Source organism: Pseudomonas sp. G34 (assembly GCF_031119625.1).
In the GTDB taxonomy this organism is placed as follows: Bacteria; Pseudomonadota; Gammaproteobacteria; order Pseudomonadales; family Pseudomonadaceae; genus Aquipseudomonas.
Map to the genome: position 1 here is coordinate 1 of NZ_JAVHZV010000002.1, position 56563 is coordinate 56563.

The window sequence follows — 56563 nt, forward strand, 5'->3', positions numbered from 1 at the left end:
AAGCGTTCCGGGCTGATCCGCCGGCGCAGCCATTGGCCGCCGGCCATACCGATGAGCGCTGGCAGTAAAGCCAGGGCCGACATGCCGAGCACCGCCGGTTGCAGCAGTTCGCCGCTGTGACCGAGGCTCAGGGCCAGCGCCAGGGTGGATACGCTGAAGGAAATCCCCAGGGCCTGCACCAGGTCGTCCTTTTCCAGGCCGATGGCCTGCAGGTACGGCACCGCGGGGATCACGAACACCCCGGTCACTGCGGTGATCGCCCCGGTAATGGCGCCGATGATCGGGCCCAGCCAGGCTTCTCGGGTCGGTCGTACCGTGAAGCGCACGGACGCCAACCCCAATAGCCCATAGACAATCAGCGCCAGGCCCAGCCAGCGTGTGGCGTTCGGCAGCTGTTCGCCCTGCAGGTAGGCGCTGATCGCCAGGGTGCCGAGCACGATGCCCAGCAGCAGCGGCCACAGTCGGCGCAGCATCGGCAGCGGGCTGCGGCCATCGCAGAGTTGCCAGATGTTGGTGACCATCGACGGAATGATCAGCAGCGCTGCGGCCTGCATGGGCGTCATCACCAGGCCCAGCAGGCCGACCGCGATGGTCGGCAGGCCGAGCCCGACCACGCCCTTGACCATCCCGGCGAGCAGGAAGGTCAGCAGAATCAGCGGCAGGTAGGCGACGAGGCCGTCGAAGGTGAGCATGGGCGGGCTTCCGTTGCGGGCGAGCGCTCATGGTAGGCGAACGGAGGGGGCTTGCAGTACAAACGGATGGCTGATGACTCTGCGCCCGCTCGGCCTGGCGAGCTGTATTCAGCACCGGACGCAGCGCGGGGAGCGGGCGTCCCCGCCCGCTCCCACAGCGTTAGACGCCATCAGGCCGGCGTGCTGACCGGCTTGCCGCCCTTGGGCTTGAAGTACAGGGTGGTGCCGCGGGCGAGGTTGTCGAGGCTGAGGTGATCCTTGGCCACTTCGGCTTCGATCAACTCGTCCTGGCCGTCGACCTTCAGGGTGATGCGGGTGATGGCGCCAAGCAGGCGGATATCGCGCACTTCACCGGCCTGATGGCCCTCCAGCGCTTCGCTGGACAGGCTCACTTCGTGGGGGCGGAACAGCACGTGGTGATCGTCGCCGACGTACAGGCGGTTGGCGTCACCCAGGAAGTGGTAGACGAAATCGCTGGCCGGCTTCTCGTACACCTCGGCCGGCGAGCCGATCTGCTCGACCACGCCCTTGTTCATCACCACGATGCGGTCGGCCACTTCCATGGCTTCTTCCTGGTCGTGGGTCACGAACACGCTGGTCAGGTGCACTTCCTCGTGCAGGCGCGCCAGCCAGCGGCGCAGCTCTTTACGCACCTTGGCGTCGAGGGCGCCGAAGGGTTCGTCGAGCAACAGTACTTTCGGTTCCACCGCCAGGGCGCGGGCCAGGGCGATGCGTTGGCGTTGGCCACCGGAGAGCTGCTCCGGGTAACGGTCGGCCAGCCAGTCGAGCTGCACCAGGTCGAGCAGGTCATGGACCTTCTTCTTGATCAGGTTCTCGTTGGGGCGCTCGCCCTTGGGCTTCATGCGCAGGCCGAAGGCGACGTTGTCGAATACGGTCATGTGGCGAAACAGGGCGTAGTGCTGGAACACGAAGCCGACCTTGCGATCGCGCACGTCGTGCTCGGAAACGTCTTCGCCATGGAACACGATGTTGCCGCTGTCCGGGGTTTCCAGGCCGGCGATGATGCGCAGCAGGGTGGTCTTGCCGCAGCCGGACGGGCCGAGCAGGGCGACCAGCTCGCCGCTCTGGATGTTCAGGTTGATGTCGTTGAGCGCCTTGAACTGGCCAAAGTGCTTGTTGATGCCGCTGACTTCGATACTCATGGTGTCTACCTGTTTCGGTCTGGTCGGTTCGCGCTCGGGCGCGGCGCCGGTGAAAGGGTTTAGTCGTCCTGGCCCTTGAGCTGTCGGCTCAGGCGCGCTTCGCTCCACTGGCGAAGCAGCAACACCACCAGGGCCATGACCAGCAACAGGATGGCCACGCTGAACGCGGCGACGATGTTGTATTCGTTGTACAGAATCTCGATATGCAGCGGCAGCGTGTTGGTGTAACCGCGGATATGCCCGGAAACCACCGACACCGCACCAAACTCGCCCATCGCCCGCGCGGTACACAGCACCACGCCGTAGACCAGCGCCCATTTTACGTTAGGCAGCGTGACATGCCAGAACATCTGCCAGCCGTTGGCGCCGAGCAGGCGCGCGGCCTCCTCTTCGGTGGTGCCCTGTTCTTCCATCAGCGGAATCAGCTCGCGGGCCACGAAGGGAAAGGTCACGAAGATGGTCGCCAGCACGATACCGGGTACCGCGTAGATGATCTGCAGGTTGTGATCCTGCAGGTAAGGCGCCAGCTTGCTCTGGGCGCCGAACAGCAGCACGTAGATCAGGCCGGCGACCACCGGCGATACCGAGAACGGCATGTCGATCAGGGTGACCAGAATGCTCTTGCCGCGGAACTCGAACTTGGTCACCGCCCAGGCGGCGGCCACCCCGAACACCAGGTTGAGCGGCACCGAGATGGCCGTGGCCAGCAGGGTCAGCTTGAGCGCGGAAATGGCGTCCGGCTCGCGGATCGCCTCCCAGAAGAATGCCAGGCCGCGGCTCAGGCCCTGGGTCAGCACGATGTACAGCGGCAGCAGCAGGATCACCGCGAATACCGCCCAGGCCACGACAATCAGGGCGATGGCGCCGGGGGAGCGGCTCGCTGGGCGCGCCGCGTTCTTGCCAAGGGTTGCAAGGCTCATGACGGGCTCCTCAGAGTTGCGGCTGGATGCGGCGCTGCAGAATGTTGATCAGCAGCAGCAGGATGAACGACACGATCAGCATGATCACGCCAATCGCGGTGGCGCTGGGGTAGTCGTACTGGTCCAGCTTGGAAACGATCAGCAGCGGCAGAATCTCGGTCTTCAACGGAATGTTGCCGGCGATGAACACCACCGAGCCGTACTCGCCAACGCCACGGGCGAAGGCCAGGGCGAAACCGGTCAGCCAGGCCGGCAGCAGGCTGGGTAGCAGCACATGGCGAAAAACCTGAAACGGCTTGGCGCCCAGGCAGGCGGCGGCTTCTTCGACTTCCTTGGGAATGTCGGCGAGCACCGGCTGCAGGGTGCGCACCACGAAGGGCAGGGTCACGAACACCAGCGCCAGGGTGATGCCCAGCGGCGTGTAGGCGATCTTGAAGGGGAACAGCGAGCCGATCAGGCCGTTGGGCGCGTACAGCGCGGTCAGGGCGATGCCGGCCACGGCGGTGGGCAGGGCGAACGGCATGTCGACCATGGCATCGATGATGCGCCGGCCCGGAAAGGTGTAGCGCACCAGCACCCAGGCGATGATGGTGCCGAGAATGCCGTTGAGCAGGGCAGCCGCCAGCGCGGTGCCAAAGGACAGCTTCAGGGAAAACTGCAGCTGACGGTTGTTGAGCAGTGCCCACCACTGGTCAGCGGAGAGCTGCAGGGAGAACAGCAACATCGCCCCCAGCGGGATCAGCACGATCAACGCCAGGTAGCTGAGGGTGAAGCCCAGAGTCAACCCGAAGCCGGGTATGACCGAGGAAGTTCGACGAGCCATGGGGAGTCCTTTTGATCAGGTCCACAACCAGGCCCGCCATTGAGTCGCGCAATGGCGGGCCAGATCGATCAGCTGAACCTAAAGATTGATCTTCTTGAAAATCTCGTCGAACACGCCGCCATCATCGAAGTACTTCGGCTGAGCCTTGGCCCAACCGCCGAAGTCCTTGTCGATGGTGACCAGCTCCAGCTTCTTGAACTGGTCCTTGAATTCGGCTGCCACCTTGGCGTCACGCGGGCGGTAGAAGTTCTTCGCGGCGATGCGCTGGCCTTCCTCGCTGTACAGGTACTGCAGGTAGGCTTCGGCAGCCTTGCGGGTGCCCTTGCGGTCGACGTTCCTGTCGACCACGGCCACCGGCGGCTCGGCAAGGATCGACAGCGACGGGGTGACGATCTCCAACTGGTCGCCGCCTTCTTCGGCCAGCGACAGGTAGGCTTCGTTCTCCCAGGCCAGCAACACGTCGCCCAGGCCACGCTGCACGAAGCTGATGGTCGCGCCACGGGCACCGGTGTCGAGTACCGGCGCGTGACGGTACAGCTCGGTCACGTATTCCAGGGCCTTTTCGTCGCTGCCGTATTTCTTCTTGGCGTAGGCCCAGGCAGCGAGGAAGTTCCAACGGGCACCGCCGGAGGTTTTCGGGTTCGGGGTGATGACTTCCACGCCATCCTTGACCAGGTCATCCCAATCCTTGATGCCTTTCGGGTTGCCCTTGCGCACCAGGAACACGATGGTCGAGGTGTACGGCGTGCTGTTGTCGGCCAGGCGCTTCTGCCAGTCCTTGTCGATCAGCGGCTGGTTGAGGTTGATCGCGTCGATGTCGCCGGACAGCGCCAGGGTCACCACGTCGGCTTGCAGTCCGTCGATCACTGCACGGGCTTGCTTGCCCGAGCCGCCATGGGACTGCTGGATGGTCAGCGGCTCGTTGCCCTGCTCCTGCCAGTGCTTGTTGAAGGCCTTGTTGAATTCCACGTACAGCTCGCGGGTCGGATCGTAGGACACGTTGAGCAGCGTCTGGGCGGCGACCGGGCCGGCAACCAGGGCGCTGGCGAGTGCAGCGAGTGCGAAACGGCGAATGGACATGGTGATGCTCCTGAATACTGAAAGTCGTGTCTGGCGGTGCGCTGTCTGCTCTCTAGGCCGGCATTCGCGGGTTACATCGGCAGTACTGGTAGCGGTTCATGGCTGGCTGCCCGTGGTCGGATTGGCGAAAGGGCTCAGGCGTTCTTGCTGGCAGGCGGCTGGAGGCGGAATTTCTCCTTGCGCTCGATCTGCACCACCTGGCCGTTGTGCACGGTGATCTCCACCGAGCCGAACTTCAGGCCGTTCAGGGCGCTTTGGATTTCACGCAGGATGGTGGCGTCATCCTGGCCTTCCAGGTTGCGAAGGGTGGCGGTCATGGTCATGGCTCCTGGCCCTCGAAGCGTGGTGCCGACGGCTGTCGGTGGCGGGGCGTGGAGCGGATACTAGGAGACCTGAAATATTCTTAAAAATACTGTTTAAGAACATTTATATTCCTTTAAGGTATATGTCAGGGTTCATTTCATGGTCGGCAGAAAGCCGTAATCAGGGAATAAGCAAATAAATTCTTATTCTTTTTAGATCGGTTGACGCGCTCGTACACTGCAGGCCAAGCAGATACGGAGGGCGCCATGATGCGCAGTGAAGCGGTTCGTTACCTGATTGTGCCGGGCTGGCAGGGCTCGGGCGATGACCATTGGCAGAGCCACTGGCAACGCAGCCTGCCCAATAGCACGCGGGTCGAACAGCGCGACTGGCTGACGCCGCGCCGTGACCATTGGGTTGCAGCGCTGGAGCAGCAGATCGCTGCCGATCCGCGTCCGGCAATCCTGATTGCCCATAGCCTCGGGTGCGTTACCGTCGCCCACTGGGCCGCCCAGGCAGCGCCTGCTTCACTGCGCCGGGTACGCGGTGCGCTGCTGGTCGCACCGGCTGACGTGCAGCGTGCCAACTGCCCGGAGGCGCTGCGCAATTTCGCGCCGATACCCCGGCAATCTCTGCCATTTCCCAGCCAGCTGGTGGGCTCCGACAACGACTCGGCGGCCAGCGCGGCACGCGCCATCGAACTGGCCCGCGACTGGGGCAGCGAGGTCGCCATCCTCAGCGGTGCCGGGCATATCAACGTGAAGTCCGGGCACCAGCGCTGGGATCAGGGCTTCGCCTACCTGTTCCGCCTGCAGGGCCGCATCGAGCAACAGCAGCGCCTGCGCGCCTGAAGCCGCTGCCGTTTCATCCGGCGCGCGCCGCCTGAGTGCCATGGGAGAGTGAATCTATGAGCTTGCCACCGGTGGGCGATCCGTCGCTGCTGATCTTTCCTGACGCGGACAAAAGCCCGCTGAGTATTCGTGCCAAGGCATTGGTGTTCATCGACCCGCGTAGCCGGCAGCTGCGCAACGAGGTGGAGCGCCTCGCGGGCCTGCCAGTGCCGATTCTGATCCAGGGCGAAACCGGCACTGGCAAGGAATTGCTGGCCCGGCATATCCACCGCTGCAGCGAACGCCCCAGCCTTTTCGTGGCGCTCAGTTGCAGCAGCCTGAGCCCCAAGCACGGCGAAGCCGAGCTGTTCGGCTACAGCGCCGGCGCTCACCAGGGGGCACCGAGTAGTCGGGCGGGCTGGCTCGGCTCGGCCAATGGCGGCACCTTGTATCTGGACGAGATCGCCGACTTGCCGCTGCCCTTGCAGGGCCAACTGCTGGGCGTGCTGGAAACCGGCGAGGCCTGGCGGGTAGGCGCTGCGCAGCCTACGCCCCTGGACATACGCCTGGTCGCCGCCTCCAGTGTCGAACTCTGGCAGGCGGTGAGGGCGGGCAAGTTCGATGAGCGCCTGGCTCATTACCTGAGCGACGGTCGTCTGCAGTTGCCGCCGCTGCGCGAGCGGGTTGGCGATGTACTGCCCCTGGCCGAGTACTTTCTGGGCATCTACACCCAGCGCCTGCGCTTGCCGCTGCCGGGCATCAGCCTGGCTGCCCAGCGAGCACTCGAGCAGCATGACTGGCCGGGCAACACCCGTGAACTGGAAAACGTGGTGCATTTTGCACTGCTGGTCTGCGACGCTGACGAGATCGACGTGCACCACCTCAACCTGCCGGCCGCCCCGCCGCTCGAGCGCATCGAGCAGGCGCTCGAGCGGTTGATCGATGACGACGATGCAGCCCAGCTCGCGGTGCTACGCGAGCTGCTGCGGCGGGCCGAACAGCGCCTTGCAGTTTGATGGTTCGTAGGGCGGGTGGAGGCGCCTGGTACGTTGCAGGGTAGGTCGCCGGTGTTGCCGCGCCGTAACCCACCATCGGTGCAACGCGCCCTATCGCCTGGTGGGTTACGCGGCGCGCGGGGAGCGTGGTTATCGAAAAGTCATGGTTTCGCGCCACTCCACCCACCCTACGGGACTGACCTGGCCAGATCGTAGGGTGGGTGGAGGCGCCTGGTACGTTGCAGGGTAGATCGCCGTGTTGCCGCGCCGTAACCCACCATCGGTGCAACGCGCTCCATCGCCCGGTGGGTTACGCGGCGCGCCGGGAGCGTGGTTATCGGAAAGTCATGGTTTGGCGCCACTGCACCCACCCTACGGGACTGAGCCAGGCATGTGGCGATCCTGTGGGAGCGCGCCATGCGCGCGATCGCTTCGCGGGCATGGCCCGCTCCCACGCAGGTTTGGCGGTGTTCTTAGCCCAGGCGCAACTCGGCCTATCGCCTGGTGGGTTACGCGGCGCGCGGGGAGCGTGGTTATCGAAAAGTCATGGTTTGGCGCCACTTCACCCACCCTACGGAGTCGGGCAAAGTGGCGATCCTGTGGGAGCAGGTTTGGGGTGCATTCGGAACCCAGCTCACTTGCGCAACACCGCAACGCGTTTCAGGACGCCAGCAACGACACCGACTTGACCTGCACCCACAGCGGCTGCCCGGCATGGATACCCAGCCCATCGAACGAATAGCGGGTGATGCGCGCGATGATCCGCTGTTTGCCCAGTTGCAGTTCCACCAGGCGCTGCGCCGCATTGGGTAGGTCGAACCAGCGCTCCACCGTCGCCGGTAGCAGGTTGAGCACGCTGCTGTCGCGGGCCTGTTCGAGGCTCAGGCTGACGTCCCGTGCCTTGATCTTGATGCGTACCTGACGGCCGGCCGGCAACGCTGGGTGGGCCAGGCGCATGCGCGCGGAGCTGCCCGCAAGGCGGATATCGAGCAGGTCATAGTGCTCATCGTGGCGTTCGACCTGGCCATCGATCACCGCCTCGGCGTCGTCTTCGAAGATGAACGGCAGGTCGCTGCGGATCAGGGTTTCCTTGAGCGGCCCGCTAGCCGTTACCCGGCCTTCGTCGAGCACCACCAGGTGATCGGCCAGGCGCGCCACTTCGTCCGGCGCATGGCTGACGTAGAGGATGGGGATCTCCAGTTCGTCATGCAGGCGCTCCAGATACGGCAGCACTTCTGCTTTGCGCTTGAGATCCAGCGCCGCCAGGGGTTCGTCCATCAGCAACAGGCGCGGGCTGGTGAGCAGGGCGCGGGCCATGCCGACACGCTGGCGCTCGCCACCGGACAGCCGATCCGGCAGGCGTTCGAGCAGGTGCTCGATGCCGAGCAGCTCGACCGCCTGCTCGAAGGGCACGCGGCGCTCCGCCCTGGCGATGCGCTTGAAGCCGAATTCGAGGTTGCGCCGTACGCTGAGGTGGGGGAACAGGTTGGCGTCCTGGAACACGTAGCCGAGCGGGCGCTGGTGGGCCGGCAGCCAGATGCCACGGGCGCTGTCCTGCCAGGTGTCGCCGTTGACCTGCAGGTAGCCGCTGCCGGCGCGTTCCAGGCCGGCGACGCAGCGCAGCAGGGTGGTCTTGCCGGAACCGGAATGGCCGAACAGCGCGCTGACGCCGCGCCCCGGCAGGTGCAGGTCGACGTCCAGGCTGAAGCCCGGATGGGCGAGAGTGAAGCGCGCCTGTATCTGCTTGTCGCTCATAGCCAGGCCCTCTGGCCGCGCCGGTTACTGGAGTAGAGCGCCAGCAGCACTAGGAAGGAGAACGCCACCATGCCGCCGGCCAGCCAGTGGGCCTGGGCATACTCCATGGTTTCGACGTGGTTGTAGATCTGCACCGAGGCCACCTGGGTCTTGCCGGGAATGTTGCCACCGATCATCAGCACCACGCCGAACTCGCCGACGGTATGGGCGAAACCGAGAATCGCCGCGGTGAGAAAGCCCGGCCTGGCCAGCGGCAACACCACACTGAAGAAACTATCCCAGGGGCCGGCGCGCAAGGTGGCGGCAGCCTCCAGCGGCGCGCGGCCGATGGCTTCGAAGGCGTTCTGCAGTGGCTGCACCACGAACGGCAGGGAATAGAACACCGAGCCGATCAACAACCCCGTGAAGGTGAAGGTCAGGGTACCCAGGCCGAGGGCCTGGGTCAGTTGGCCGAAAAAGCCATTGGGCCCCATGCTGATCAGCAGGTAGAAGCCGATCACCGTCGGCGGCAGTACCAGCGGCAGGGCGACGATGGCGCCAATCGGCCGCTTCAGCCAGGACTCGGTGCGCGCCAGCCACAGGGCGATGGGCGTGCCGATCAGCAGCAACAGCAGGGTGGTCACGGTGGCCAGCTCCAGGGTAAGGAGAATGGCGGCGAAGTCGTTGGGGCCCAGGGGCATTCAGTGGCCTTTCAGCTGTGGTGGAGGGGAAAAGCGTCGGAGCCGGCTGCTGATCTTCCGACTTGAGTGCCGGCATTTCAAATCGATAGCTGCAAAGGGGCGGAAGCGGCCGTTCCCCTATCCCGTGGGAACGGGCCATGCCCGTGATTTTTCGCGGGCATGGCCCGCTCCCACAATGGATCAGTGGCGTCCGCTTTTGCCTTGTAACGGCTAGCTGTGTCGCCTACACCCTTGCCGCATCCGCTCGCACGTTCGTTAACAGGCCATTCAACGCTTGTAGCCATAAGCCTTGATGATCTCGGCAGCCTTGGGCCCTTTCAGGTACTCGACCAGCGCCTTGGCCGCCGGGTTGTCTGCGCCTTTCTTGAGGATCAATGCATCCTGGCGGATCGGCTGGTGCATCGCCTCGGGCACCACCCAGGCCGAACCGCTGGTGATCTGCCCATCCTTGTAGACCTGGGACAGGGCGACGAAGCCCAGCTCGGCATTGCCGGTGGAGACGAATTGCAGCGCCTGGGTGATGTTCTGGCCCTCGACGATCGTGCCTTTGAGGGTGTCGCTCAGGCCCAGCTTGTCGAGGGTCTGGGTGGCGGCCAGGCCATAGGGTGCGGCTTTCGGGTTGGCGATGGCCAGGTGCTTGAACTCGCCCCTCTCCAGCACCGCGCCCTGGTCATCGACGAAGCCTTGTTTCGGCGACCACAGCACCAGGGTGCCGATCGCGTAGGTGAAGCGCGAGCCTTGTACGCTCTGGCCTTCCTGCTCGAGCTTGGCGGGCGTGCTGTCGTCGGCGCAAAGCAACACTTCGAATGGTGCGCCATGGCTGATCTGCGCGTAGAACTGCCCGGTGGCGCCGTACGAGGCCAGTACCTGGTGCCCGGTGTCCTGTTCGAAGGCGCTGGCGATGGCCTGCATCGGCGCGGTGAAGTTGGCGGCGACGGCCACCTGGACCTGATCGGCGAGGGCGCTGCCCGCCACGGCGAAGCTGGTGCAAAGCACGGCAAGAAGACGAACGAGGCGGCGGTACATGCATGGCTCCCGGGTGCGGGCCGCGAATGGCGGCCATCGCTATATACAAAAATATATGGCGATAGGGAAGCCGAACCCTGGGGTATCGAGCGAAAGGCGTGAAAAAAGGGCAGAAACAAAAATGCCAGTCAGCGAACTGACTGGCATCCTGTTCAAGCTCCGGGAGCGGGCGTCAGCTTATTTCAGCCACTCGGCCACGCGATCCGGGTTCTTTTCGATCCACTGCTTGGCGGCTTCGTCCGGCTTCACGCCGTCGCGGATGGCCAGCATTACCGAACCCACTTCCTCGGCGCTCCAGGAGATCTTCTCGAGGAAAGCCGCGGCTTCCGGCGCTTTGGTTTTCAGGCTCGGGTTGGCCACGGTGTCGACGTGCTCGGCTTCACCGAAGACATTCTTCGGGTCTTCCAGGAAGCGCAGCTTCCATTGCGCGAACATCCAGTGCGGGATCCAGCCGGTCACCACGATCGGCTTCTGGGATCTCTCCGCGCGGGTCAGGGCGGTGGTCATCGCCGGGCCTGAGCTCGGCATCAGCTTGATGCTCTTGAGGTCGTATTCCTTGATCGCTTCTTCGGTGCGGCGCATCACGCCGGCGCCGGCATCGATACCGGTGATCTTGCCATCGAAGTCCTTGGCGTATTTTTCCAGGTCGGCGATGGTCTTGGCTTCCACGTAATCGGGCACGATCAGGCCGATCTTGGCGCCGTCGTAGTTGGTGCCCAAGACGGTGACCTTGTCCTTGAGCTTCTCGAAGTATTCGCCGTGGGTGGCGGGCAGCCAGGCGGACAGCGTGGCGTCGAGGTCGCCGCGGGCGATGCCTTGCCACATGATGGCCGGCTCGACGGGCTGCAGGGTCACGTCGTAACCCAGTTTGGTCTTGAGGATTTCACCGGCGACATGGGTGACTGCGACGCTGTCGTCCCAGCCGTTCACGTAGCCGATCTTGAGGGCCGGCTTGTCGGCGGCCATGGCCCCGGACATGCCCAGGGCCAGGGCAGCGGCACCGAGACTCTGCAGGCAGAGGCGTTTGAAGTTATGCATAGGTGTTGCTCCGTCAGTGAGTGGCAGTTCAGATGGTTTACTGGCTCGTTCTGATCGCGGGCCTTGCGGCACCAGCTGTGCAGAGCAGGGCATCGCCCTGTTGGCACCGGCGCAGGGGGGGCGAGCCCCCGGCTGACAGGCGATGCGTGCCGCGTCGCCTGCTGTACCTGACCCGCCTAGGCACAGGCGGGTCGCGGTGAGTGCGGGCTCAGAGCCCGACGAATTTCTTCACGGCGGCCACACCGTCCTGGCCGTCGAAGGTGGTGACGCCCTGCAGCCAGGTGTCGAGTACCTGCGGGTTGGCCTTGATCCATGCCTTGGCGACGTCGGCCGGATCCTGCTTCTCGAGCACCTTCTCCATCAGCTGGCTTTCCATCTCGACGTTGAACTGCAGGTTGTTCAGCAGTTTGCCGACGTTGGCGCAACGTGTTTCGTAGTCGGTGGGCACCACGGTATAGACCTTGGCAGCGCCATAGTCCGGGCCGAACACCTCATCGCCACCGGACAGGTAGGTCATGTCGTACTGGGTGTTCATCGGGTGCGGCGCCCAGCCGAGGAACACCACCGGCTCCTTCTTGCGGATCGCGCGCTGCACCTGGACGAGCATGCCGGCTTCGCTGGACTCGACCATCTTGAAGTCGCCCAGGCCGAACTTGTCGCCCTTGATCATGCCGTCGATCAGCAGGTTGCCGTCGTTACCCGGCTCGATGCCGTAGATCTTGCCGCCCAGCTGATCCTTGAACTTGGCGATGTCCTGGAAGCTCTTCAGGCCCGCTTCGGCGGCGTAGGTCGGTACCGCCAGGGTGTACTTGGCGCCTTCCAGGTTGGCTTTGGGCAGTACCTTGACGCTGTTGTCCTTGGTGAACGGTTCGATCACCGAGTCCATCGACGGCGCCCAGTAGCCGAGGAACACGTCGATCTGCTTGTTCTTCACGCCGGTGAAGGCGATCGGTACCGAGGCCATGGTCTTGCGTGGCGTGTAGCCCAGGCCTTCGGTCAGGGTCATGGCTACGCCAGTGGTGGCGGCGATATCGGCCCAGCCGATTTCCGCGAAACGCACCTGCTTGCAGCTCGCCGGCTCCTGGGCCCAGGCGCCCTGAACCAGGGCGCAGGAGAGCAGGCCGACACCCGCTGCTTTGTGGAATATGTTCATCCGCGAATCCTTGTGTGATTGGAAGGACGCTGAGTATGGCCCTTTACTGGCGCTGCAGTCGCGCGCTCAGCCAGGTGAACCAACCCGCGCGATTCCCGGCGGCTTGCGGGGTGCCGAAGCTCTCGGTGATGCGGTCGAGGATGATCGCCAGCAGCACCACGGCCATGCCGCTCTCGAAGCCCAGACCGATGTCCAGACGCTGGATGCTCGCCAGTACGTCGTTGCCCAGGCCGCCGGCGCCGACCATCGAGGCGATGATCACCATCGACAGGGCCATCATGATGGTCTGGTTGACGCCCGCCATGATCGACGGCATGGCGTTGGGCAGCTGCACCTTGAACAGCAGCTGGCGGCTGTTGCAGCCGAACGACTGGCCGGCCTCGACGATTTCCTTGTTGACCTGGCGGATGCCCAGGCTGGTCAGGCGCACCGCCGGCGGCATGGCGAAGATCACCGTGGCGATGATGCCGGGCACCCGGCCCAGGCCGAACAGCATGGCCGCCGGAATCAGGTAGACGAACGCCGGCATGGTCTGCATGAAATCGAGAATCGGCCGGATGATGGTCGACACGCGCTCGCTCTTGGCGGCCCAGATGCCCAGCGGGATGCCGATCAGCAGGCTGATCAGGGTCGCCGAGAAGGTCAGCCCGAGGGTTACCACCGTCTGCTCCCAGAAGCCGGTCATCACGATCAGCACGAAGGCCACGGTGGTGAATACCGCGAAGCGAAAGCCGATACGCCACAGGCCCAGGGCCACGAAGATGGCGATCAACAGCCACGCCGGCGGCAGCATCAGCACCGCCTCGATCCCTTCGGAGAAGCCGCTGACCACACTGCCCATGCTGTCGAAGACGCCGCTGTAATTGTCCAGCATGTGCTGAACCGCGTCGTTCACCCAGCTGCCCAGATCCAGTTTCTCGCTCATGTCATTCTCCCTGCAGACGGGTCAGGAGGCGGCCCTTGCTGATGGCGCCGCTGTAATGGCCATCCTGGTCTACCACCGGAATCGGGCCCTCGTTGTCCACCAGGCGGTTGATCACCTGATCCAGTGGCAGGTCTTCGGGAACCGGGTTGATGGCTTTCAGCACCGTGCTGTCCAGGGCCGGAGAACCGCCACCCTCGACCAGCAGGGCGATCCTTTCCAGGCTGATGGAGCCGCAGAAATTGTTCTGTTCGTCGACCACGAAGGCGTAGTGCTTGTCCTGCGCCTGCAGTTCACGGCAGACGGTCTGTGCATCCGGCGCCATGCCGTTGTGCACGTAGATCGGCACGCTGTTGGACTTGAGCTGGCCAGCGGTGAGATAGCGGCTGGTGTCGACGGTATCGAAGAAGTTGCGCACATATTCGTTGGCAGGGTTGTCGATCAGCTCCTGCGGCGTGCCCACCTGGATCAGCTTGCCGCCCTCCATGATGCCGATGCGGTTACCGATGCGCATGGCCTCTTCGATATCGTGGGAGACGAAGATGATGGTGCGGCGGTGGGTCTTTTGCAGCTCCAGCAGCACGTCCTGCATCTCGCGGCGCTTGAGGGGGTCGAGGGCCGAGAAGGCCTCGTCCATGATGATCATCGAAGGGTCCACGGCGAGGGCGCGGGCCAGGCCGACGCGTTGCTGCATACCGCCGGAGAGTTCGTGGGGGAATTTGTTGGCGAAGGTGTCCAGGCCAACCTGCTTGAGCACCTGCATGGCACGCTCTTCGCGCTCCTTGCGGCCCTTGCCGGCAACTTCGAGGCCGAATGCGGCGTTATCCAGAACGGTGCGTGAAGGCATCAGGGCGAAGGACTGGAAGACCATGCTCATGTCGCGCCGACGCAGGTCGATGAGTTGATCCTTGGGCAGCTTGGCGACGTTCTGGCCGTCGATGTAGACGTTGCCGGCGGTGGGTTCGACCAGCCGGTTGATCAGGCGGATCAGGGTGGATTTACCCGAGCCCGAGAGGCCCATCAGGACGAAGATCTCGCCCTCTTCGACGCTGAACGACACATCACTGACGCCGATCACGGCGCCCTTTTCAGCGAGGATCTTGTCCTTGCTCCAGCCTTGCTTGAGCAGGTCGATGGCTTCTTGCGGCTTGTCGCCGAAGACCTTGTAGAGGTTCTCGACGACGATTTTTCCAGACTGCATGGGATGTTTCCCCTTCAGTAGACATCAGAGCAGTCTCACGCAGCTTGCCGAGCGCCCACCGGACACCCGTCATGCGATGCAGACTGTTCTTGCTTGTGGGTATATACACGGTTCCTGGGTTTGGACAGCGTTCTGTCACATGGCGTTCTGCAGGCACTCGAGCGCGTCCCAGAGCGGTTGCCGAGGCAAGCGCCATAGGTGAACGTGACGAATGAAGTAATGCGTTGCCGTGCTGCAAACTGCTTTCCAAACCCTCTGGCAGTGTTACGAAGCCCAATCCTTTGGGTATTCACATCTCATCCAAGATGCGCGTACATCCGAAATTTCTTGTTGGGCTGGCGCCCTGTTGCGGTAGCCAGCACTTATCTGTTCTTCGGTCCGGGGCGGAGGGCCCCAGTCTGCCTCCCTGGTCAAGAGCGGCAGCGACGAAATCGGCTGACTCAACGATATAGTCTTGCGGTCGTGGCAATTATCGAATTACGACCCTGACGTGTTGGGCGACGACACCAAGGCGCCACCTAAAAAACCATAACAGATTTTTTCTGCTCTTGGCCAAGGCTGCAGGCCGCGCATGGCGCGGTTTCCAGCTTTTCGAGCGAGTCCAGGCTAGAAGCCACGGGGGCTGCAGCAAATTTCAGAAAAACGTATGTAAAGCTGTTGGTCGCGGGCAAAAAGCGTATCAGTCGCGGTCGTTTTCAGGCTGTTCGGCGGCGCATCCTATGGCCACAGGGCACCGAGCGGCGGCTGTTGGCATCGCTCCATGGCGCATTGCCGGTGATTCGCCGGCAAGGCCGATCAGCGTTTCGCTGCTGCAAATGCGCGTTTCGAGCATCCCGACCCGATGGTGCAGTTGTGGCATACAGTGGTGAGCATTTTTTGCTCAGCAACGGGTGCTTCTGCCAACTTTTGGTGCGCGTGGCGGGTTGGCCGATTTGTCGCCTGCGTGACCGGTCGGTCATGTTTCCCTCGGCCGCGACGGTTACCCACTCAGGGTGTGGGGAAACACCGTTACGCCCGAGACTGCTACCAAAATGCTCAAGCCCTTGTGGCATGGCACATTGCGCCCATTTGCCGGGCTGCTTCTGCGGCTCGCCAGAGCCCGCCAACGGGACTTCTCAGCATTAGCCGGGGGTTTATTGAACGAGCGTTCAATGTCGGCATGGCCTTTGCGTTATATATGCCATCTGCTTGACTACCAGAAAGCCGTAAGTACAAGAAAACAGGGCCTCGTCATGAAGGCTCATACCGTGGTTAGTGTGAGGGTGTGTTGATGTCGCAATCCAATCAGGGAGCGCAGCTCCAGAGTCGTGTTCCTCAGTCCATCGGTTTTCTCCTGCTGGACAACTTCACTCTGATATCCCTGGCATCGGCGGTGGAACCCCTGCGCATGGCCAATCAGCTCTCCGGCAAGGAGCTGTACCGCTGGCACACCCTGACCCTCGACGGTCAGCCGGTATGCGCCAGCGACGGTTTGAAGATCACCCCGGATGCCAGCACGGCCAACGCCCCGGCGCTGAGTGCGGTGATCGTCTGTGGTGGTGTGGATATTCAGCGCAGCGTCACCCGGGACCACGTGCAGTGGCTGCAGGCCCAGGCCCGCCAAGGCCGGCAGATGGGCGCGGTGTGCACCGGTAGCTGGGCGCTGGCCAAGGCCGGGCTGCTCGATGGCTACGATTGCAGCGTGCACTGGGAGTTTCTCGCCGCCATGCAGGAGGCTTTCCCGCGCGCGGCGATCACCACGCGGCTGTTCTCCATCGACCGCAACCGCAATACCTCGTCCGGCGGCACCGCGCCGATGGACATGATGCTGCACCTGATCGGCCGCGAGCACGGCCGCGAACTGGCGGCGGCGATCTCCGAGATGTTCATCTACGAGCGCATCCGCAACGAGCAGGATCACCAGCGCGTGCCGCTCAAGCACATGCTCGGCACCAACCAGCCGAAGCTGCAGGAAATCGTCGCGCTGATGGAAGCCAACCTGGAAGAGCCGATCGACCTCGACCAGCTGGCGCTCTATGTGGATGTGTCGCGTCGGCAGTTGGAGCGGCTGTTCCAGAAATACCTGCATTGCTCGCCGTCGCGCTATTACCTGAAGCTGCGCCTGATTCGCGCGCGCCAGCTGCTCAAGCAGACGTCGATGTCGATCATCGAGGTGGCTTCGGTGTGCGGCTTCGTGTCCACGCCGCACTTCTCCAAGTGCTACCGCGAATACTTCGGCATTCCGCCACGCGACGAGCGCGCTGGCAGCAGCGCCAATGTGGTGGCACTGGTACCTGTGCACGATGAGCTGCTGCACGGGTCGTCGACGGCCATGGCGGCACTCAGTCGTGCCCAGGGCGAGTCGACCTTCGCCAGCGTGCGCATCATCTGATTCAGGGCGGCGTCTGCCGCCGCTGGCCTGTTGCGCAAAAACCAGCCAATTGCCCGAGACGCCCGGAAAACCTGGCGTCAGGGCAGCCTTTCACAGATTGTCCACAGCTATACGCAGAGTATTTGTGCGCAAAATACCTGCGGGCAGAATGCTCTGCAGCTTAGTGCCTGTTGGAAGCCGAGAGCCCACTGTGCCGGGCCTTTCGGCGCATTCATCATCGCGCGTATGGACAAAAACAGCGCAATTGGCGCAACTGCCCATGGGCTGGGGCGTGGCGATGTTATCCAACAGTTTATCCACAGGCCTGCGCACAGTATTTGTGGCCAACGCCGGCCGAGGGTGACTGGGCGCAGGGCGCAGGCAATCGCGGGTCTCAGCTGCGCGGCACCAGGGCCGGCAGCAATTTACGCGAGATGGCTTCGCGCACGGTTGGCAGCACGGTGGCGCTGCCGGCAAGAATGTCTTCGACCATATGGCGCAGGGCGAGGGCACGCTCCGGACACAGGCCGGTCACCGCGTATTCGCAGGCCTGCTCGGCGCTGGCGCCGCTGGGGATGCTGAAACCCAGGGCAATCAGGCGTTCGCGCAGATCTTCCTGGTCGATCAAGTCGGCATGCATCATCGTGATTGTCCTCGTGACAAATTCGCATTCGGCGCACCGTCAGCGCAGCACGCCCTCATCCAGCAGCAGCTTGAAGATAGCCTCTGCGCCTTCCTGTGGCGAGACGCCAGTGAGCACCTGACCACCGCCGCCCGTGGCTTTCGCCGTGGCGGCCTTCATGCGCTCGGCACCGGTCTTGGCCTTGATCACCTTCAGGCGCTTGGGGCGTGGGCGGGCGGGCTGCCATTGCGCGGCGGCGTAGAGCGGGTCGTCGACCAGCTCCACCGCTTCACGCTCCAGTGCACCGCGGCGGGCCGGGCCAAAGGCACTCTGCCGCGCGGCTGGTGCGGCGCTGTCGACGCTGGCCACGAACGGCAGGCGTACCCGTAGCCGGCGGCGCTGGCCGCGGGGCAGGGCCTGCAGCACCTGGGCGGTATTGCCGTCGATGCTTTCCACTTCGGCCAGGCCGACGATCAGCGGCCAGCCCAGGCGTTCGGCCAGCAGGTAGGGCAGCATGCCCGAGCCTTCGCCGGTTTCCGCCTGGCTGCCGGTGAGCACCAGTTGCGCCTTGGCCAATTGCAGGTGCTCGGCCAGGGCCGGCAGGGCGTCGGCCTCGCCGCTCTGCTCGAGTACGGTCAGGCCGGGCAGGCCCATGCCCAGGTAGGCGCGCAGGGTTTCTTCCTGCGGGTCGCCGGCATGCACCACGTTGAGCCTTTCACCGGCCAGCTTGAGGCCCAGCTCCACGGCGCGGGCATCCTGCTCGGCGCGCCGCGGCCTTCCCGAAGCGGGGTGCGCGCCAATGGAAATCAGGGTGACGACGTTCAGATCAGCCATGCTGCGACCCCCGGTATTGTTTTTCGCGGGCATGGCCCGCTCCCACGAGTTCGCGGGTGTGGGAGCGGGCCATGCCCGCGATAAGGACTTCAGGCCGCATCACGTTTGGCTCCGTTACGGTGGGCTTCGACACGCTCGATCAGGGCCTGGAGGATCGCGGCGGAGTCGCCGATCACTGCCAGGTCGGCGCGCTTGATCATGTCGCAGCCCGGGTCGAGGTTGACCGCCACCACCTTGTCGCAGGCACCGATGCCCTGCAGGTGCTGGATGGCACCGGAAATACCCACCGCCATGTATACCCGGGCGGTGACCCAGGTGCCGGTGGCGCCGACCTGGCGGGCGCGCGGCATGTGGCCGTCGTCCACCGCCACCCGCGACGCGCCTTCGGTGGCGCCCAGGGTGACGGCGGCGCGGTGGAACAGCGCCCAGTCCTTCACGCCGTTGCCGCCGGAAAGGATGAATTCGGATTCGGCCATGGGAATTTGCGCCGGGTCGACGGCCACCGAACCGAGGTCTTCGATACGTGGCAGGTTGCGTGCGACCTGCACCGACAGCTCGAGCTGGCGTGCTTCATGGCGGGTTTCGCTGACCGGCTCGGCGCACTCGGCGGCGGCCAGGATCAGGCGCGGTGCTGCCTGCGCGATGTCTTCGCGGCCGGCGCCGGCGCGACCGGTGCTCTGCCCGTCCTTGACCTGCCAGACGCGGGTCGCCGGACGTTCGCCCAGGCTGGAGGCCAGCCGCCGACCCAGTTCGCCGCCGCCGGTGCGGCTGTCCGGGAGCAGCCAATGGCGCGGGTTGAACTGGTTGTCGACGGCGCGCAATGCCAGCACGCGCTGCTCGGGCGAGTAGCCACTGTATTCGTCGCCTTCCAGTTGTAGCAGGCGGTCGACGCCAGCGGTGTCGAACGCGGATTCCTTGTGTTCACCGAACACCACGGCCAGCACCGCACCGTCCTTGCCGGCCAGCTGATGGGCGAGGCCGAGCAGGTCCTTGTCGTGGCTGCTCAGGCGGCCGCCGACCATGTCCGGTACCACGGCGATGATGAATGCCGGTTGCTCGATCGCATGCAGCGGCAGTTGCACCACCGCGCTGCTGCTCTGGCGCTTGTTGCTGCCGCCTTGTTGGGCGCCGCTGCGGTCGATGCGCTTGAGTCCGGCCGGGCCGATGAAACCGGCGGCGATGGCATGCGGGTTCTTGCGCACCAGGCCGTTGGGGCCCATCCAGCTGGTCTGGTTCTGGCTCTGCATGGCCGCATGCAGCGGGTGCAGGCGGTTGCGGGCGATCCACTCGGCACGCGGATCGCGGCGGATGATGTCACTCATGGCGGGCTCCCGTCGGGCGGCTCAGGAGGGTGGTTTTTGTTGATGGGTTGGCACCCATCCTACGGGGCAGGTTTCGTAGGATGGGTGATAACCCATCACCCATCACCGGGTTGTCACGCACGTCGATGTTCATGCGACCTCCACGGCGGTGGGCTGGGCTGCCTGGCGCTTCTGTGGTGCTTCGGCTTCGATCAGCACCTCGGCGACCAGCTCGGCGATGTCCTTGATCTGCGGGCGCGGTTCGACCACGCCTTCGAGCATCACGGTGCACTGCGGGCAGCCGACGGCGACCAGTTCGGCGCCGGTCTCCTTGATGTCTTCCATGCGCATGTCGGGAATCCGCTGCTTGCCGGGGATGTCGGTGATCGGTGCGCCGCCACCGCCGCCGCAGCAGCGCGAGCGGAAACCGGAACGTTCCATCTCCTTGACCTCGATGCCGATGGCCTTGAGTACCGCGCGGGGCGCTTCGTACTCGCCGTTGTAGCGGCCCAGGTAGCAGGGGTCGTGATAGGTCACGCTGGCGGCCTTGCTCTGGCCCAGGTTCAGCGAGCCCTTGCGTACCAGCTCTTCGATGAAGGTGCTGTGGTGCAGCACCCGGTAGTGGCCGCCCAGCGCGCCGTACTCGTTCTTCAGCACGTGGAAACTGTGCGGGTCGCAGGAGACGATGGTCTTGAACTGGTACTGGTTCAGGGTGGCGATATTGCGTTTGGCCAACTGCTGGAAGGTCGCTTCGTCGCCCAGGCGGCGGGCCACGTCACCGCTGTCGCGCTCTTCCAGGCCGAGCACCGCGAAGTCCACGCCCGAGGCCTTGAGGATCTTCACGAAGGCGCGCAGGGTGCGCTGGTTGCGCATGTCGAAGGCGCCATCGCCGACCCAGAACAGCACCTCGGCGCTGCCCTTGCCGGCCATCAGCGGCAGGTTCAGGTCCGCCGCCCAGTTCAGCCGGCCGCCGGGGGCGAAGCCGCCCGGGTTATCGGTGGCGATGAGGTTTTCCAGCACTTCGGCGCCCTTGTTCGGCGTCGAGCCTTTTTCCAGGGTCAGGTGGCGGCGCATGTCGACGATGGCATCGACGTGCTCGATCATCATCGGGCATTCCTCGACGCAGGCGCGGCAGGTGGTGCACGACCACAGGGTGTCGGCATCGACCAGCGCCTTGCCCTGCAGCGAGACGATCGGCTGGTGCGGGCCGCCGCCGTGTTCGCCCAGTGGCTTGCCCGGATAAGGCGAGCCGGCGAAAGTGGCGTCAGTGCCGCCGGCCAGGCCGATGACCATGTCCTGAATCAGCTTCTTGGGGTTCAGCGGCTGGCCGGCGGCGAAGGCTGGGCACATCGCTTCGCATTTGCCGCACTGCACGCAGGCGTCGAAACCGAGCAGCTGGTTCCAGGTGAAGTCGCTGGGCTTTTCCACGCCCAGTGGCGCTTTCGGGTCGTTCAGGTCCAGCGCTTTCAGGCCGGTGGAGCGACCACCACCGAAACGCTCGGCGCGGCGGTGCCAGGCCAGGTGCAGGGCGCCGGCGAAGGCGTGCTTCATCGGCCCGCCCCAGGTCATGCCGAAGAACAGCTCCGACACGCCCCAGGCCACGCCAACGCCAAGGATGGCCGCCAGCACCCAGCCGCCGAAGTCGACGGGCAGAATCCCGGCCACCGGCAGGGTGGCGATGAAGAAGCTCGCCGCGAACATCAGCAGGCTTTTCGGCAGGCGCATCCACGGGCCTTTCGACAGCCGCGAGGGCGGATTCAGGCGGCGCTTGGCGACGAACAGGGCACCGGTGAACATCAGTACCGTGGCGGCCAGCAGGGCGAAGCCGAGGATGCGGTTGTGCAGGCCGAAACCGTGCACGACGATGGCCAGCACGGCCGCCAGCACGAAGCCGCCAGCGGTGGCCACGTGGGTCTTGGACATGTACTTGTCGCGCTCGACCACGTGGTGCAGGTCCACGAGGTAGCGGCGCGGCATCTTCAGCAGGCCGCCAATCCAGTCGACCTTGGCCGGCCGACCGCGACGCCACATGAAGAAGCGCTTGGCCGCGCCGATGACCGCAAGGGCCAGGGCGGCGAACAGCAGGATGGGGAGAATGGTGTTCAGCATCGGTCTGTCCTCACCGGACGAGATGTCGTGGGAGCGGGCCAGGCCCGCATCTGGGCGCAGCCTTGGCTACCTTGAGTCGCGGGTATGGCCCGCTCCCACAGGGCGTCGTTTCGATCAGAAGTCCTTGCACAACCGCAGCGCGTCGTAGATCGCCGCGTGGGTGTTGCGCTGGGCTACGCAGTCGCCGATGCGGAACAGCAAGTAGCCGTCGCCCGCCTCGGACAGGCATGGCTGCGGCTTGATCGCGAACAGCGCATCGACGTCGATCTGGCCCTTGTTGCGCGAGCCTTCCTTGAGTGCGTAGTACAGCGATTCGTCCGGGCGTACGCCGTTCTCCACCACCACCTGGTCGACCACGCGTTCTTCCCTGGCGCCGGTGTACTCGTTCTCCAGCACCGCCACCAGCTTGTCGCCTTCGCGGTAGACCTTCTCCAGCATCAGGTCGCCGGTCATCACCACTTCCTTCGGGTACATGCTGCGGTAGTAGGTGGGGAAGCTGGTGCCGCCGATGGCCACGCCCGGCTTGATGTCGTCGGTGACGATTTCCACCTGCGAGCCCTTGTCCGCCAGGTAGTCGGCGACCGACATGCCGGTGAACTCGCAGATGGTGTCGTACACCAGCACGTTCTTACCCGGCTCGACCTTGCCCGAGAGCACGTCCCAGCTGCTCACGATCAGGCCTTCGTCAGCGCCCCAGTGCTCGTTCTGTTCGAGGAAGGGGTGGCCGCCGTTGGCCAGCACGATGATGTCCGGGCGCAGGTCGAGAAGAGTGGCTGCATCGGCCGCGGTGCCCAGGCGCAGGTCGACGCCCAGGCGAGCGATTTCCAGCTGGAACCAGCGGGTGATACCGGCGATCTGGTCGCGCTGTGGTGCCCGGGCGGCGATGCTGATCTGCCCGCCGAGGCTGTCCTGTTTCTCGAACAGGGTCACGTCGTGGCCGCGCTCGGCTGCAACACGGGCCGCTTCCATCCCGGCCGGGCCGCCGCCGACGACCACCACCTTGCGCTTCACGCCGGTGGTCTTCTCGATGATGTGCGGCACGCCCATGTATTCGCGGCTGGTCGCGGCGTTCTGGATGCACAGCACGTCCAGGCCCTGGTACTGCCGGTCGATGCAGTAGTTGGCACCGACGCATTGTTTGATCTGGTCGATCTGGCCCATCTTGATCTTGGCGATCAGGTGCGGGTCGGCCATGTGCGCGCGGGTCATGCCGACCATGTCGACATAGCCACCTTCGAGGATGCGCGTGGCCTGGTTCGGGTCCTTGATGTTCTGCGCATGCAGTACCGGGACCTTGACCACTTCCTTGATGCCGGCCGCCAGGTGCAGGAACGGCTCCGGCGGGAAGCTCATGTTGGGGATCACGTTGGCCAGGGTGTTGTGGGTGTCGCAGCCCGAGCCCACCACGCCGATGAAATCGAGCATGCCGGTGCCGTCGTAGTAGGCGGCGATCTGCTTCATGTCCTCGTGGGACAGGCCGTCCGGGTGGAACTCGTCACCGGTGATGCGCATGCCCACGCAGAAGTCGTCACCGACTTCGGCGCGCACCGCCTTGAGCACTTCCAGGCCGAATTTCATGCGGCCTTCGAAGGTGCCGCCCCATTCATCGGTACGCTTGTTGACCCGCGGCGACCAGAACTGGTCGATCAGGTGCTGGTGCACGGCGGACAGCTCGACGCCGTCCAGGCCGCCTTCCTTGGCACGGCGTGCGGCCTGGGCGTAGTTGCCGATGATGCGCCAGATCTCCTCGATCTCGATGGTCTTGCAGGTGGCGCGGTGCACCGGTTCACGGATACCGGACGGCGACATCAGGGTCGGCCAGTGGTAACCGTCCCAGCGCGAGCGGCGGCCCATGTGGGTAATCTGGATCATGATTTTGGCGCCGTGCTTGTGCATGGCGTCAGCAAGATTCTGGAAGTGCGGGATGATGCGGTCGGTGGACAGGTTCACCGAGGCCCACCATTGCTGCGGGCTGTCGATGGCCACCACCGAGGAGCCGCCGCAGATCGCCAGGCCGATGCCGCCCTTGGCCTTCTCTTCGTAGTACTTCACGTAGCGGTCGGTGGTCATGCCGCCGTCGGTGGCATAGACCTCGGCGTGCGCGGTGGAGAGCACACGGTTACGGATGGTCAGTTTGCCGATCTGGATCGGCTGAAACATTGCTTCGAAGGCCATGACCCTCTCCTCGATTCGGCGGCTAAGCGTTCACGGTTTTATTTTTATGTGTGGGAGCCGGCGCAGACGCCTAGTCCACGCCCGCGATCAGTAAATTCGCGGGCACGGCCCGCTCCCACCTGGATAGAGTTACAGCGGGCGGGTAACGAACAGGCCATCGTCGTGGCCCTCTTCGGAACCGCCGTATTCCTGCACGGTGACGGTACGCAGGCTGCTGCCCCTGGCCGACAGGATCTGGTCGATGGCGCCGGAGAACCAGCCGGTGAACATGTAATCCACCTTGCGGCCGACCTTGCCGTACACGTACACGAAGGCCGAGTGCTTGAGCTTCACTTCCGCGTAGCCGGCGTCGATGTCCAGCTTCTGGATCTCGAACAGGCCCCAGCCGCGCTGCGACAGGCGCTTCATGTAGTGCTCGAACACCGCGGCGCCTTCAAGGCCATGGCATTCGGCTTCCTTCTCGCACCAGTGCCAGGCGGATTTGTAGCCTGCCTTGTAAAGAATTTCGGCGTACTTGTCGGCGCCGAGCACTTCCTCGATACCACGGTGGTTGTTGACGAAGAAGTGCCGCGGCACGTACAGCATCGGCAGGGCGTCGGTGGTCCATACGCCGGTTTCGTCGTCGACCTGGATGGGCATTTCGGGGGCGTGGGTGGCCATGTGCAGAACTCCTGAGTTTGAATCGTAGGAGCGGCTTTAGCCGCGAGCTTCAAGTACGCCGTCCCTTCGGACGGATCGCGGCTGAAGCCGCTCCCACAAGAATTGGATTGAGAGAGGCTTACTCGCCCCAGACGTCGGCGAGTACCCGCACCCAGTTCTCGCCCATGATCTTGCGCACCACGCGCTCGGGATGGCCGCGTTTGAGCAGGGTTTCGGTGAGGTTGGGGAACTCGCCGACGGTACGGATACCCAGCGGGTTGATGATCTTGCCGAAGCTGGTCAGGCGACGGGCGTAGCCCTTGTCGTGGGTCAGGTATTCGAAGAAGTCCTGGCCGTGGCCCTGGGTGAAGTCGGTACCGATGCCGATGGCGTCTTCACCGACGATGTTCATCACGTACTCGATGGCTTCGGCGTAGTCGTCGATGGTCGAGTCGATGCCCTTGGCCAGGAAGGGCGCGAACATGGTCACGCCGACGAAACCGCCATGGTCGGCGATGAACTTCAGTTCCTCGTCGGACTTGTTGCGCGGGTGCTCCTTCAGGCCCGATGGCAGGCAGTGCGAGTAGGTCACCGGCTTCTTCGATTCGAGGATGACTTCCTCGCTGGTCTTCGAGCCAACGTGCGACAGGTCGCACATGATGCCCACGCGGTTCATCTCGGCGACGATCTCGCGGCCGAAGCCGGACAGGCCGCCATCGCGCTCGTAGCAGCCGGTGCCGACCAGGTTCTGGGTGTTGTAGCACATCTGCACGATGCCCACGCCGAGCTGCTTGAAGATCTCCACGTAGCCGATCTGGTCTTCGAACGCATGGGCGTTCTGGAAGCCGAAGAGGATGCCGGTCTTGCCCAGCTCCTTGGCCTTGCGGATGTCGGCGGTGGTGCGCACCGGCATCACCAGGTCGCTGTTCTCGCGGATCAGCTTCTGGCTGGCGGCGATGCTGTTGACGGTGGCCTGGAAACCTTCCCATACCGACACCGTGCAGTTGGCCGCGGTCAGGCCGCCCTTGCGCATGTCCTCGAACAGTTCACGGTTCCATTTGGCGATGATCAGACCGTCGATGACGATACTGTCGGCGTGCAATTCGGCTGGGCTCATCAGGCGGCTCCCCTTGATTGGTTGCACCAGATTCGCTGCTGGCGCTTTGTGGGCAGCATATGCCTCACCGCCCTGGCGACCCGATGCAAAAACGACGGGGGGATTGCCGAAAGCGTCAAGCCGAGGTCGTGATCGGACAAGGCCGCCTGTGCCCGTCGCGGCGCAGAGCCAGGCCTGCCGGGCTACCGCCTGCTGCACTGCGCTGCCAGGCAAACCCAGGCGGGGTGTCGGCAGCAGGTCGTTAACCGACCCTCAACAAGCTTTAACAACCTTTAACAACATCGCCCGGCGATCGCTCTCTAGTCTTCGAGGCGTTGCAGGAAAGCCCGCTCGGTGAGGTGGCTTTCCTGAAACCGGTTATCACCGCTGGTGATGCCGCCCATTACCCTTTAGATATTTTCGGAGATATCCCATGGCTGAGACTCCTGCAGTAAGTGGCGGCGGCGCAGACGCTGCTATCGACAAGATGTCCGCGGTGTTCGATATGGCGATCGAGAAATCCGCCAAGATCACCGAGATCACCACGGCCAAGAAAGCCGAACTCGACGCCACCAAGCAGCGTCCGCAGAACTGACCCGGGCTGCAGGCGGCGTTCGGCGCCGCCTGCAACCTGCGTCTGCGCCGTTATCGGCACCTTTTCCATCGAGTGCGTGGCCGGCCGTTCTGGCCGTATACGTCGCTCGATAGCGTGATCCCTGAGCCCGGTGAGTCCTATGACTGCGATAGCCTCGAGTTCCGCCTCGCTGAACAGCGGCGATCTGCCTCGGCTGGAGGTGACCGCCGGCATCCACCGCGGTGTATCGCTGCCGCTGGATGAAGCGGTGTACTGCATCGGCAGCGGTGCTGCAGCCAACCTGATGCTGCGTGACGCCGGGGTGGCCGAACGTCACCTGACCCTGCGCCTGAGTGCTCGCCACGTTGGCGTGGAGGCCAGCGGCGGTGACGTGCGGGTAATCCGCAACGGACGTGAAACCGCGGTCGCGCGCGGGCACGGCTACCGCGGCCGACTGCCTGTGGATATCCGCATCGGCACGGCGACCCTGCGCCTGGCCATGCCCCAGGCCAGCGGCCCGGCGGCCAACCCGGTGTGGTACGGCAAAGCCCAATGGGCGATTGCCGCGTTGTTCATGTTCATCTGCGCCGGTGCCCTGGCGGTGCTGCGCGATGGCCCGCTGCCTGGCGCCGAGCCGGAGTCGCTGCAGCGCCTCACCCTCGCCGAGGAGCAGCCGGCAGAGGCGCCCCGGGCGGCGTCGTTGCAACTGGCCCGCGCCGACCTGGCCAGCCAGGCCAAGGCCGCCGGGTTGAACAAGCTCAAGCTCGACGCCAGTGCCGGCCAGGTGCGCGTCAGCGGCACCCTGGAGCCCGGCCAGGAACAGGACTGGCTTGCCCTGCAGCAGTATTTCGACGGCCGCTATGGGCGCCAATACGTACTGCGTGGCGATGTCAGCGTGCGTGAAAGCGCCGCCCGGCCGCGGGTCAACTTCCAGGCCGTGTGGTTCGGCGACAACCCCTACGTGATCAATGCCTCGGGTGCCCGCCTGTATCCCGGCGCCCCCCTGGAAGGCGGCTGGAAGCTCGAGCGTATCGAGGATGGTCAGGTGGTGCTGGCGCTGGGCGAAGAGCGCTTCGCGCTGACATTAGGACCCTCGCCAGTGCCTGAGGGCTAGCATGAAGATCGATTCACGCGCCCCGCTGGCGCCGGCGGATGCGGCGTCCGACATTCGCACTCGGCCGAGTGAGCTGCTGCCTGCCTTACCCAGCGCGCCACCCGCGGTTCGCCAGCCCAGCCTGCCGCGCGCGCTGCCACTGCCGACGGTACAGGATGACCTGCAGGCCCTGGAGCTGGCCGCAGGCGTCGAGCCCGGCTTGTTCGCAGGCTCGCGCCCGGCGGAAATTCTCGAAGACATCCTCGAACGCATCCTGCCGTCGCTGCCGCTCGACGGTGAAACCCGGGCGTTGGCCATGAGCCTGGTGCGCGAGGAGCTCGACACCCGCCAGGCCCTGGACCGCCAGCGCGTCGAAACCGAGGTGGAGCCATGATGCTGCGCGACGACCACGATGCCGCCAAGCTGCTGCAGGGCCTGGGCGATCTCTACCTGCGGGTTGGCCAGGGCCCGCGCGCACTGGTGCTGCTGTTGCTGGCCGTGCAGCTGAATGCCGATGACCCGGTATTGCTGGCGCGCCTGGCGGCGGCCTTCACCGCCAATGGTGATGGGCAGCGAGCCTTGCAGACCCTGGATCGCCTGCACGGGCTGCAGGGCGAATCGGCGGCCTGGCTGCTGCTGCGCAGCCGGGCGCTGTGGAGCGCCGGCCAGCACGGCGAGGCGCGCACCTGCTTTGCCCGCTACCGGGCGCTGCGCCAGGAGCGTGCAGCATGATGGCGCGGCTGGGTGCCCTGGCGGGCATGGCGGCGCAACGCACCGAGGTGGTGGTGGTCGCCTTCATGATGATGGCCATCGTGATGATGATCATCCCGCTGCCGACCTACCTGGTCGATACCCTGATCGGCATCAGCATCGCCCTGAGCATCCTGGTGCTGATCGTCGCCTTCTACATTCGCAAGCCCCTGGAGCTGTCCGCACTGCCGGCGCTGATCCTGCTCAGCACGCTGTTCCGCCTGGCCCTGTCGATCAGCACCACGCGGCTGATCCTGCTGCACGGCGATGCGGGGCATATCATCGAGGCCTTCGGCAAGTTCGTCATCGCCGGCGAGGTGGTGGTCGGCCTGGTGATCTTCCTGATCATCACCGTGGCGCAGTTCGTGGTCATCACCAAGGGCGCCGAGCGGGTCGCCGAGGTGGCGGCACGCTTCAGCCTGGACGCCATGCCCGGCAAGCAGATGAGCATCGACAACGACCTGCGCAACGGCGACATCGACGCCAACGAGGCGCGCCGCAAGCGCTCCGACCTGCAGCGCGAGAGCCAGCTGTTCGGCGCGATGGACGGCTCGATGAAGTTCGTCAAGGGCGATGCCATCGCCGGCCTGGTGATCCTTTTCGTCAACCTGATCGGCGGCCTGCTGATCGGCATGCTGTCGCGCGGCATGTCCTTCGCCGAAGCCGGGCATACCTATTCGCTGCTCACCGTGGGCGACGGGCTGATCGCGCAGATTCCGGCGCTGCTGATCGCCGTGGCCGCCGGCACCGTGGTGACCCGGGTCAACAACGAGGCCGAGCAGGCCGACCTGGGCACCGAAATCATCCGCCAGATGGGCAACAGCCAGCGTGCCCTGACGCTGACCGCGCTGATTCTCGCCGCCGTGGCGTTCATCCCCGGCTTCCCGGCGCCGGTGTTTCTCGGTCTGTCGGCCGTGCTGGGACTGTGCGCCTGGGTGCTGCGACGCCGCCAGCAGCGCGAAGAACAAGCCGAGATCGCGGCGGCCGAGGTGGTCGAGGAGGCGGCCAGCGACCCCGAGCCCCAGCAGCAGGAGGAAGCCCCGGCCGCTGCGGCGGACACCCGGGTGCTGCTGTCGATCGGCCCGGGGCTGGCCGAAGCGGTGCCGCTGCAACCTTTCAAGCAACGCCTCGAGGTGCTCTGCCACGACCTGCACAACGAGCTGGGTATCGAGTTTCCGATGCCGTCGGTGGTCGTCGACATGGCCGGCTCGACCGCTGGCTACCGGGTCGAGCTGGAAGGCGTACCGGTCGATCAGGGCGAGCTGAACCCGGCGCAGGTGCTGCTCAAGGACGACCCCGTGCACCTGCAACTGCTCGACATCACCGGCGAGGAGCGGGCATCGCCCTTGGGCAGCCGCGCCGGCCTGTGGATTGCCAGCGAACACCAAGCCGAGCTGAGTGACGCGGGAATCGGCTACCTGCGCCCTGATGAAATCCTCCGGGATGTGCTGGCGCGTGTGCTGCGTCGTTATGCCGGCGACTTTCTCGGGATCCAGGAAACCCGCCAGTTGCTGGCGCACCTGGAGGAAAGCCATGGCGAACTGGTCAAGGAAGCGCTGCGGGCCGTGCCCCTGCAGCGCATCGCCGACGCCCTGCGGCGCCTGGTCGCCGAGGGTGTGTCGATTCGCAACCGGCGGGCGCTGCTCGAGGCGATGGTCGAGTGGGGCGGCCGCGAGGGGGATGTCGGGCGCTTCAGCGACCATCTGCGCAGCGCCCTGGCGCGGCAGATCAGCCACCAGCATGCCGATGCGCAGCGGGTGATCGCGGCCTTCGTGCTCGGCTCGGCCCTGGAGGCGCAGCTGCTCGAGGCGGCGCGTCAGCAGGATACCGGGCGCGGCGAGATCCGCGCCCGGGAAGCCACCCGTGGCCTGCTCAAGGCGCTGCGCCAGGAGTGCGCGCAATTGCCTGAGCAGATCAAACCGACCCTGGTGGTGCACCCGGAGCTACGCCGCCGGATCCTGCGCCTGTGCATTCGTGACGAACTGGAGATGGCCGTGCTGTCCTTTACCGAACTGGCCCCGGAATACAGCCTGCAGGCGATCAAGGTGATCGGCGCGCCGAGCACTGCGCGGGCAGAGAAGAGCCAACCTGCTCCCGCGCTGGCAGGTGCGACATGATCCGCCTGCTGGTATTGACGCTGTGCTGCCTGCCGTTGCTGGCCATGGCCCAGTCACCGCTGGGGGGCGATATCAGCCTGGGCACCGGCGAGGGGCGGATCATGCGCTTCAGTGACCCGGTGGATGCGGTGATGATCGCCGAGCCCGGTGTGGCCGACCTGCAGGTGGTGTCCCCCGGGGTGATCTACCTGTTCGGCAAGCGCCCTGGCCACACCACCCTGGTGGCCCTGGGCAGTGACGAGCAGGAGATCGCTTCGCTGCAGATCAGCGTCGGCAGCAACGGCCGGCCGATCACCAGTGCGCTGCGCAGCCGCCACCCGCAGAGCGGCACCGAGGTTCAGGGCGTCGGCAACCGCCTGGCGGCCCGCGGCCAGGTCAGCAACGTGGCCGAGGCGCTGGATCTCAATGCCTTGCTCGACCCCGCCGGGCAGGACTGGCAGGGCGCGGTGAACACCGCGACGTACGCCGGTTCTGCCCAGGTGAACATTCGCGTGCGCTTCGCCGAGGTGTCTCGCGAGGAGCTGCTGCGCTATGGCGTGAGCTGGAATGCGCTGTTCAACAACGGCACCTTCTCGTTCGGCCTGCTCACTGGCGGCAACCTGGCGGCTGAGGCGGCAGCCGGTGGCTCCAACCTGATCGGCGTGGGCCTGGACAGCGGCAACTTCAATATCGACAGCGTGCTCGAGGCGCTGCAGAGCAACGGCGTGCTGGAGATCCTCGCCGAGCCGAACATCACCGCCATGACCGGTGAGACGGCGAGCTTCCTGGCGGGCGGCGAAGTGCCGGTGCCGGTGCCGGTGAACAGCGACCTGGTGGGCGTCGAATACAAATCCTACGGGGTCTCGCTGCTGTTCAGCCCGACCCTGTTGCCAGGTGACCGCATCGGCCTGCAGGTGCGCCCGGAGGTCAGCAGCCTGATGGGCGGCAGCACCCTGGAAGTCTCCGGGTTCCGGGTGCCGTCGTTCCGCGTGCGCCGTGCCGACACCCGCGTCGAGGTGGGCAGCGGGCAGACCTTCGCCATTGCCGGCCTGTTCCAGCGGGAGAATTCACGGGATCTGGAAAAGGTCCCGTTGCTGGGCGACATGCCGGTACTCGGCAACCTGTTCCGCTCCAAGCGCTTTCAGCAGAACGAGACCGAGCTGGTGATCCTCATCACCCCTTACCTGGTCGAGCCGGTGCAGACCCAGGCCATGCTCACGCCGCTCGACAAGAGCCTCGGCGCCCGTGCCGATGGCCCGGCGCGCAGCGGCTCCTTCGGGTTCCACGTGCAATGAACGGGAGTGCCGTGATGACCCGTCTGGGCCTGTTGTCCACCTGCCTGCTGCTGGGCGCCTGCCAGACCGAGTTGCAGTCGCCGGACTATTCCCCCGGTTACCAGACCATCGTCGACGGTAACGGCCAGACCCTGCTGGTGCCCGATGCCTGCCGTCGCGTCACCGACGAGGGCCAGCCGGTCGACGAGGCTGAGCTGCTACCGCTGCCGCCCGGCTGCGCCAACAATGCCAATCTGCTGCAGATGGTCGAGCGCCGTGGTGACCTGCTGCGTGGCCGGCAGACCGGGCCGACCCTGGCCGCGCCGGTAGGCCGCGCGGCGCAGTCGTACCTGGAAGGTTTCGAGACCGACGAGAAGCGCCGCCGTCGCCACGAGCAGGCAGCGCAGAGTGATACCGGAGGTGGGCAATGAGCCACGCCAGCCCGCGCCAGCTGGGCCTAACGCCCGGCGCTGAGGCCCAGGGCCCTGGCACGTTCGGCGGGGTCGCTGATGGCCGCGATACGTTGCGCCTCGGCGATCAGCGCCTGGCGCTGGGTGGCGCTGGTGTCGTCGAGCTGCACGCTGGCCGGTTTGCCCTGGGCGCCCGCCAGTACCTGAACCAGCAGCGCATTGCGCTGATGGCGCAACTGCGCGGTGGGCGCCCGGTCGATGCCGGCGATCTCGCGCAGGGCATTGCCCGTGTCGCCGTTGAGCGCATAGGCCAGGGCCAGGTTGCTGCGCGCGTCGAGGTCGTTGGGGGCCAGCCGGCGTGCCGTGGCGAAGGCCTTCTGCATGGCCGTGACATTGCCCAGCTGCGCCTCGGCGGCGCCCAGGCGGGCAAAGGCCTGGGCATCGTTGGGCAATTGCCGGGCGGCACTTTCCAGCAGCGGTTGGGCGCGCTCCGGGTAGCCCAGGCGCAGCTGTGCGGTGCCCAGGCCGAGCAGAGCCACGGGGTTGTCCGGCTCCAGCGCGACGGCCTTCTGGTAGGCCGCCTCGGCGCCCTGGATGTTACCGCTCTCCAGTCGCGCCTGGCCCAGCCGCTGCCAGGCTTCGAAGCCCGCCCCGGGCTGCTCCGCGGCCCTCTGGTAGAGCGTCGCGGCGGTGCCGCGATCACCGCGCGACTCGACATCGCCGGCCAGTTTCATCAGCCGCTGGTAGGCCTCATCGCCGTCTGGTGCGGGCGCGCTCGGCGAGTGGTTACTGCAGGCGCCCAGCAGGGCGAGGCTGGCGAGCAGGATGCAGCGGGTGGAAATCGACGGCAAGGGCGGTGCTCCTGGGTTGGTTCGGCACGTGCACGGCATTCTATAGAGCCCGCTTGCGGGGGATCTGTGAAGCGGCTGCGAAATCTTGTGATTGTTGCCGGGCGGCGGTTGTTTCATCGACCTGCCTGCGCCGATAGTGGCGGCATCGGGCGTTGCCTGGCGCTGGCCCTGCTGTTGCTGGCGGGCAGTGTGGGCACGGCCCGCGGCGAAGTCACGCCGCCCTGGTTCGATCAGCCCTACGACTATGTGGTGATCAACCAGGACCTGCGCAGCACCCTGGAAGCCTTCGGGCGCAACCTCGGCCTGCCGATGGCGATTTCCAGCCGGGTCAAGGGCCGCGCCCAGAGCAACCTGCGTGCGGCCAGTGCCGGCGAGTTTCTCGACGCGCTGTGCGGCAACGGCGGCCTGACCTGGTTTTTCGACGGCAACATGCTGCATGTGAACAGCGAGGAAGAAATCGAGATTCGCCAGTTCGAACCCAGTGGCTTTCAGCTCGACGAGTTGCAGACCGCGTTGGACGAGCTGGGTGTAGCCGGCAAGCACCTGTCGCTGCGCAGCAGCTTTCACGGTGACGGCATGCTGATTTCCGGGCCGCCGCCCTACATGGCGCTGGTCCAGCAACGCATCGATCAGCTGCAGGCCCCGGTAGTCGCCGAACCCGAGGTGGTTCGCGAGCGGGGCGTGCGGGTGTTCCGCGGCAGTGCCGGCATCCAGGTGGTCAAGGGTGCGGACGACGAGTAAACCTCAGACGAAAGGAGAGATCCCATGGCAGTCACCCAGGTAGATGGCAACACCAGTCCCCAGAACACCCCTGAAGCGGAATTCGACCAGGCGCTGGAAAACGCTCAGGGAGATGCACTCACCGAGGACATGATTACCCAGGCGATCATCCTCGGCGGCCAGTTCATCGTCATGCCGCGGGCCCAGGAGATTCTCAAGGAAGCCACCGCGGACGACGAAGAATAACCACGGGGATCGGCCATGACAGTCAGCGCAGCAGTCGCCACGGCGGCCCCTACGGCCGCCGGGCAGGATGTCGCCCAGGTGTCGCAGAACCTGTTCGAGCACATGGCCAGCCAGGCCAAGGGCATGCCCCACGGCGCCAGCCCGAACCAGATCGGCGAAAACCTCATGGAGCGGCTCAACGGCTTCATCGACCGCTCCAAGGGCTTTTCCGACAGTGCCGCGGTGGAACGCACGCCGTACATCAGCAGTGCGCCGGTGGACAAGGGCGCCGGGGTCGAACCGGGCAAGGTCAACGAGCAGCAGATCGACCGTCTAGTTGGCTCGCTGAGCCGGGTCTTCGACTACTCCATCGAAACCCAGATGGTGGTGCGTGGTGCTACGCAGATCTCCGGCTCTGCCAACACCCTGCTAAGGGGCCAGTGAGCATGGCTGGGCATCCTTTGCGGTGGTTCGCGCTGGTGCTGATGACGCTGTTGCTGCAGGCCTGTGACGGCATGGTGCTGTACAGCAACCTCGGCGAGCGCGAGGCCAACAGCATGGTCGCCGCCCTGCTGCGTGAGGGTATCGCCGCCCAGCGCCAGGTGCAGGAGGATGGCCGGATCACCGTCAGCGTGCCCCAGGAGCGACTGTCCGAAGCCGTGGCCCTGCTCGACGAAGCCGGCCTGCCGCAGCAGCAGTTTTCCAACATGGGCGAGGTGTTCAAGAACAACGGCCTGGTGTCTTCGCCGGTGCAGGAACGGGCGCAGATGGTCTACGCGCTCAGCGAAGAACTGTCGCACACCGTGTCGCAGATCGATGGCGTGCTGTCGGCGCGGGTGCACGTGGTGCTGCCCGACAACGACCTGCTCAAGCGGGTGATCTCGCCATCATCGGCATCGGTACTGATCCGTTACGAAGCCGATACCGACATCGACCAGTTGATTCCGCAGATCAAGACCCTGGTGGCCAACAGTATTTCCGGGCTCAACTACGACGGCGTGTCGGTCACCGCGATCAAGGCCGCAGCGCGCAACCTGCGTGACGATGCGCGGCCGCCGTTGAGCTCGTTTCTCGGCGTGTGGATGCTCGACGAGAGCGTGTCGCGGGCCCGTACGCTGTTTTTCGGCGCCCTGTTGCTGCTGCTCGGCATGGCCGGCGCCCTGGGCTGGTTGCTGTGGCGCGAGCGCCAGGGGCAGGGCACCTACGTGTTGAGGGAAACCGAGTGAGCCAGGGGTTGCGCGAGGCCTGGCGCATGCTGCTGGCCCGGCCGCTGGCATTCGTCGCCCGGGATTGCCTGGAGGCCGCGCTGCTCGGTGCGCTGCCCCGTGAGCGGGTGCTCGAACTGATCGAGCAGTGGCGCTTCGAAGCACGCCTTGGCGAGCTGCTGGTTTCCTACTACGGATTGCAGCCGTTGAGCGGCGTCGGCGAGGTGGCCGATGACGACCTGCCAGTGCTGCTCCTGCCGCCGCCAGCCTTTGCCCAGCTGGCCAGAGCCTGTGGTGCCTGCCGACATGCCGCTGCCCTGGCCCGGGAAATTCGCGGCCCGCTGGTGCAGCAGCTGCGCGAGCGCTTGGGTGACGCCACCTACGAACTGGCCATTGGCTGGCGCGAAACCCAGGCGGGCACGCCGGCACTGATGTCCGGCGATGCCTTGCTGGCCGCCATCGAGGCGGATGGCCAGCGCTGCGTGGAGGCCTGGCTGGCGGCCCAGCCGACGGCCCTGCAGGACTGGCTACGGCTGCGCTTCGGCCTGGCTGCGCCGCTGTCGAGCGGCAGTGCCGATGACGTTCAGCTGGTGCGCCAGGTCGCCCTCGCCGTACATGAGCCTGCCGAGCGAGGCGCGGCATGAGCACGCTGCCAGGCAAGCCAGGCCAGCGCATCCTGCGTGCCGAGGAGGCCGCGCAGTGGCTCGACGGCTACGCCTTCATGCAGGCGGCCCGCGAGGAGGCCGAGCGAACCCAGGCGGCCTTGCAGCGGCTGCGCGACCAGGCGCGCGACGAGGGCCGGGCGGCCGGGCTCGCCGAAGGGCAACGCGAGGCGGCGCAGTTGCTGGCGCGCACGGCGCAGCAGGTCGATGATTACCTGGCCGGCCTCGAAGCGCAGCTGACCGACCTGGCACTGGGCATCGTCCGGCAGGTGCTCGGTGAGCTGGACGAGGCCAGCCGCCTGGCGCAATGCACGCGCCAGGCACTCGGCGCCTTTCGCCAGGCCCAGCGGCTGCGCCTGCAGGTGCGGCCGGATCAGCTCGACGCCGTGCGCGAGCACCTGCGCGACCTTGGCGAACGCCTGGACGTCGAGGCCGATGACACGCTGGCTGCCGGCCATGCGCGGTTGAGCAGCCCCCAGGCCAGCGTCGAGCTGGACCTGCACACCCAGCTTCAAGGGCTGCGCCAGGCGCTGCTGCCCGGCAGTCTGGAGGGCGGCGATGAACGCCCCTCTGCATGATCTGCTGCCGACCCTCAGCGCGCGCCTGGCCGATGCCCAGCCGCGGCCGTTACGCGGGCGCATTCGCAGTATTCGCGGCACGCTGATCCAGGCCAGCGTGCCGAATGTGGGCATTGGCGAGCTGTGCCGGCTCAGCGACCCGGCCAGCGGGCGGGTGCTCACCGCCGAAGTGGTGGGGTTCGATGGCGACGAGGCGATTCTCTCACCCGTCGGTTCCCTGGAGGGGCTGTCGACCCGTACCGAAATCGTCGCCACTGGCGAGAGCCAGAGCGTGCTGGTCGGCGATGCCCTGCTGGGGCGGGTGATCGGCCCCCTGGGTGATGTGCTTGATGGCGGTGCGCCGGTCAGCGGGTTGCAGCGTTATCCACTGCAGGCCGAGCCGCCGGCACCCTTTTCCCGGCAGATTGTCGCCCAGCCGATGCCGCTCGGCATCCGCGCCATCGATGGTCTGCTCACCGTGGCGCGTGGCCAGCGCATGGGCATCTTCGGCGAGCCCGGGGTGGGCAAGTCGTCGTTGCTGGCGAGCATCGTGCGGCGCAGCGAAGCCGAGGTGATCGTCATCGGCCTGATCGGCGAGCGCGGGCGCGAGGTACGCGAACTGCTCGACGTCCACCTGGGGGCCGAGGCGCGGGCGCGTACCGTGGCCGTGGTCGCCACCTCCGATCGCCCGGCCACCGAGCGGGTCAAGGCGGCACTGGTGGCCACCGCCCATGCCGAATATCACCGCGATCAGGGTCGCCATGTGCTGTTGCTGCTCGACAGCCTGACCCGCTTCGCCCGGGCCCAGCGCGAGATCGGCCTGGCCATCGGCGAGCCGCCGACCCGCCGCGGTTATCCGCCGTCGTTGTTCTCCGCCCTGCCACGCCTGCTGGAGCGCTCCGGGCCGGCGGCCAGCGGCAGCATCACGGCGCTGTACACGGTACTCACCGAAGGCGATGCGTCCCTTGACCCGGTGGCCGAGGAGGTACGCTCGATCCTCGACGGGCACCTGGTGCTCAGTGCCGAACTGGCCCAGCGCAACCACTTCCCGGCCATCGACGTGTTGCAGAGCCGCAGCCGCCTGATGGATCGCGTGGTCGAGCCGGAGCAGCGGCAACTGGCCGGTCACCTGCGTGCCCTGATGGCGCGGCACGCCGACATCGAGCTGCTGCTGCGCACCGGCGACTACGTGGCCGGCAGCGATCCATTGGCTGACGAGGCAATCGCCCGCCAGGCCGCCATCGAACAGTTTCTGCGTCAGGACGCCGCCGAGCCCAGTGGCTTCGACGACACCCTGCGCGCGCTGCGCAAGGTGCTGGCGTGAGCGCCGTTGAACAGCTGGACGAGCTGCGCCGCCTGCGCGTGCGCCGCGCCGAAGCGCAACTGGCCAATTGGCAAACACGCTGCCAGCAGGCTGCCACCGAACTGCAGTGCGCCCAGGCGCGGGTCGGCGAGGCGCTGGCGCTGCTCGAGGGCGAGGCCGGGCAACTGCAGGCCCTGCTCACCGCGGGGGCACTGCCGGTGGGGCAGTACCGCAGTGCGCTGGAGCTGCTCGATGCGCTCGAGGCGCAACGGGGCCAGCTGGCGGAGCAGGCCGACCAGGCCTCCCGTCAGCTGGCCGAGGTACAGGCCGGCCGTGACCAGGCCCAGCAGTTCTGGCGGCGTCGGCAGTTGCAGTGCGAGGCGCTGGAGCCCTTGCTGCAGCAGCATGCGCGTCGCCAGCAGCGCGCCGCCGAGGCCCGCGAGGAAAGCCTGGCCGAAGACCGCCCCCATGGAGCCCTGCATCGATGAACTGTCGCCAAGCGCTGCCCGTGCCGCTGTTGCCCCTGCTGCCGCAACTCGAGGTCGCCAGGCAGGCACTGCTCAATCGGCTGCTGCGCCGCCGGCAGCCCTGGCAGGGCCAGGTCGCGGGCGTGCGGTTCGAAGTCGCCGTCAGCGGCGCGCCGCTGCAGGACGCCGCGTGCGTCGTGCCGGGGCGTTTGGGCACCGCCGCGCTGCAGCTGCATCTGGATGCCGCCCTGCGCGAGCGGTTGCTGGCATCGCTGGCGCTGCAGCGCGACTTCCAGGGCCTGCCGCCGGCGCTGCAGAGCGTGCTGCTGGAAAAGGCGCTGCTGCCCTGGATCGAACCGCTCGAAGCCGCCTTCGGCCAACCGTTGAGCCTGGACGCCGATGCGCAGCCCGGTGACCTGATGCTCAGCCTGCAACTGAGCGCAGACGGTGCACCGCTGGGCACCCTTGGCCTGCAACTGAGCCATGCCGCCGCGCAAGGCGTCGCCGATCTGCTGGAGCGCTGCCTGCCGGTGGCGCGCCATCCGCTGCCGATCCTGCAACTGGGCCTGGCCCTGCAACGCGGCTGGCAGACCCTGAGCCTGGGCGAGCTGCGCAGCCTGCAGCCCGGCGACGTACTGATGCTCGACTGCCCGCCGAATGCCGATGGCCTGCTGGTGCTTGCAGGTGGCCACCGGCAGGCCCGTTTCAAACGTCAGCAGGCCGGCTTGCAACTGCTCGAGGCCTGGCAACCGATCAACCCGACGATGGAGAACGCCATGGGGCAAGACGCCGATGATGGGCAACTGGACGATGTGCCGCTGACCGTGGTCTGCCAGATCGGCAGCCTGGAACTGCCCCTGGGGCAGCTGCGCGAGCTGGGCGAGGGCAGCGTGCTGGCATTGCCCGAGGCTGATGTGCAGCAGGTTGAACTGCTGGTCAACGGCCGCTGCGTAGGGCGCGGCGAGCTGGTTGCCATTGGCGATGGGCTAGGGGTGCGCCTGACCCGGTTCGCCAGCCCATCAGGCTGCTGAAAAACTACCTGCGTTGCCATCGCGGCGTTAAAAAGAGGCTCGAAATGCTCATTTACACCAGTAAAGTCGCCCGCGACTCCGACCGCTTTCTCACCTCTTTTTGCGGGGCCGCCTCCGGTATTGCGCTGGCTGCCTCGGCTACGTTTTTCAGTGGCCTGCTATGACGGATTACCAACCCAACCTGCTGGAAATCATCCTGGTCGTTACCACGATCGGCTTGATTCCCCTGGCGGTGGTGACCCTGACCGGCTTTCTGAAAATCTCCGTGGTGCTGTTCCTGATCCGTAACGCCCTGGGCGTGCAACAGACGCCGCCGAACCTGGTGCTCTACGGCATCGCCCTGATCCTCGCGGTGTACGTGACCACGCCGCTGATCGGCGAGATGTACCGCGAGGTGGAGGGCCGCTCGATCAGCCTGCAGAACGCCGAGGAGTTGCGCGAGTTGGGCGACGCCCTGCATGCGCCCTTGCAGACCCACCTGTCGCGCTTCGCCAACCCGTCCGAGCGCGCGTTCTTCGTGTCGGCCACCGAGACCGTATGGTCCGAGGAGGCGCGTGCCGATCTGCGCGACGATGATCTGGTGGTGCTGATTCCGGCGTTCGTCAGCTCCGAGCTGACCCGTGCCTTCGAAATTGGCTTTTTGCTGTACATCCCCTTTCTGGTGATCGACCTGCTGGTGGCCAACGTGCTGATGGCCATGGGCATGATGATGGTGTCGCCGACGCTGATCTCGATCCCCCTGAAGATCTTTCTGTTCGTCGCCGTCAGCGGCTGGTCACGGCTGATGCACGGCCTGATTCTCAGCTACGGGGGAGGGTGAAGCATGGGCCAGGACGTATTCCTGTCGTTGATGAAACAGGCGCTGATGACCGTGTTGCTGCTCAGCGCGCCGGCGCTGGGCGTGGCCATTCTCATCGGTCTCGGTGTCGGCCTGCTGCAGGCGCTCACCCAGATCCAGGACCAGACCCTGCCGCAGGCGGTCAAGCTGGTGGCGGTGCTGCTGGTGCTGGTGCTGATCGGCCCGCTGCTGGCCACCCAGGTGGCGGCCCTGGCCAGCCACGTGCTGGACAACTTCCCCGCCTGGACGCGCTAGGGCATGGATGCCGATATCGGTCTGGGCATCGCCGAGATCGCGTACCCGGTGATCTCGGCGGCGGCCCTGGCGGTCTGTCGGGCGCTCGGCCTGGTGTTCATCACCCCGGCCTTCAATCGCCTGGGGCTGACCGGGATGATCCGCAGCTGCGTGGCCGTGGCGATCTCCGCGCCGATGTTTCTGCCGGCGTTCTCGGCGTTGACCGCCCTGGAGGACTACGGCAGCTTTTTTCTCGCCGGGCTGATGGTCAAGGAATTCCTCATCGGGGTGACCGTGGGCCTGCTGTTCGGCATTCCGTTCTGGGCTGCCGAAGTGGCCGGCGAGCTGGTCGACCTGCAGCGTGGCTCGACCATGGCACAACTGGTCGATCCCTCCGGCGCGGGCGAGGCGGGGGTCACCGCGACCCTGCTCAGCGTCACCCTGATCACCCTGTTCTTCATGTCCGGCGGCTTCATCCTGATGGTCGACGGCTTCTACCACAGCTACCAGCTATGGCCGGTCACCGCCTTTACCCCGGTGATCGCCAGCGCGGCGCTGGAGGCGGTGCTGGCGATTCTCGACCAGGTGATGCGCGTCGGCGTGCTGATGGTGGCGCCGCTGATCATCGCCCTGCTGGTGGCGGACATGATGCTCGCCTACCTGTCGCGCATGGCGCCGCAGATGAATATCTTCGACCTCTCGCTGTCGATAAAGAACCTGATATTCACCTTTCTGATGGTGCTCTACTGCGGCTTCCTGATCCCGCTGATGCTCGAGCAACTGGCGGAGTTTCGCGGCACCGTCGAGGTGCTCAAGACGCTGTCCGGCGCGGGTGAGCCCTGATGGCCGGCAACAGCGGCAGCGAGGAGAAATCCCAGCCGGCCTCCGACAAGAAGCTGCGCGAGGCGCGGCAGAAAGGCCAGGTCTCGAAAAGCCAGGACATGGTCTCGGCGGTGGTGCTGCTCGGCTGCTCGGTGTGCATCGCCTTTCTCGCCGGCGTCGCCGAATCGCGGGTGCGTGGCCTGCTCGACCTGGCGGCGACCATCTACGTGGAGCCCTTCGCCACGGTCTGGCCGCGCCTGCTGGAAAGCGCCCAGCAAGTGCTGCTGCGCACCGCCCTGCCGATCCTCGGGGTGACGGTGGTGTGCGTGATCCTGACCAACATCGTGACCATGCGCGGCGTGCTGTTTTCCGGCGAACCGATCAAGCCGGAATTCTCGCGGATCAACCCGGTGGAAGGGGCCAAGCGCATCTTCTCCATGCGCAACTTCATCGAGTTCCTCAAGAGCCTGGTCAAGGTGGTGGTGCTGTCGGTGGCCTTCTACGTGGTGGGACGCATCGCCCTGCAGGCGTTGATGGAGTCCTCGCGTTGCGGCGCCGGCTGCATCGAGTCGGTGTTCTTCGTGCTGCTCAAGCCGCTACTCGCCACGGTACTGCTCACCTACCTGGTGATCGGCGGCGTCGATGTACTGCTGCAGCGCTGGCTGTTCCAGCGCGAGATGCGCATGACCCGCAGCGAACAGAAGCGCGAGCGCAAGGACATGGACGGCGATCCGCTGATCAAGCGCGAACGCCAGCGCCAGCGCCGCGAGATGCAGACGCTGAGCAGCCGCAAGGTGGGCATCGCCCATGCCACCCTGATGATCGGCAGCGAAGACGGCTGGCTGGTCGGCGTGCGCTACGTGCGCGGCGAAACCCCGGTACCGGTGCTGGTGTGCATGGCCACGGGCGAGGACGCCAAGGCCCTGCTGGCGCAGTCGGCGAGCCTGGGCGTGCCGCGTAGCCCGGACGCCAGGCTGGCGGCCGAGATCGCCAAGCGGGCGGTGAAGGGCGAGCCGATTCCGGCCAATACCTTCCAGCCGGTGGCCGATGCGCTGGTCGCCGCGCGGCTGATCTGAGCCAGGTTCCAGGGTGAGCCCCGCTATCGGCTGGGGCCGGCGGTCAGCACTGTGCAGATGGTCACGCCCGTAACTGGCGCATGACCATCGACCGGCGCGTCTAGCTCGTCTCCCAGGTCGTGGTGGTGGCCTCGGGCAGGTCCGGCGAGGACTCGTCCTTCGGCGTGAACGAGCCATAGCCACTGACGTAGATATGCTCGTTGCCCTCGTCGTCGATAAAGGTGTATTCGTGGCCGGAGGCCCAGGAGTAGCCGCCGGTCCTTTCGTTGGCACCGTCCCCCAGGTAGTCGCGGTGGGTTTCGTCCTCGCCTTGCCATTCGGCCTGGCGGAACTCGAAGACGCTGCGATCATCCGGGGTGTCGCGCTGGCGGTAGTTGGACAGGTAGGTCTGCAGCCAGACGTAGTTGTTCGCGCCCTGTTCCTGCAGCAGCCCGTCCTTCTCGAATTGCTGGATCTGCTCCCACTTCTCCATGGAGACCTTGTGCAGCTTGTGGGACTTGATGGTGCCCAGGATCGCGCCGATGAAGCCCAGGCCGGCCGAAATCAGGAAGCCCACCGGCCCGGCAGCGGCAATGATGCGGCCTGCCGAACCGCCGATGATGCCCCAGGCACCGTTGACGCTGGCCACGCCGGCCGCCACGCCACTCAAGCCACCGAACACCCCGAGAAAGCCTGCGGCCGTCTGCAGTGAGTCGCCATTCTTGAGGCCGTCGCGGATGCCGAAGGCGCCCAGCACGATGCCGGTCACCGCGCCAGCCAGGTCGGCGGAAGAGCCAATGAAGCGCGATACCGAACCGGCGATACGGTGCCCCGTGCTGGCATCGGCGATGCGGTACTTGGTGTTGCCGGCGCCGTCCAGGTAACCGCGCTTGAAGGCCTCGGCATCGAAGTTGGCGTAGTGGTCGCGGTTGGCGACGTTGGGAACCTTGTTGGGGTTGTCCGTCCCATAGTCGGGGCCGGCAATCACCTGGGTGACACCGCCCCTCTCGTCGTGAACGTAGACGGATGGTATGTCGCTGATAAAGCCCTGGCCGGCCAGGTGCTTGGCCAGGTTGGCATCCACATTGACATCGGGTGGCGCCACAGGCGGCAGCTTGCCCCACATTTCCGGGATGCTTTTGCTCAGCCCCAGGTGCTCGTACACCTTGGTGTTGAGGATGGTGTCGTAGGTCTTCGAGCCCAGGGTGAGGAAACTGTTGGAGAAGCTGGCGAAGGTGATGAAGTCAGCGGCGATGGCCAGTCGTCCTTCCGGGGTACTGGCCAGGTTACCCGGATTGCCGTGCAGCTGGTAAATGCCACGGGCCAGGCCGAAGATGCCGGACACCGAGCCGAGGGTGCCGGTGTCCTTCATGGTGGTGAACATCTTGGTCAGGTTGTCCCGCTCGGTCGAGGATAGCGAGCGGAAGGCATTGTTCTCGGCATTGAACGCGCGCTGGATGTCGGTATCGGTGACCACGCCGTTACGCATGTAGGTATCACCCAGCTCTGCGTAGATCTTGCTGAACGCCGCCGCATCGTTCTTGTTCAGCGCGAACTTCTGGAGGGTGGTTTCCCAGCTGCTGATCAGGTGCGAGGGGATATCGGGGATGGCCCGGGCCGCCCGCAGCCAGTAGTTGGTGGTGTCGATCGCCGCCAGCGAGCTGTTGTCCTCGCTGATCTGGCTGGGGTCGGCCATGATCGCATCGAGGTCCATGATCATGCTGTCGCGGCTCAGGTCGCCGAGAAACTGCTCGGCCGCCTGCGGGTCGATCTGCGCCAGGTTGAGGTAGGTCTGCTGGATTTCCAGCTGCGCCAGTTCGCCCTTGCCCTCGGCTTCCAGCGCCTTGATGTAGGTCCGGAACGCCTCGGAGTTGGCGCTGCTTTTCAGCCTTTCCTCGACCTCGGCGATCTTCTCCGGCCCGCCAACCACCTTGTCCCTGGCCTCCTTGTCGAAACGCGCGAGGTCGGCCGCGACGGTCTCGTCGCTGGTCAGTTCGGCCAGGGTTTCGTCGATGGCCTGGACATCGAATATCTCTTCGCGCACATCCCGGCTGGTTACGTCGATGGGGTCGCTGGCATCGGCCTTGTAGCCGCGGCCGTGCTCGGGAATGATCGACATGCCGTTCTCGGCCATGCTCTTGGCTTCCAGGGCACGCAGGAAGCGGGCGCGCGGGTCGTCGGCGGCGATGCTGCCGTCTTTGACGCCCTCGCGATAGGTCTCGATCATGCGTTGCAGGGCCAGCTCCCGCACGTTCAGGGTTTGCCCGTCCTCGTTGCTTTCGCTGGTCGGCAGCTCGTTGATGCTGACCTCCGCGAGCGGCGGCAGGCCGTGTTCCCTGCGCAGCGCATCGAGGTCATTGATCTGCAGGGTGACCTCGTCACGGTGCCCCGCCACCTGGGCGAACAACTCCGGGTTGGTCGCTTCACTGACGATCAGCTTTTCTTCCTCGCCGCCGGGTTTGCGATAGGTGAAGGCGATCAGGCCGGGGCCGTACTCGCCAACGCCACCCATACTGGCGATGTCTTCGGTGGAGGGCAGGTAGTGATCAGCGTCTGCCAGGCGGTAGCCATCGCCCTCGGCCCGGGCGATGCCGGCAAGCACCTCGGCCGCCTGGGCATAGGCCTTGAACGAGTCCGGCGCCAGGGCTTGGATGGCGACCACCTTGCTGCCGTCCTTGAGGGTGATGACCTGCACGCCGCCCTCACTGAAGGCATGCACGTTGTCGATCTCGGCCAGCGCAACGGGCTCGTTGGCGTCGCTGGCCAGGCTGTCACCATTCTTGATGGCATTGACCAGGGCGTCATGGGCGACGCTGCCTTCGGTCTGCTTCAATGCCGCGAGCAGATCGTAGAGCCGCGAGCCGCGCAACTCCAGGCTCGGCGACCGCTCGTTGGCACCCGCCAGGCCGATACGCACGCCGGCGGGCAGCTGCATCTCGGCCTCGCTGGCGTCACCGGGCGCGAGCAGGTAGGCCTGCCCGTCGTAGCGGAACTGGATAAGTCCGGTTTGCTTGTCGATGCGCTCGACCTGCAGCTTGTCGATGTCATAGTCGGCTGGCAGCGATTCCACGACCCCGTAGCCCTGCTGGCCAGCGGCGTCGATCTGGCCACGTACCTCGCTCAGGTACTGCAGTTGCTGATGGGCCTGGGGATTCAACTGGGCAGAGACGATGTAGCGCTGACCGTCGCTGGTCTCGACCCGGGTCAGGCCGTCGCCCAGGGTTTCGATGCTCCGGTAGGCCGTGCTGCTCATGGGCAGGGTCTGCTGGGCGCCGAGCAGGGCGTAACCGTCGTTCTTGTAGGCAAGCACCTGCTCCATGTGCAGCAGGCGTTTGAAGGTGTCGGGGGTATGGCTCTGGGTAATGACCCACTGGTTGGCGCCGAACTGGTAGGTGATGACGCCGCTCTCGGCATTGCGGGTGTCGATACTGGTGATGTGCTCGTAATAGGCGAGGGTATCGTTGTTGTCGACCGCCAGGGTATAGCCTTCGGCCTGGGCGGTGAGGGTGTAGTGATCCTCTACCACCCGCTGGTAGAGCGCCGGTGTACTGGAGCGATAGACGATCACCTGCTCGCCGTCGCGGGTGACATAGCGCACGGTATCGGCCGCCACCTGCCCGGGTGCCTCGATGCGCTCGTACTCCTCGAGGCGCGGCGGCGCCTGCTCCGGCTTGGCCTGGCGGTAGCCATCGGCAGGTTTGCTGGACAACAGGCGCGAGTGCTTCAGAACCTGGTCGAAGGAGGCGCCGCTGCCCGGCTGCGTAGCGAGGCGGTCGCCCTGGTGAATGGTGGTCATGGTTTGCTCCGCTTGCCGTGAACGCGTCATGCAAAACGCACAGAAGGGTGGGTTTTGCAGAGGTTATGACAAAGGATGCAGCGTTCCGCTTCTGTGCAGCGGATATTCACCACAATTCGCACCCGTGAGGCGCTGTGCAAGTGACCACGGCTGGCCTGTGCGTTACTGGCAGGCCCTCAGGTTCCAGGCGGTCAGGATCTGTCGTGGCGGCCGCCTTCCGGCCACGATGCCCTGATCTTCTGTGCTCAGCGAACCTGCTGGCGCAACGGCTGCTGCGCGGCCGGCGGTTCCACCCGCGGGCTCGATGAGCGATCACGGTAGGGGCCGAGGCCGAGTGCCGCCAAGGTCAGTTCCAGGCCCAGGGACTGGTTGCCGTCGGTGGAGCAGGCCCAGGTGAGCGCCGAGCGGATGGTGTCGCTCTCCGCGCCGTAGAGGTTCTTCCAGGCTTCCGGCACCACGGCATCCAGCTGGCTGGCCGCCTTCTTCACCACCCCCAGTGCATAGGCCGCATGGCGGGCGACCAGGCGCTGGGTACTGCCGGTCTGGTCAAGCTTCTCCAGCGCGTAGAGGCGCTCGCTCTTGGGCATCTGGTAGTACTTGAGGGTGTCGTCGCGGTGGGCGATCAACAGCGACTTGTCCACCAGGCTTTCGATCAGCGGCAGCGGGTCACCCGGCAGCATCGCGTCGCCTTCGACCAGGGCGCGCACGGCGTTCAGGGTGAAGGTGCCGTTGAAGATCGCCACCAGGCGCAGCATCGCCTGTTCGGCGGGCGCCAGGGTCTGGTAGGACCAGTCCAGGGTGGCGCGCAGCGAGCGGTGACGAGGCGGGGCGGTACGGCGGCCCTCCATCTGCAGGCGGAACTCGCCGTCCAGCAGTTCGGCCAATGGGCCCAGGCCAAAGGCGCTGACCCGGGTGGCGGCGATTTCGATATCCAGGGGAATACCGTCGAGCTTGCGGCAGATGTTGATCACGTCCGCCACGTTGCCGTCGTTGAGGGTAAAGGCGGTGTCGCTGGCCTGCACCCGCTCCACGAACAGCTCGATGGCCGGATAGCCCAGTGCCTGCTCGGCGTTCGGGTGCTCGCAGGCAGCGGGCAGCTGCAGCGGCAGCAGGCGCTCGATCTGCTCGCCGGCCGTGCGCAGCGGCTCGCGGCTGGTGGCCAGGATGGCGCAATCGGGGGTCCACTTGAGCAGGGTTTCCACCACCAGCGCCGTGCCGTCCAGCGCCTGCTCACAGTTGTCCAGAATCAATAACTGACGCCGTTGCTGCAGGTGCTGCACCACCTCACGCAGGGGATCGCTGCTGGCCTGCAGGCCCAGTGCCTCGGCCAGGGCGTGGGGGATGCGGCTGTCCTCGTCGATTTCGCTGAGGTCGACGAAACAGGTGGCATAGGCCATCTCGCCGGCGAGCTGGTTGCCGAGTGCCAGCGCGACGGTGCTCTTGCCGATGCCGCCGGGGCCTACCAGCGACACCAGGCGCGTCTGTTGCAGCTGTTCGGCCAGGCGTTGCAGCACCGTATCTCGGCCCAGCGGCCGGGTGATCAGGCTGGGCAGCGAGGGCAGGCGCTCTGCCATGCTGGGCTCGCTGCCAGTGGCGTAGGGTTCGGTATGTGCCACGAAGCGATAACCCCGGCCCGGCACGGTAACGATGTATTCGAAGCCGGTTTCGTCTTCGCTGAGCACCCGGCGCAGGGCGACGATCTGTGCACGCAGGTTGCACTCTTCGACGATGACCTTCGGCCAGGCGCAGGCGATCAGCTCGGATTTCTCCAGCAGCTCTCCGGGCCGCGCCGCCATGGCGATCAACAGGTCCAGCGCCCGGCTGCCCAGGCTGACCGGCTCACCGTGCTTGAGCAGCAGGTGTTGGCGTGGGTAGAGAATGAAAGGGCCGAACCGCACAGCGCCTTCGCTGCTGAATGGTGCATGGTCGTAAGGCGTCTCGGTCGGCGTTGTGGTGGTGCCGAGAGTGGTCGAATACATGCCTATAGTCCCTCGAGGATTATGGTTGTTGTACGCACGGGTGACCGTTGCGCCCAGGCGCACCGCGTCATGCTCGGGTTCGGTTCGCGTGGCGGCCCGACGCGGCGGTCGCTGGCGGAACGTGCCGGTGCGGCAGTTTGAATAGGCAAGAAGATCCCTCCAGAACGTACTTGTTTTTGTATATCACCGCAGTGCTGCAAAGCGGTGTCGATCAGAGGCGGGGTGTATTTCGCAATTAACGTGCCGTACCGGAACGGGTCTCGGCGTTCGCTAACTGATTGATTGTGAATGGCCACGGAGGTTCGGCCGGTCTGGCGCGTTCGGAACTTCGGATAACGCTGCAAAAGCTGTTCGGGAATCCGACCCGGGCAGGGTGCATCGAGCGTGGTCGATCGCATGTCGCGTTGCTCCTGACAGTCTGTTCAGCGCCGCCCTTGCGTCCTGTTAAGGGCCATGTGTCGCCGTGAAAAGCTGCGAAATCCGTCGCGATCAGGTTGTTACATCTTTGTTTCGATTGCTTGAATGAGAGGGCAGCAGGGCGCGCCTTTTTGCGTGCACCGTTCTCGTTTCCGTCAATTTGGTGGGGCGTCACGCGTTGCCTGCGCCGTTCAACAAGTGCCATAGCCATCTTCTTTCGCACAAGGAGCGCAGCGCCGTTTTGCGACCTTGTCCACTTATCGAGCCGGAGCGCAGAGCCGATGAGCACCATCGATACAACAAGACCAGAGCGTGTGACCGGGGAAACCGGCGATACCGAGTTCGACGACAAGCTGCGCGAAGCGCAGGGCAAGGGCGGGCAGCTCGACAAGGAAGGCATCGAGGCCTACAAGGAGTACCGCGGCCCCTACCTGGACGGCAAGCCGCCGCTGGCCGAGAGCAATCACCAGTGGAAGGAAGAGGACATCGTCAACGTCGAGACCGAATGGCTGTCGTCCAGCGGCCACCGCCTCATGCTCTGGGACGACCTGTTGCTGGTGACCATGAAAAACGGCGATCAGGTGCTGGTGCACGCCGGCGTGAACCCGCGGCTGCACCAGGTGGCCAAGGAAAAACTGGATGCCGGTGACGTCGCCGGGCCGCCGGCCTGGACCGAGAAGGAACTGTCCGAGGAGCATGAGCTCTGGCTTGGCAAACGCGAAGCCTATGGGTTCGAGGTGGTCACCTCGGCCGAGCAGATTCCCGAGCTGGGCGATCTGCGTTTCATCGAAGACGGCTACATGGATATGAGCGCGGCGGTGTATCACCCTGTCCACGGCTTCCAGCTGACCGTCGACAACAGCGGTTCCTATGGTGCGAACGACACGGCCCTGTTCACCACCGCCGATGGCAGCAAGTACGCGGTCTCCAAGGAGGTCTCGCCGGAAGCCTACAAGAAGGTCAAGGAGCTGGCCGAGACCCGCGACAAGATCGAGAGCAAGATCGAGGATGACGGCTACAAGGTGATGAGCGCCCGGGACGACATTCCGGTGGTCACCGATGGCACCAAGGTGGAGACCCTGGCGCCGGGCGTGCTTGCCGTGGAAACGCCGCGGCGTGGCAAGTTCATCGTCATCGAGAGTGTCACGCCGGAGCACTTCGCCACCCTCAGCGGGGTGCAGACCGAGAAGCAGCAAGGCGCCGTCGACAAGGCATTCGAGGATCGCGACCTGCCGCCGGCCAAGGAAACCGACCTGATGCTCGCCGAAACCAGCGAGAAGAAGGACGGCAAGGCCAAGACCGTTGGCGAGCTGTATTACGACAATCTCAAGGAGGCCTACAAGGACAAGCCGTCCGACTCCAAGGAAGCCAAGTACCTGCGCCTGCTCGAAGCCCGGGCGATGCTCAGCGGCGGCTTCCAGTACCTGCCCTATAGCACCACCAACGGCGCCTTCAACAGCACCACCACCAGCTATGGCAAGGATCCCAAGGAGATGAACCCGGCCGAAATGCGCGGCCTGGTGGACGAGGGCAAGCTCGGCGAGGAGCTGCTGGCATTGATGACCGATGAGGACATCGCCGCCGACAACGATCGTTTTCTCAAGGAAGCGATCGACAAGGTCGAGGACAAGGACGGCTTCAAGGACAAGCTGGCCGAGACCCTGCGCGACCCCGAGTACAAAGAGGCGCTCGAGGCGCTGGAGAAGGACAACCCCGAAGGCGCGGCGGCCCGCTATGCCGCCGACATGCAATCACTCAGCCTGCTCGATTCGGAGCTGGCGGCGCAGATCGACACCGAGTTCAAGTTCGGCATTCCCATCGACCAGCTCAACGAGCTGTACAAGGATGGTGTCGAAGGCGTCGGCGAGGAGAACGTCGACAAGGCCACCACCGACATGGTCTCCACCCTGCTGACCACCATGATGACCTCGGTGCTGGGTACCAAGCGCGGTACCGACATCTACAACTACTTCTTCGGCGGCGGCAAGGAGAAGGGCCAGGCCAAGCCCGAGCTGAATGCCGAGGAGCAGAAGCTGGTCACCGCCGCGGAAAACTCCCGGGAGCCGCTGACCCAGCTGCTCAAGGACAGCGCCAAGGCGAGCATCAACGACCCCTCGGGGAATTCCGGTGCCATCACCGCCGAGAAGATCGAAAAGGCGGTGGCGAAAGTCCCCCTGGCCGAGCGCGACGGTGTCGCCGGGGTACTGGGCAAGCTAGGCAAGACCGGGGTACTGAGTTCCGGCGCCGGTTTGATCTCGATGGTCGCCGGGATCTACAAGCTCTCCGATGGCGGGCTGAACTTCGGCGAAACGCCGGCCGAGCGCATCGAGGCGGCGAAGAACTTCGTGACCACCATCAGCATGATCTCGCCGATGGCCACCATGGTCACCGGGGCCTATGAAGAACTGTTCCGCACCCCGAGCAGCCCGGGCAAGCCGAGCATTGCCGATACGCTGGGGTTGGGCAAGAGCCTCAAGGAAACCGTCTGGGACAAGCACTTCAAACCCAGGGACGTGTCGGAAACCGACGCCATCGAACTCAAGGAACGGCAGCAGAAACTCGACAACCTCAAAGAGCTGCCCCAGCTCGACATGGGCAAGGATTTCACCGCTGAAAATTTCTGGAAGGAGTTCGATGACACCACCCGCAAATCGCGGCCGGCAGTCGAGGACCTGATCGAACAGCTGCCGCCGGAGCAGCGTGACGCGGCGCGCACCAGCTTTCTCAACATCACCGACAAGAACCCGGATTTGAGCAAGGTGCCCGAGGCCGATCGGCTGCGCTGGGTGGGGGGTGCGCTGTCGACCATCGGCGGCGCTGCCGACGTGGTGGGTGGGGTGCTCGACCTGGTACTCGGCGGCATGGGCATCGACAAGCTGCGCAAGGAAGGTGGCACGCCCGAACAGTTCGCCGCCAAGAGCCTGCAGCTGGTCGGCGGCACCGCCGGGCTGGTGATGGGCGGGGCCGGCCTGGCGGCAGCCATTGGCGTCGGTTCGGCGGCCGTTGCCGGGGTGGTTGCCGCCGCCGCCGGTGGTGTGGGTGCGGTACTGGGTTTCATCGGCGCCATCATCGGCGGCGTGGTCGCCCTGAAGAAGAGCGAGGAGACGGTCGAGAAGGTACGCGACTACTTCCGCGAGCTGGACAAGGATGGCGTGCTGGAAAAGGAGTGGGGCGACAAGCTCAACTACCTGGTGCACATGGGCTACGAGTACAACTATTACGAGGGCAAGTACGAAGACCGCTTCGATGCCTGGTACCCCGAGGACATTCCCGTCTGGGAGGCGCAACCCGAGCACTACAAGGAATTCACCGAGAAGGTCGAGAAGGATGGGCGCATCGACGATGACTGGTTCACCGACAACATGCAGGATCTGGTCACCCACAGCGACAAGTTCGACGCCGAGTTCTATCGCGACAACAAGGACAAGATCGAGCGCATCGTCGACAACTGGGAGCAGTGGCAGGGCAGCGATGACATCATCAGCGACAAGGATTTCAACAAGCTGCTCAACGGCGATGACCGTTTCGACAACTCCAAGGAAGACATCGACGCGGTGCGCTTCCTGATGGAAAACAAGGAATTCTTCGAGTTCCTCGACACCATCCGCTTCCACCCCAACAACACCAAGTCCGATGGCAAGATCAGCCGCAAGGACATCGACAAGTGGCTGGAGCAGGTGAGCTGATCGCCCGCGCCACCTAGGCCTGATGGCGGTCTTCGCGCGGGCTGACGGCAAAGCGGGTGCGGTAGCGGCGGGCGAAGTAGGAGGCCGAGTCGAAGCCGCAGGCCAGGGCCACTTCCAGCACGCTGAGGTCGCTCTGGCGCAGCAGCTGGCGACCCTTGTCCAGGCGCAGGGCAAGGTAGAAGGTGACCGGCGTGGTGTTCAGGTGCTGGCGGAATAGCCGCTCCAGCTGGCGGGTGGTAATGCCGACCATGGCGGCCAATTGCCCGGGCGTGCGCGGCTGCTCGGTGCAACGCTCCATTTCGCCGATCACCAGCGCCAGCTTCTTGTCGTGGATGCCGTAGCGGCTGCTGACCTGCATGCGCTGGTGGTCAAGCCGGGTGCGGATGCGGCCCAGCACGAACTGCTCGGACACCTGGATCGACAGCGGCTCGCCGTGGTCGCGGCCGATCAGCCCGAGCATCAGGTCGAGGCTGCTGGTGCCGCCGGCACTGGTGATGCGTCGACCATCGATCTCGAATAGCTCCTGGGTCGGTTGCAGCTGTGGATAACGTTCCCGAAAGGCCTCCAGCGCCTCCCAGTGCAGGGTGAAGCGCTGCCTGGCTTCCAGCAGCCCGGCCTCGGCGAGTACGAAGCTGCCGGTATCGATGGCGCCCAGTACCTGGCATTCACGCTCGGCACGGCGCAGACGGCCCGCCAGCTGCGGGTTGAAGCCGGCCAACGGATCGAAACCGGCGACCACGAACAGGCTGTAGCCGGCCAGGTCGTCATCCAGGGCACCGTCGACATTCAGCGACATGCCGTTGCTGGCCGGCACCGCCAGGCCGTCGCCACTGAGCAGGCGCCAGTGGTAATGGGGCGCGTGAAAGCGATTGGCGACCCGCAGCGGCTCGATGGCCGACATCAGGCCCATCATCGAAAAGCCGGGCAGCAGGAGAAAGCAGAAGTGCTGCGACATGGGGCGCTCCGCCGTATGGAGCCCCTATCTAACGGCAGGTACGCTGCAGGATCAAGTCGCTATGTTGTGGTTTTATGTCGATATGGTGCGAATTCCCGGCACGACAACTGGGTAAGGTGGGCTCATCGGAATTCAGCCGTTCCGGTCACACGGTACTAAGAACCAGACCAAACCGTTGAGGAGCCCCATCATGAAAGCGCTCACCGCGTTCGCCGCATGCTGCACCTTCACCCTGTTCAGCTCACCCCTGCTGGCCGCCGAGGAGGCGAGCTGCAAGACCGTGCGCCTGGGCGCCGTCGGCTGGACCGACGTGGTCGCCACCACCGCCGTGGCCAGCGAGCTGCTGCAGGGGCTCGGCTATGAAACCAAGCAGACCCAGGCCTCGCAGCAGATCATCTTCGCCGGCATCCAGAAGGGCCAGGTCGACGCCTTTCTCGGCTACTGGAAGCCGATCATGGACGACAACATCAAGCCCTTTCTCGATGCCGGCGCGGTGAAGGTGGCCGATAAGCCTTCGCTGGACGATGCGGTGGCGGTGCTCGCCGTGCCGACCTATGCCGCCGAGCAGGGCATCAAGACCCTCGCCGATATCGCCCGCTTCAAGGATCAGCTCGACGGCAAGATCTACGGCATCGAGGCCGGCTCGGGCGCCAACACGGCGATCCAGAAGATGATCGACAGCAACCAGTTCGGCCTTGGCGACTTCAAGCTGGTCGAGTCCAGCGAGGCCGGCATGCTCGCCGCCGTTGGCCGTGCGGTGCGCAACGAGAAGCCGGTGGTGTTCTTTGGCTGGAAGCCGCACCCGATGAACCTGCAGATGCCGATCACCTACCTGACCGGCACCGAGGATGCATTCGGCCCCAATGATGGCGCCGCCACGGTGTCCACCGTGACCTCGCCGGATTACGCCACGCGCTGCCCGAATGCCAATCGCCTGCTCACCAGCCTGCGCTTTACCAGCGCCCAGGAGGCCGAGCTGATGCAGCCGATCATGGATCGCCAGGCGCCGGCCAAGGTGGCGCGCGAGTGGATCGCCGCCAATCCAGAGGTGGTCACCGCCTGGCTCGACGGCGTTACCAGCCGCGACGGCAAGCCGGCCGCCCAGGCCCTGAAGCTCACCCCTTAACCATTGCCCAGGCTGCCACCGCGCTCTGCGTGGGGGCGGCGTTCGTCCCGAGAATCTGCCTGGCGCCTGATCGGCATGAGCCAGGCAGTTCCCACCAAGGAGATCGACCGTGAACCATGACGTCATCATCACCTGCGCGGTCACCGGCGCTGGCGATACCGTCGGCCGCCATCCGGCCATTCCCGTGACGCCCAAGCAGATCGCCGCGGCTGCCATCGAGGCCGCCAAGGCCGGTGCCACCGTCGCCCATTGCCATGTGCGTGACCCGCACACCGGCAAGCCGAGCCGCGACGTGGCGTTGTACCGCGAGCTGGTCGAGCGCATTCGCGAAAGCGACACCGACGTGATCATCAACCTCACCGCCGGCATGGGCGGCGACCTGGAAATCGGCAAGGGCGAGGAGCCGCTGGAGTTCGGCGCCGGCACCGACCTGGTCGGCCCGTTGACCCGCCTGGCCCATATCGAAGAGCTGCTGCCGGAAATCTGCACCCTGGACTGCGGCACCCTGAATTTCGGCGATGGCGATTTCATCTACGTGTCCACCCCGGCGCAGCTGCGCGCTGGCGCCAAGCGCATCACCGAGCTGGGCGTGAAGGCCGAGCTGGAGATCTTCGACACCGGCCACCTGTGGTTCGCCAAGCAGATGATCAAGGAGGGCCTGCTCGACGACCCGCTGATCCAGCTGTGCCTGGGCATCCCGTGGGGCGCGCCGGCGGATACCGCGACCATGAAGGCGATGGTCGACAACCTGCCGGCGGGCCTGACCTGGGCCGGCTTCGGCATCGGCCGCATGCAGATGCCGATGCTCGCCCAGGCCATGCTGCTGGGCGGCAACGTGCGCGTGGGGCTGGAAGACAACATCTGGCTGGACAAGGGCGTGCCGGCCAGCAATGGCTCGCTGGTCGAGCGGGCGGCGCAGATCATCGAACGCCTCGGTGGCCGTGTGCTGAGCCCGGCCGAGGGGCGGGAAAAGATGAAGCTCAAGCGTCGCGGCTAACGCGATACGCCCACCGGCCCCTGCCACAGATTTGCGCTGCTCCTGTGGCAGGGGCTTTAGCCGCGACAGCGGTAGCCCGGATCTAAGCCGGGGCATTCCCTAACGCCATCCCCCGGCCTGTGTCCGGGCCAGCGGAGTTCAAGCATGACCTTCATTACCGATATCAAGATTTTCGCCGCCCTGGGTACCGGCGTGATCGGCGCCGGCTGGGTCGCCCGCGCCCTGGCCCACGGCCTGGACGTGCACGCCTGGGACCCGGCGCCCGGTGCCGAGGCGGCATTGCGCACGCGCATCGCCAACGCCTGGCCGGCCCTGCAAAAGCAGGGGCTGGCGCCGGGGGCGTCGCTGGATCGCCTGCACTTTTTCACTGACCTCGATGCCTGTGTGCGTGATGCCGACTTCATCCAGGAAAGCGCGCCCGAGCGCCTCGACCTCAAGCTCGATCTGCATGCGCGGATCAGCGCCGCAGCGCGTCCCGAGGTGATCATCGGCTCCAGCACCTCGGGGCTGTTGCCCAGCGAGTTCTATGCCGAGGCGCAGCACCCCGAGCGCTGCGTGGTCGGCCACCCGTTCAACCCGGTGTACCTGCTGCCGCTGGTCGAGGTGGTCGGCGGCCAGCGCACTGCGCCCGCGGCGGTGCAGGCGGCCATCGGCATCTACAGCGCACTGGGCATGCGCCCGCTGCACGTACGCAAGGAGGTGCCGGGCTTCATCGCCGACCGCCTGCTCGAGGCGCTGTGGCGCGAGGCGCTGCACCTGGTCAACGACGGTGTGGCGACCACCGGCGAGATCGACGATGCGATCCGCTTCGGCGCCGGCCTGCGCTGGTCGTTCATGGGTACTTTCCTGACCTATACCCTGGCCGGTGGCGATGCCGGCATGCGTCACTTCATGGCCCAGTTCGGCCCGGCGCTGAAACTGCCCTGGACCTACCTGCAGGCGCCTGAGCTGAGCGAGGCACTGATCGACGATGTGGTCGCCGGCACGGGCGTGCAGCAGGGCCAGCGCAGTCTCGCCGAGCTGGAGCGCTATCGCGATGACTGCCTGTTGGCGGTACTCGGCGCGATTCGCGAGACCAAGGCGCGCCACGGCTTCGCCTTCGAGGAATGAGCATGCTGCCCGTCACCTACAAGACCGCCGTGCAGCCCGACTGGGTCGATTACAACGGCCATCTGCGCGATGCCTATTACCTGCTGATCTGCAGTTTCGCCAGCGACGGGCTGATGGATCTTATCGGCTTAGACGAAGCGGGCAGGGCGCGCAGCGGGCATACGCTCTACACCCTGGAGTGCCACCTCAACTTTCTCGCTGAGGTGAAACTCGGCGGCGAGTTGCAGGTGCGCACCCAACTGCTCGGCCATGACCGCAAGCGCCTGCACATCCATCATCTGATCGAGCGCTGCGCTGACGGACAGATCGTGGCCGAAAGCGAGCAGATGCTGATGAACATCGGCACGGCCACCAGTCGTTCGGCGCCGTTCGACGAGCAGGTTGCAGCGCGCGTCGCGGAACTGGCCGGGGCGCAGCAGGAGGTGCCGCGCTCTGCCTATGTCGGCCGGGTGATCGGGTTGCCAGTGAGCAACGCTGGGCTCGGCCGGCCCCAGTAGCCGGCGCCCCGGCGCGGCGCGGCTCAATCAGCGTGGTGAAAAACGCACCCTGCGATGGGGACACCGGTAGGGTGGGCTTCAGCCCACCAGGGCGCGTACCGCTGCGGCGTCCATCAGCCGCGCATC

The 56563-nt window shown here is 65.5% G+C and carries 53 protein-coding genes (1 of these 53 cut by a window edge); 28 read left to right on the forward strand and 25 right to left on the reverse strand.

The window, feature by feature from the left end; translation table 11 throughout:
- The 6 genes from QYS36_RS00590 to oscA form a co-directional block, all read right to left on the reverse strand.
- Positions 1–692: sulfite exporter TauE/SafE family protein (locus QYS36_RS00590; RefSeq protein WP_308837651.1), on the reverse strand; the 692-nt coding region annotated here is incomplete at its 3' end.
- A 170-nt stretch (positions 693–862) separates the two neighbouring features.
- Positions 863–1855, reverse strand: coding sequence for a sulfate ABC transporter ATP-binding protein (locus QYS36_RS00595; protein WP_308837652.1), 993 nt, complete (start codon positions 1853–1855; stop codon positions 863–865).
- A 59-nt stretch (positions 1856–1914) separates the two neighbouring features.
- Positions 1915–2775: a sulfate ABC transporter permease subunit CysW gene (gene cysW, locus QYS36_RS00600; protein ID WP_074889935.1), complete on the reverse strand. Its 861-nt coding sequence runs from the start codon at positions 2773–2775 to the stop codon at positions 1915–1917.
- A 10-nt stretch (positions 2776–2785) separates the two neighbouring features.
- Positions 2786–3598 (reverse strand): sulfate ABC transporter permease subunit CysT, encoded by an 813-nt coding sequence (cysT, locus tag QYS36_RS00605; RefSeq protein WP_308837653.1) that lies wholly within the window; start codon positions 3596–3598, stop codon positions 2786–2788.
- 78 nt (positions 3599–3676) lie between these two features.
- Positions 3677–4678 (reverse strand): sulfate ABC transporter substrate-binding protein, encoded by a 1002-nt coding sequence (locus QYS36_RS00610; RefSeq protein ID WP_308837654.1) that lies wholly within the window; start codon positions 4676–4678, stop codon positions 3677–3679.
- A 134-nt stretch (positions 4679–4812) separates the two neighbouring features.
- Positions 4813–4995: a sulfur starvation response protein OscA gene (oscA, locus tag QYS36_RS00615; protein ID WP_308837655.1), complete on the reverse strand. Its 183-nt coding sequence runs from the start codon at positions 4993–4995 to the stop codon at positions 4813–4815.
- Positions 4996–5250: 255 nt separating this feature from the next.
- Here oscA and QYS36_RS00620 point away from each other — a divergent pair, with 255 nt between their 5' ends.
- Both QYS36_RS00620 and QYS36_RS00625 read left to right on the forward strand, forming a co-directional pair.
- Complete coding sequence (locus QYS36_RS00620) at positions 5251–5832, forward strand: alpha/beta hydrolase (RefSeq protein WP_308837862.1); 582 nt, start codon at positions 5251–5253, stop codon at positions 5830–5832.
- A 56-nt stretch (positions 5833–5888) separates the two neighbouring features.
- On the forward strand, positions 5889–6827 hold the full coding sequence (locus QYS36_RS00625) for a sigma 54-interacting transcriptional regulator (RefSeq protein WP_308837656.1): 939 nt from the start codon (positions 5889–5891) through the stop codon (positions 6825–6827).
- Between the two features lie 639 nt (positions 6828–7466).
- Here the strand turns inward: QYS36_RS00625 and modC are convergent.
- The 7 genes from modC to QYS36_RS00660 all read right to left on the reverse strand — a co-directional run bounded on the left by modC (position 7467) and on the right by QYS36_RS00660 (position 14581).
- On the reverse strand, positions 7467–8561 hold the full coding sequence (modC, locus tag QYS36_RS00630; RefSeq protein WP_308837657.1) for a molybdenum ABC transporter ATP-binding protein: 1095 nt from the start codon (positions 8559–8561) through the stop codon (positions 7467–7469).
- Positions 8558–9241 (reverse strand): molybdate ABC transporter permease subunit, encoded by a 684-nt coding sequence (modB, locus tag QYS36_RS00635; protein ID WP_308837658.1) that lies wholly within the window; start codon positions 9239–9241, stop codon positions 8558–8560. Before modB ends, modC begins: the two co-directional genes overlap by 4 nt.
- A 267-nt stretch (positions 9242–9508) precedes the next feature.
- Complete coding sequence (gene modA, locus QYS36_RS00640) at positions 9509–10267, reverse strand: molybdate ABC transporter substrate-binding protein (protein ID WP_308837659.1); 759 nt, start codon at positions 10265–10267, stop codon at positions 9509–9511.
- Positions 10268–10444: 177 nt separating this feature from the next.
- Entirely contained in the window at positions 10445–11305 is an 861-nt protein-coding gene (locus tag QYS36_RS00645) for a glycine betaine ABC transporter substrate-binding protein (RefSeq protein ID WP_308837660.1), read from the reverse strand.
- Positions 11306–11513: 208 nt separating this feature from the next.
- A complete protein-coding gene (locus tag QYS36_RS00650; protein WP_308837661.1) occupies positions 11514–12458 on the reverse strand; it encodes a choline ABC transporter substrate-binding protein in 945 nt (314 codons plus the stop codon).
- Between the two features lie 43 nt (positions 12459–12501).
- On the reverse strand, positions 12502–13383 hold the full coding sequence (locus QYS36_RS00655; RefSeq protein ID WP_308837662.1) for a proline/glycine betaine ABC transporter permease: 882 nt from the start codon (positions 13381–13383) through the stop codon (positions 12502–12504).
- A 1-nt stretch (position 13384) separates the two neighbouring features.
- Positions 13385–14581, reverse strand: a complete 1197-nt coding sequence (locus tag QYS36_RS00660; RefSeq protein ID WP_308837663.1) for a glycine betaine/L-proline ABC transporter ATP-binding protein — start codon at positions 14579–14581, stop codon at positions 13385–13387.
- Positions 14582–15851: 1270 nt separating this feature from the next.
- Between QYS36_RS00660 and QYS36_RS00665 the strand changes: the two genes are divergently transcribed.
- Complete coding sequence (locus tag QYS36_RS00665; protein ID WP_308837664.1) at positions 15852–16952, forward strand: GlxA family transcriptional regulator; 1101 nt, start codon at positions 15852–15854, stop codon at positions 16950–16952.
- Between the two features lie 373 nt (positions 16953–17325).
- Here QYS36_RS00665 and QYS36_RS00670 read toward each other — a convergent pair whose 3' ends face one another.
- The 7 genes from QYS36_RS00670 to QYS36_RS00700 all read right to left on the reverse strand — a co-directional run bounded on the left by QYS36_RS00670 (position 17326) and on the right by QYS36_RS00700 (position 25728).
- A complete protein-coding gene (locus QYS36_RS00670) occupies positions 17326–17574 on the reverse strand; it encodes a hypothetical protein (RefSeq protein ID WP_308837665.1) in 249 nt (82 codons plus the stop codon).
- Between the two features lie 39 nt (positions 17575–17613).
- Entirely contained in the window at positions 17614–18387 is a 774-nt protein-coding gene (locus QYS36_RS00675; RefSeq protein WP_308837666.1) for an electron transfer flavoprotein subunit beta, read from the reverse strand.
- Between the two features lie 89 nt (positions 18388–18476).
- Positions 18477–19709, reverse strand: a complete 1233-nt coding sequence (locus tag QYS36_RS00680) for an electron transfer flavoprotein subunit alpha/FixB family protein (RefSeq protein WP_308837667.1) — start codon at positions 19707–19709, stop codon at positions 18477–18479.
- A gap of 129 nt (positions 19710–19838) precedes the next feature.
- A complete protein-coding gene (gene dgcB, locus QYS36_RS00685; RefSeq protein ID WP_308837668.1) occupies positions 19839–21797 on the reverse strand; it encodes a dimethylglycine demethylation protein DgcB in 1959 nt (652 codons plus the stop codon).
- A 114-nt stretch (positions 21798–21911) separates the two neighbouring features.
- Positions 21912–23972 (reverse strand): dimethylglycine demethylation protein DgcA, encoded by a 2061-nt coding sequence (gene dgcA, locus QYS36_RS00690; protein ID WP_308837669.1) that lies wholly within the window; start codon positions 23970–23972, stop codon positions 21912–21914.
- 129 nt (positions 23973–24101) lie between these two features.
- Entirely contained in the window at positions 24102–24632 is a 531-nt protein-coding gene (locus QYS36_RS00695) for a DUF5943 domain-containing protein (protein ID WP_308837670.1), read from the reverse strand.
- 118 nt (positions 24633–24750) lie between these two features.
- Positions 24751–25728 (reverse strand): dipeptidase, encoded by a 978-nt coding sequence (locus QYS36_RS00700; protein WP_308837671.1) that lies wholly within the window; start codon positions 25726–25728, stop codon positions 24751–24753.
- A gap of 412 nt (positions 25729–26140) precedes the next feature.
- Between QYS36_RS00700 and QYS36_RS00705 the strand changes: the two genes are divergently transcribed.
- The 7 genes from QYS36_RS00705 (at position 26141) to QYS36_RS00735 (ending at position 31925) form a co-directional block, all read left to right on the forward strand.
- On the forward strand, positions 26141–26302 hold the full coding sequence (locus QYS36_RS00705) for a hypothetical protein (RefSeq protein ID WP_308837672.1): 162 nt from the start codon (positions 26141–26143) through the stop codon (positions 26300–26302).
- A gap of 139 nt (positions 26303–26441) precedes the next feature.
- Positions 26442–27395, forward strand: coding sequence for an FHA domain-containing protein (locus QYS36_RS00710; protein WP_308837673.1), 954 nt, complete (start codon positions 26442–26444; stop codon positions 27393–27395).
- Position 27396: 1 nt separating this feature from the next.
- On the forward strand, positions 27397–27768 hold the full coding sequence (locus tag QYS36_RS00715) for a hypothetical protein (RefSeq protein ID WP_308837674.1): 372 nt from the start codon (positions 27397–27399) through the stop codon (positions 27766–27768).
- A complete protein-coding gene (locus QYS36_RS00720; protein WP_308837675.1) occupies positions 27765–28106 on the forward strand; it encodes a type III secretion protein in 342 nt (113 codons plus the stop codon). The genes QYS36_RS00715 and QYS36_RS00720 overlap by 4 nt, the downstream gene beginning before the upstream one ends.
- The gene (gene sctV / locus QYS36_RS00725; protein WP_308837676.1) at positions 28103–30241 is read left to right on the forward strand and encodes a type III secretion system export apparatus subunit SctV; all 2139 of its coding nucleotides are present in this window, start codon (positions 28103–28105) and stop codon (positions 30239–30241) included. The genes QYS36_RS00720 and sctV overlap by 4 nt, the downstream gene beginning before the upstream one ends.
- Positions 30238–31515: a type II and III secretion system protein family protein gene (locus QYS36_RS00730; RefSeq protein ID WP_374990403.1), complete on the forward strand. Its 1278-nt coding sequence runs from the start codon at positions 30238–30240 to the stop codon at positions 31513–31515. The genes sctV and QYS36_RS00730 overlap by 4 nt, the downstream gene beginning before the upstream one ends.
- Positions 31516–31529: 14 nt before the next feature.
- Positions 31530–31925, forward strand: a complete 396-nt coding sequence (locus tag QYS36_RS00735) for a hypothetical protein (RefSeq protein ID WP_308837677.1) — start codon at positions 31530–31532, stop codon at positions 31923–31925.
- 26 nt (positions 31926–31951) lie between these two features.
- Here the strand turns inward: QYS36_RS00735 and QYS36_RS00740 are convergent, their stop codons facing one another.
- On the reverse strand, positions 31952–32755 hold the full coding sequence (locus QYS36_RS00740) for a tetratricopeptide repeat protein (RefSeq protein WP_308837678.1): 804 nt from the start codon (positions 32753–32755) through the stop codon (positions 31952–31954).
- 108 nt (positions 32756–32863) lie between these two features.
- Here QYS36_RS00740 and QYS36_RS00745 point away from each other — a divergent pair, with 108 nt between their 5' ends.
- The 13 genes from QYS36_RS00745 (at position 32864) to QYS36_RS00805 (ending at position 41895) form a co-directional block, all read left to right on the forward strand.
- Entirely contained in the window at positions 32864–33496 is a 633-nt protein-coding gene (locus QYS36_RS00745) for a type III secretion protein (protein WP_308837679.1), read from the forward strand.
- A 24-nt stretch (positions 33497–33520) separates the two neighbouring features.
- Positions 33521–33721 (forward strand): hypothetical protein, encoded by a 201-nt coding sequence (locus QYS36_RS00750; RefSeq protein WP_308837680.1) that lies wholly within the window; start codon positions 33521–33523, stop codon positions 33719–33721.
- Positions 33722–33823: 102 nt separating this feature from the next.
- Entirely contained in the window at positions 33824–34144 is a 321-nt protein-coding gene (locus QYS36_RS00755) for a hypothetical protein (RefSeq protein WP_374990407.1), read from the forward strand.
- A 2-nt stretch (positions 34145–34146) separates the two neighbouring features.
- Positions 34147–34926 carry a type III secretion system inner membrane ring lipoprotein SctJ gene (gene sctJ, locus QYS36_RS00760; protein WP_308837682.1) on the forward strand — a complete coding sequence of 260 codons (780 nt, stop codon included), beginning with the start codon at positions 34147–34149 and terminating at the stop codon, positions 34924–34926.
- The gene (locus tag QYS36_RS00765; protein WP_308837683.1) at positions 34923–35549 is read left to right on the forward strand and encodes a type III secretion protein; all 627 of its coding nucleotides are present in this window, start codon (positions 34923–34925) and stop codon (positions 35547–35549) included. The genes sctJ and QYS36_RS00765 overlap by 4 nt, the downstream gene beginning before the upstream one ends.
- Positions 35546–36145, forward strand: coding sequence for a type III secretion system stator protein SctL (gene sctL, locus QYS36_RS00770; RefSeq protein ID WP_308837684.1), 600 nt, complete (start codon positions 35546–35548; stop codon positions 36143–36145). The genes QYS36_RS00765 and sctL overlap by 4 nt, the downstream gene beginning before the upstream one ends.
- Positions 36126–37448 carry a FliI/YscN family ATPase gene (locus QYS36_RS00775; protein ID WP_308837685.1) on the forward strand — a complete coding sequence of 441 codons (1323 nt, stop codon included), beginning with the start codon at positions 36126–36128 and terminating at the stop codon, positions 37446–37448. The genes sctL and QYS36_RS00775 overlap by 20 nt, the downstream gene beginning before the upstream one ends.
- Positions 37445–37915, forward strand: a complete 471-nt coding sequence (locus tag QYS36_RS00780) for a hypothetical protein (protein ID WP_308837686.1) — start codon at positions 37445–37447, stop codon at positions 37913–37915. The genes QYS36_RS00775 and QYS36_RS00780 overlap by 4 nt, the downstream gene beginning before the upstream one ends.
- Positions 37912–38925 (forward strand): type III secretion system cytoplasmic ring protein SctQ, encoded by a 1014-nt coding sequence (gene sctQ, locus QYS36_RS00785; RefSeq protein ID WP_308837687.1) that lies wholly within the window; start codon positions 37912–37914, stop codon positions 38923–38925. Before QYS36_RS00780 ends, sctQ begins: the two co-directional genes overlap by 4 nt.
- Positions 38926–39085: 160 nt before the next feature.
- Positions 39086–39745, forward strand: coding sequence for a type III secretion system export apparatus subunit SctR (gene sctR / locus QYS36_RS00790; RefSeq protein ID WP_092370351.1), 660 nt, complete (start codon positions 39086–39088; stop codon positions 39743–39745).
- Positions 39746–39748: 3 nt separating this feature from the next.
- Positions 39749–40018: an EscS/YscS/HrcS family type III secretion system export apparatus protein gene (locus tag QYS36_RS00795; protein ID WP_042556779.1), complete on the forward strand. Its 270-nt coding sequence runs from the start codon at positions 39749–39751 to the stop codon at positions 40016–40018.
- A 3-nt stretch (positions 40019–40021) separates the two neighbouring features.
- Positions 40022–40840: a type III secretion system export apparatus subunit SctT gene (gene sctT / locus QYS36_RS00800; protein WP_308837688.1), complete on the forward strand. Its 819-nt coding sequence runs from the start codon at positions 40022–40024 to the stop codon at positions 40838–40840.
- The gene (locus tag QYS36_RS00805; RefSeq protein WP_308837689.1) at positions 40840–41895 is read left to right on the forward strand and encodes an EscU/YscU/HrcU family type III secretion system export apparatus switch protein; all 1056 of its coding nucleotides are present in this window, start codon (positions 40840–40842) and stop codon (positions 41893–41895) included. The genes sctT and QYS36_RS00805 overlap by 1 nt, the downstream gene beginning before the upstream one ends.
- Positions 41896–41995: 100 nt before the next feature.
- Here QYS36_RS00805 and QYS36_RS00810 read toward each other — a convergent pair whose 3' ends face one another.
- Both QYS36_RS00810 and QYS36_RS00815 read right to left on the reverse strand, forming a co-directional pair.
- The gene (locus QYS36_RS00810) at positions 41996–45670 is read right to left on the reverse strand and encodes a hypothetical protein (protein ID WP_308837690.1); all 3675 of its coding nucleotides are present in this window, start codon (positions 45668–45670) and stop codon (positions 41996–41998) included.
- Positions 45671–45915: 245 nt separating this feature from the next.
- Complete coding sequence (locus QYS36_RS00815) at positions 45916–47649, reverse strand: winged helix-turn-helix domain-containing protein (protein WP_308837691.1); 1734 nt, start codon at positions 47647–47649, stop codon at positions 45916–45918.
- Positions 47650–48347: 698 nt separating this feature from the next.
- On the opposite strand from QYS36_RS00815, the gene QYS36_RS00820 reads away from it, so the two are divergent.
- Entirely contained in the window at positions 48348–51752 is a 3405-nt protein-coding gene (locus QYS36_RS00820) for a hypothetical protein (RefSeq protein WP_308837692.1), read from the forward strand.
- Positions 51753–51765: 13 nt separating this feature from the next.
- Here the strand turns inward: QYS36_RS00820 and QYS36_RS00825 are convergent, their stop codons facing one another.
- The gene (locus QYS36_RS00825; protein WP_308837693.1) at positions 51766–52707 is read right to left on the reverse strand and encodes a GlxA family transcriptional regulator; all 942 of its coding nucleotides are present in this window, start codon (positions 52705–52707) and stop codon (positions 51766–51768) included.
- 190 nt (positions 52708–52897) lie between these two features.
- Here QYS36_RS00825 and choX point away from each other — a divergent pair, with 190 nt between their 5' ends.
- The 4 genes from choX (at position 52898) to QYS36_RS00845 (ending at position 56437) form a co-directional block, all read left to right on the forward strand.
- Positions 52898–53833, forward strand: coding sequence for a choline ABC transporter substrate-binding protein (gene choX / locus QYS36_RS00830; protein ID WP_308837694.1), 936 nt, complete (start codon positions 52898–52900; stop codon positions 53831–53833).
- Positions 53834–53942: 109 nt separating this feature from the next.
- Positions 53943–54830 (forward strand): 3-keto-5-aminohexanoate cleavage protein, encoded by an 888-nt coding sequence (locus tag QYS36_RS00835; RefSeq protein WP_308837695.1) that lies wholly within the window; start codon positions 53943–53945, stop codon positions 54828–54830.
- A 144-nt stretch (positions 54831–54974) separates the two neighbouring features.
- Positions 54975–55940 (forward strand): L-carnitine dehydrogenase, encoded by a 966-nt coding sequence (locus QYS36_RS00840; protein ID WP_308837696.1) that lies wholly within the window; start codon positions 54975–54977, stop codon positions 55938–55940.
- Entirely contained in the window at positions 55937–56437 is a 501-nt protein-coding gene (locus QYS36_RS00845) for a thioesterase family protein (protein WP_374990404.1), read from the forward strand. Before QYS36_RS00840 ends, QYS36_RS00845 begins: the two co-directional genes overlap by 4 nt.
- A gap of 113 nt (positions 56438–56550) precedes the next feature.
- Here the strand turns inward: QYS36_RS00845 and QYS36_RS00850 are convergent, their stop codons facing one another.
- A protein-coding gene (locus QYS36_RS00850) for a hypothetical protein (RefSeq protein ID WP_308837698.1) crosses the window boundary here: on the reverse strand, positions 56551–56563 show its end. It continues 3980 nt past the right edge of the window; only the last 13 of its 3993 coding nucleotides appear in the window; its start codon lies off the right edge, out of view; its stop codon occupies positions 56551–56553.

What these genes read in the sequence shown, in the direction of transcription:
- QYS36_RS00825 (WP_308837693.1), bottom strand. Translation starts at nt 52,707, where the DNA reads ATGTCGCAGCACTTCTGCTTTCTCCTGCTGCCCGGCTTTTCGATGATG.
- QYS36_RS00620 (WP_308837862.1), top strand. Translation starts at nt 5,251, where the DNA reads ATGCGCAGTGAAGCGGTTCGTTACCTGATTGTGCCGGGCTGGCAGGGC.
- sctV (WP_308837676.1), top strand. Translation starts at nt 28,103, where the DNA reads ATGATGGCGCGGCTGGGTGCCCTGGCGGGCATGGCGGCGCAACGCACC.
- QYS36_RS00675 (WP_308837666.1), bottom strand. Translation starts at nt 18,387, where the DNA reads ATGGCTGATCTGAACGTCGTCACCCTGATTTCCATTGGCGCGCACCCC.
- dgcB (WP_308837668.1), bottom strand. Translation starts at nt 21,797, where the DNA reads ATGCTGAACACCATTCTCCCCATCCTGCTGTTCGCCGCCCTGGCCCTT.
- QYS36_RS00810 (WP_308837690.1), bottom strand. Translation starts at nt 45,670, where the DNA reads ATGACCACCATTCACCAGGGCGACCGCCTCGCTACGCAGCCGGGCAGC.
- QYS36_RS00655 (WP_308837662.1), bottom strand. Translation starts at nt 13,383, where the DNA reads ATGAGCGAGAAACTGGATCTGGGCAGCTGGGTGAACGACGCGGTTCAG.
- QYS36_RS00595 (WP_308837652.1), bottom strand. Translation starts at nt 1,855, where the DNA reads ATGAGTATCGAAGTCAGCGGCATCAACAAGCACTTTGGCCAGTTCAAG.
- modB (WP_308837658.1), bottom strand. Translation starts at nt 9,241, where the DNA reads ATGCCCCTGGGCCCCAACGACTTCGCCGCCATTCTCCTTACCCTGGAG.
- QYS36_RS00840 (WP_308837696.1), top strand. Translation starts at nt 54,975, where the DNA reads ATGACCTTCATTACCGATATCAAGATTTTCGCCGCCCTGGGTACCGGC.
- QYS36_RS00750 (WP_308837680.1), top strand. Translation starts at nt 33,521, where the DNA reads ATGGCAGTCACCCAGGTAGATGGCAACACCAGTCCCCAGAACACCCCT.
- cysT (WP_308837653.1), bottom strand. Translation starts at nt 3,598, where the DNA reads ATGGCTCGTCGAACTTCCTCGGTCATACCCGGCTTCGGGTTGACTCTG.
- QYS36_RS00720 (WP_308837675.1), top strand. Translation starts at nt 27,765, where the DNA reads ATGATGCTGCGCGACGACCACGATGCCGCCAAGCTGCTGCAGGGCCTG.
- QYS36_RS00805 (WP_308837689.1), top strand. Translation starts at nt 40,840, where the DNA reads ATGGCCGGCAACAGCGGCAGCGAGGAGAAATCCCAGCCGGCCTCCGAC.
- sctQ (WP_308837687.1), top strand. Translation starts at nt 37,912, where the DNA reads ATGAACTGTCGCCAAGCGCTGCCCGTGCCGCTGTTGCCCCTGCTGCCG.
- QYS36_RS00845 (WP_374990404.1), top strand. Translation starts at nt 55,937, where the DNA reads ATGAGCATGCTGCCCGTCACCTACAAGACCGCCGTGCAGCCCGACTGG.
- sctR (WP_092370351.1), top strand. Translation starts at nt 39,086, where the DNA reads ATGACGGATTACCAACCCAACCTGCTGGAAATCATCCTGGTCGTTACC.
- QYS36_RS00625 (WP_308837656.1), top strand. Translation starts at nt 5,889, where the DNA reads ATGAGCTTGCCACCGGTGGGCGATCCGTCGCTGCTGATCTTTCCTGAC.
- QYS36_RS00665 (WP_308837664.1), top strand. Translation starts at nt 15,852, where the DNA reads ATGTCGCAATCCAATCAGGGAGCGCAGCTCCAGAGTCGTGTTCCTCAG.
- QYS36_RS00670 (WP_308837665.1), bottom strand. Translation starts at nt 17,574, where the DNA reads ATGATGCATGCCGACTTGATCGACCAGGAAGATCTGCGCGAACGCCTG.
- dgcA (WP_308837669.1), bottom strand. Translation starts at nt 23,972, where the DNA reads ATGGCCTTCGAAGCAATGTTTCAGCCGATCCAGATCGGCAAACTGACC.
- QYS36_RS00660 (WP_308837663.1), bottom strand. Translation starts at nt 14,581, where the DNA reads ATGCAGTCTGGAAAAATCGTCGTCGAGAACCTCTACAAGGTCTTCGGC.
- QYS36_RS00735 (WP_308837677.1), top strand. Translation starts at nt 31,530, where the DNA reads ATGACCCGTCTGGGCCTGTTGTCCACCTGCCTGCTGCTGGGCGCCTGC.
- QYS36_RS00610 (WP_308837654.1), bottom strand. Translation starts at nt 4,678, where the DNA reads ATGTCCATTCGCCGTTTCGCACTCGCTGCACTCGCCAGCGCCCTGGTT.
- sctL (WP_308837684.1), top strand. Translation starts at nt 35,546, where the DNA reads ATGAGCACGCTGCCAGGCAAGCCAGGCCAGCGCATCCTGCGTGCCGAG.
- cysW (WP_074889935.1), bottom strand. Translation starts at nt 2,775, where the DNA reads ATGAGCCTTGCAACCCTTGGCAAGAACGCGGCGCGCCCAGCGAGCCGC.
- QYS36_RS00820 (WP_308837692.1), top strand. Translation starts at nt 48,348, where the DNA reads ATGAGCACCATCGATACAACAAGACCAGAGCGTGTGACCGGGGAAACC.
- choX (WP_308837694.1), top strand. Translation starts at nt 52,898, where the DNA reads ATGAAAGCGCTCACCGCGTTCGCCGCATGCTGCACCTTCACCCTGTTC.
- QYS36_RS00710 (WP_308837673.1), top strand. Translation starts at nt 26,442, where the DNA reads ATGACTGCGATAGCCTCGAGTTCCGCCTCGCTGAACAGCGGCGATCTG.
- QYS36_RS00795 (WP_042556779.1), top strand. Translation starts at nt 39,749, where the DNA reads ATGGGCCAGGACGTATTCCTGTCGTTGATGAAACAGGCGCTGATGACC.
- QYS36_RS00645 (WP_308837660.1), bottom strand. Translation starts at nt 11,305, where the DNA reads ATGCATAACTTCAAACGCCTCTGCCTGCAGAGTCTCGGTGCCGCTGCC.
- modC (WP_308837657.1), bottom strand. Translation starts at nt 8,561, where the DNA reads ATGAGCGACAAGCAGATACAGGCGCGCTTCACTCTCGCCCATCCGGGC.
- QYS36_RS00815 (WP_308837691.1), bottom strand. Translation starts at nt 47,649, where the DNA reads ATGTATTCGACCACTCTCGGCACCACCACAACGCCGACCGAGACGCCT.
- QYS36_RS00680 (WP_308837667.1), bottom strand. Translation starts at nt 19,709, where the DNA reads ATGAGTGACATCATCCGCCGCGATCCGCGTGCCGAGTGGATCGCCCGC.
- sctT (WP_308837688.1), top strand. Translation starts at nt 40,022, where the DNA reads ATGGATGCCGATATCGGTCTGGGCATCGCCGAGATCGCGTACCCGGTG.
- QYS36_RS00730 (WP_374990403.1), top strand. Translation starts at nt 30,238, where the DNA reads ATGATCCGCCTGCTGGTATTGACGCTGTGCTGCCTGCCGTTGCTGGCC.
- sctJ (WP_308837682.1), top strand. Translation starts at nt 34,147, where the DNA reads ATGGCTGGGCATCCTTTGCGGTGGTTCGCGCTGGTGCTGATGACGCTG.
- QYS36_RS00705 (WP_308837672.1), top strand. Translation starts at nt 26,141, where the DNA reads ATGGCTGAGACTCCTGCAGTAAGTGGCGGCGGCGCAGACGCTGCTATC.
- QYS36_RS00650 (WP_308837661.1), bottom strand. Translation starts at nt 12,458, where the DNA reads ATGAACATATTCCACAAAGCAGCGGGTGTCGGCCTGCTCTCCTGCGCC.
- QYS36_RS00700 (WP_308837671.1), bottom strand. Translation starts at nt 25,728, where the DNA reads ATGAGCCCAGCCGAATTGCACGCCGACAGTATCGTCATCGACGGTCTG.
- modA (WP_308837659.1), bottom strand. Translation starts at nt 10,267, where the DNA reads ATGTACCGCCGCCTCGTTCGTCTTCTTGCCGTGCTTTGCACCAGCTTC.
- oscA (WP_308837655.1), bottom strand. Translation starts at nt 4,995, where the DNA reads ATGACCGCCACCCTTCGCAACCTGGAAGGCCAGGATGACGCCACCATC.
- QYS36_RS00755 (WP_374990407.1), top strand. Translation starts at nt 33,824, where the DNA reads ATGGCCAGCCAGGCCAAGGGCATGCCCCACGGCGCCAGCCCGAACCAG.
- QYS36_RS00775 (WP_308837685.1), top strand. Translation starts at nt 36,126, where the DNA reads ATGAACGCCCCTCTGCATGATCTGCTGCCGACCCTCAGCGCGCGCCTG.
- QYS36_RS00715 (WP_308837674.1), top strand. Translation starts at nt 27,397, where the DNA reads ATGAAGATCGATTCACGCGCCCCGCTGGCGCCGGCGGATGCGGCGTCC.
- QYS36_RS00695 (WP_308837670.1), bottom strand. Translation starts at nt 24,632, where the DNA reads ATGGCCACCCACGCCCCCGAAATGCCCATCCAGGTCGACGACGAAACC.